At 67.0% G+C, this 54,806-nt stretch carries 56 protein-coding genes (1 of these 56 running past the window's edge); 36 read left to right on the top strand and 20 right to left on the bottom strand.

Annotated features, from left to right (window positions below; translation table 11 throughout):
- Both ACFQ4G_RS00280 and ACFQ4G_RS00275 read right to left on the bottom strand, forming a co-directional pair.
- Positions 1–71, bottom strand: partial view of a sensor histidine kinase gene (locus ACFQ4G_RS00280; protein WP_238207898.1) — the 5' end (the start) only. The gene continues 970 nt to the left of window position 1, outside the view; the window shows 71 of its 1,041 coding nt (coding positions 1–71); its start codon is at positions 69–71; its stop codon lies beyond the left edge, outside the window.
- Positions 72–272: 201 nt separating this feature from the next.
- Positions 273–1,277, bottom strand: a complete 1,005-nt coding sequence (locus ACFQ4G_RS00275) for a 2-hydroxyacid dehydrogenase (protein WP_238207900.1) — start codon at positions 1,275–1,277, stop codon at positions 273–275.
- A gap of 319 nt (positions 1,278–1,596) precedes the next feature.
- Between ACFQ4G_RS00275 and ACFQ4G_RS00270 the strand changes: the two genes are divergently transcribed.
- Entirely contained in the window at positions 1,597–2,190 is a 594-nt protein-coding gene (locus tag ACFQ4G_RS00270) for an SH3 domain-containing protein (protein WP_238207902.1), read from the top strand.
- Positions 2,191–2,269: 79 nt separating this feature from the next.
- Here the strand turns inward: ACFQ4G_RS00270 and irr are convergent, their stop codons facing one another.
- Positions 2,270–2,776, bottom strand: a complete 507-nt coding sequence (gene irr / locus ACFQ4G_RS00265) for a Fur family transcriptional regulator Irr (RefSeq protein WP_238207904.1) — start codon at positions 2,774–2,776, stop codon at positions 2,270–2,272.
- A gap of 303 nt (positions 2,777–3,079) precedes the next feature.
- On the opposite strand from irr, the gene fabA reads away from it, so the two are divergent.
- The 4 genes from fabA to fabI all read left to right on the top strand — a co-directional run bounded on the left by fabA (position 3,080) and on the right by fabI (position 6,200).
- Positions 3,080–3,637 (top strand): 3-hydroxyacyl-[acyl-carrier-protein] dehydratase FabA, encoded by a 558-nt coding sequence (gene fabA / locus ACFQ4G_RS00260; RefSeq protein WP_238207906.1) that lies wholly within the window; start codon positions 3,080–3,082, stop codon positions 3,635–3,637.
- A gap of 120 nt (positions 3,638–3,757) precedes the next feature.
- Positions 3,758–4,984 carry a beta-ketoacyl-ACP synthase I gene (fabB, locus tag ACFQ4G_RS00255; RefSeq protein WP_238207908.1) on the top strand — a complete coding sequence of 409 codons (1,227 nt, stop codon included), beginning with the start codon at positions 3,758–3,760 and terminating at the stop codon, positions 4,982–4,984.
- A gap of 111 nt (positions 4,985–5,095) precedes the next feature.
- On the top strand, positions 5,096–5,218 hold the full coding sequence (locus ACFQ4G_RS00250) for a hypothetical protein (RefSeq protein ID WP_379039455.1): 123 nt from the start codon (positions 5,096–5,098) through the stop codon (positions 5,216–5,218).
- A gap of 154 nt (positions 5,219–5,372) precedes the next feature.
- Positions 5,373–6,200, top strand: coding sequence for an enoyl-ACP reductase FabI (gene fabI / locus ACFQ4G_RS00245; protein ID WP_238207910.1), 828 nt, complete (start codon positions 5,373–5,375; stop codon positions 6,198–6,200).
- Between the two features lie 13 nt (positions 6,201–6,213).
- Here the strand turns inward: fabI and ACFQ4G_RS00240 are convergent, their stop codons facing one another.
- The 4 genes from ACFQ4G_RS00240 to ACFQ4G_RS00225 all read right to left on the bottom strand — a co-directional run bounded on the left by ACFQ4G_RS00240 (position 6,214) and on the right by ACFQ4G_RS00225 (position 9,206).
- Entirely contained in the window at positions 6,214–7,281 is a 1,068-nt protein-coding gene (locus tag ACFQ4G_RS00240) for an HD-GYP domain-containing protein (protein ID WP_238207912.1), read from the bottom strand.
- A gap of 197 nt (positions 7,282–7,478) precedes the next feature.
- Positions 7,479–8,000: a dUTP diphosphatase gene (dut, locus tag ACFQ4G_RS00235; RefSeq protein WP_238207914.1), complete on the bottom strand. Its 522-nt coding sequence runs from the start codon at positions 7,998–8,000 to the stop codon at positions 7,479–7,481.
- A complete protein-coding gene (locus ACFQ4G_RS00230; protein WP_238207916.1) occupies positions 7,997–8,884 on the bottom strand; it encodes an HpcH/HpaI aldolase/citrate lyase family protein in 888 nt (295 codons plus the stop codon). Before ACFQ4G_RS00230 ends, dut begins: the two co-directional genes overlap by 4 nt.
- Positions 8,885–8,990: 106 nt before the next feature.
- Positions 8,991–9,206: a hypothetical protein gene (locus ACFQ4G_RS00225; protein WP_238207918.1), complete on the bottom strand. Its 216-nt coding sequence runs from the start codon at positions 9,204–9,206 to the stop codon at positions 8,991–8,993.
- A gap of 523 nt (positions 9,207–9,729) precedes the next feature.
- Here ACFQ4G_RS00225 and ACFQ4G_RS00220 point away from each other — a divergent pair.
- Positions 9,730–11,982: a putative bifunctional diguanylate cyclase/phosphodiesterase gene (locus tag ACFQ4G_RS00220; protein ID WP_238207919.1), complete on the top strand. Its 2,253-nt coding sequence runs from the start codon at positions 9,730–9,732 to the stop codon at positions 11,980–11,982.
- A gap of 7 nt (positions 11,983–11,989) precedes the next feature.
- Here ACFQ4G_RS00220 and ACFQ4G_RS00215 read toward each other — a convergent pair whose 3' ends face one another.
- The 3 genes from ACFQ4G_RS00215 to ACFQ4G_RS00205 form a co-directional block, all read right to left on the bottom strand.
- The gene (locus ACFQ4G_RS00215; protein WP_238207921.1) at positions 11,990–12,331 is read right to left on the bottom strand and encodes a hypothetical protein; all 342 of its coding nucleotides are present in this window, start codon (positions 12,329–12,331) and stop codon (positions 11,990–11,992) included.
- A gap of 108 nt (positions 12,332–12,439) precedes the next feature.
- Positions 12,440–13,117 carry a transglutaminase-like cysteine peptidase gene (locus ACFQ4G_RS00210; RefSeq protein WP_238207924.1) on the bottom strand — a complete coding sequence of 226 codons (678 nt, stop codon included), beginning with the start codon at positions 13,115–13,117 and terminating at the stop codon, positions 12,440–12,442.
- A 211-nt stretch (positions 13,118–13,328) separates the two neighbouring features.
- Entirely contained in the window at positions 13,329–13,727 is a 399-nt protein-coding gene (locus ACFQ4G_RS00205; RefSeq protein ID WP_238207926.1) for a DUF3775 domain-containing protein, read from the bottom strand.
- A 90-nt stretch (positions 13,728–13,817) separates the two neighbouring features.
- Here ACFQ4G_RS00205 and ACFQ4G_RS00200 point away from each other — a divergent pair, with 90 nt between their 5' ends.
- From ACFQ4G_RS00200 to ACFQ4G_RS00190, 3 genes are all read left to right on the top strand, one after another.
- Positions 13,818–14,570 (top strand): DUF429 domain-containing protein, encoded by a 753-nt coding sequence (locus ACFQ4G_RS00200; protein ID WP_238207928.1) that lies wholly within the window; start codon positions 13,818–13,820, stop codon positions 14,568–14,570.
- Between the two features lie 51 nt (positions 14,571–14,621).
- Positions 14,622–15,146 carry an NUDIX hydrolase gene (locus ACFQ4G_RS00195; RefSeq protein WP_238207930.1) on the top strand — a complete coding sequence of 175 codons (525 nt, stop codon included), beginning with the start codon at positions 14,622–14,624 and terminating at the stop codon, positions 15,144–15,146.
- 97 nt (positions 15,147–15,243) lie between these two features.
- Positions 15,244–15,921, top strand: coding sequence for a carbonic anhydrase (locus ACFQ4G_RS00190; RefSeq protein ID WP_238207932.1), 678 nt, complete (start codon positions 15,244–15,246; stop codon positions 15,919–15,921).
- 151 nt (positions 15,922–16,072) lie between these two features.
- Here ACFQ4G_RS00190 and ACFQ4G_RS00185 read toward each other — a convergent pair whose 3' ends face one another.
- Positions 16,073–16,774, bottom strand: coding sequence for a DUF4142 domain-containing protein (locus tag ACFQ4G_RS00185; RefSeq protein ID WP_238207934.1), 702 nt, complete (start codon positions 16,772–16,774; stop codon positions 16,073–16,075).
- A gap of 383 nt (positions 16,775–17,157) precedes the next feature.
- Between ACFQ4G_RS00185 and ACFQ4G_RS00180 the strand changes: the two genes are divergently transcribed.
- The 9 genes from ACFQ4G_RS00180 to ACFQ4G_RS00140 all read left to right on the top strand — a co-directional run bounded on the left by ACFQ4G_RS00180 (position 17,158) and on the right by ACFQ4G_RS00140 (position 26,483).
- Positions 17,158–18,018, top strand: coding sequence for a universal stress protein (locus tag ACFQ4G_RS00180; RefSeq protein ID WP_238207936.1), 861 nt, complete (start codon positions 17,158–17,160; stop codon positions 18,016–18,018).
- Positions 18,019–18,195: 177 nt separating this feature from the next.
- Positions 18,196–18,816 (top strand): hypothetical protein, encoded by a 621-nt coding sequence (locus ACFQ4G_RS00175; protein ID WP_238207938.1) that lies wholly within the window; start codon positions 18,196–18,198, stop codon positions 18,814–18,816.
- Positions 18,817–18,934: 118 nt separating this feature from the next.
- On the top strand, positions 18,935–19,534 hold the full coding sequence (locus tag ACFQ4G_RS00170) for a hypothetical protein (RefSeq protein ID WP_238207940.1): 600 nt from the start codon (positions 18,935–18,937) through the stop codon (positions 19,532–19,534).
- An 85-nt stretch (positions 19,535–19,619) separates the two neighbouring features.
- Positions 19,620–20,267: a cytochrome b/b6 domain-containing protein gene (locus ACFQ4G_RS00165; protein WP_238207942.1), complete on the top strand. Its 648-nt coding sequence runs from the start codon at positions 19,620–19,622 to the stop codon at positions 20,265–20,267.
- Entirely contained in the window at positions 20,264–21,043 is a 780-nt protein-coding gene (locus ACFQ4G_RS00160; RefSeq protein WP_238207944.1) for a molybdopterin-dependent oxidoreductase, read from the top strand. Before ACFQ4G_RS00165 ends, ACFQ4G_RS00160 begins: the two co-directional genes overlap by 4 nt.
- A gap of 552 nt (positions 21,044–21,595) precedes the next feature.
- A complete protein-coding gene (locus ACFQ4G_RS00155; RefSeq protein WP_238207946.1) occupies positions 21,596–21,787 on the top strand; it encodes a hypothetical protein in 192 nt (63 codons plus the stop codon).
- Positions 21,788–21,843: 56 nt separating this feature from the next.
- The gene (gene cysE / locus ACFQ4G_RS00150; protein WP_238207948.1) at positions 21,844–22,710 is read left to right on the top strand and encodes a serine O-acetyltransferase; all 867 of its coding nucleotides are present in this window, start codon (positions 21,844–21,846) and stop codon (positions 22,708–22,710) included.
- Positions 22,711–23,029: 319 nt separating this feature from the next.
- The gene (locus ACFQ4G_RS00145; protein ID WP_379039448.1) at positions 23,030–24,421 is read left to right on the top strand and encodes a family 2B encapsulin nanocompartment shell protein; all 1,392 of its coding nucleotides are present in this window, start codon (positions 23,030–23,032) and stop codon (positions 24,419–24,421) included.
- Positions 24,408–26,483: a family 2A encapsulin nanocompartment cargo protein cysteine desulfurase gene (locus tag ACFQ4G_RS00140; RefSeq protein ID WP_238207951.1), complete on the top strand. Its 2,076-nt coding sequence runs from the start codon at positions 24,408–24,410 to the stop codon at positions 26,481–26,483. Before ACFQ4G_RS00145 ends, ACFQ4G_RS00140 begins: the two co-directional genes overlap by 14 nt.
- A 75-nt stretch (positions 26,484–26,558) precedes the next feature.
- Here ACFQ4G_RS00140 and ACFQ4G_RS00135 read toward each other — a convergent pair whose 3' ends face one another.
- The 4 genes from ACFQ4G_RS00135 to ACFQ4G_RS00120 form a co-directional block, all read right to left on the bottom strand.
- On the bottom strand, positions 26,559–26,987 hold the full coding sequence (locus tag ACFQ4G_RS00135) for a DUF6691 family protein (RefSeq protein ID WP_238207952.1): 429 nt from the start codon (positions 26,985–26,987) through the stop codon (positions 26,559–26,561).
- A complete protein-coding gene (locus tag ACFQ4G_RS00130; RefSeq protein ID WP_238207954.1) occupies positions 26,987–27,403 on the bottom strand; it encodes a YeeE/YedE family protein in 417 nt (138 codons plus the stop codon). The genes ACFQ4G_RS00135 and ACFQ4G_RS00130 overlap by 1 nt, the downstream gene beginning before the upstream one ends.
- Before the next feature lie 264 nt (positions 27,404–27,667).
- Positions 27,668–28,051 carry a nuclear transport factor 2 family protein gene (locus tag ACFQ4G_RS00125; protein ID WP_238207956.1) on the bottom strand — a complete coding sequence of 128 codons (384 nt, stop codon included), beginning with the start codon at positions 28,049–28,051 and terminating at the stop codon, positions 27,668–27,670.
- A gap of 97 nt (positions 28,052–28,148) precedes the next feature.
- Entirely contained in the window at positions 28,149–31,166 is a 3,018-nt protein-coding gene (locus ACFQ4G_RS00120; RefSeq protein WP_238207958.1) for an FAD-binding and (Fe-S)-binding domain-containing protein, read from the bottom strand.
- A gap of 138 nt (positions 31,167–31,304) precedes the next feature.
- Between ACFQ4G_RS00120 and ACFQ4G_RS00115 the strand changes: the two genes are divergently transcribed.
- Positions 31,305–32,348, top strand: coding sequence for a threonine aldolase family protein (locus tag ACFQ4G_RS00115; protein ID WP_238207961.1), 1,044 nt, complete (start codon positions 31,305–31,307; stop codon positions 32,346–32,348).
- Between the two features lie 78 nt (positions 32,349–32,426).
- Here ACFQ4G_RS00115 and ACFQ4G_RS00110 read toward each other — a convergent pair whose 3' ends face one another.
- On the bottom strand, positions 32,427–33,185 hold the full coding sequence (locus ACFQ4G_RS00110; protein WP_238207962.1) for a GntR family transcriptional regulator: 759 nt from the start codon (positions 33,183–33,185) through the stop codon (positions 32,427–32,429).
- Between the two features lie 158 nt (positions 33,186–33,343).
- Between ACFQ4G_RS00110 and ACFQ4G_RS00105 the strand changes: the two genes are divergently transcribed.
- From ACFQ4G_RS00105 to ACFQ4G_RS00085, 5 genes are all read left to right on the top strand, one after another.
- Positions 33,344–34,519: a pyridoxal-phosphate-dependent aminotransferase family protein gene (locus ACFQ4G_RS00105; RefSeq protein WP_238207963.1), complete on the top strand. Its 1,176-nt coding sequence runs from the start codon at positions 33,344–33,346 to the stop codon at positions 34,517–34,519.
- 128 nt (positions 34,520–34,647) lie between these two features.
- Positions 34,648–35,940, top strand: a complete 1,293-nt coding sequence (locus tag ACFQ4G_RS00100; protein WP_238207964.1) for an MFS transporter — start codon at positions 34,648–34,650, stop codon at positions 35,938–35,940.
- Between the two features lie 313 nt (positions 35,941–36,253).
- On the top strand, positions 36,254–37,495 hold the full coding sequence (locus ACFQ4G_RS00095; protein ID WP_238207999.1) for a CaiB/BaiF CoA transferase family protein: 1,242 nt from the start codon (positions 36,254–36,256) through the stop codon (positions 37,493–37,495).
- Positions 37,492–38,280: an enoyl-CoA hydratase gene (locus ACFQ4G_RS00090; protein ID WP_238207965.1), complete on the top strand. Its 789-nt coding sequence runs from the start codon at positions 37,492–37,494 to the stop codon at positions 38,278–38,280. The genes ACFQ4G_RS00095 and ACFQ4G_RS00090 overlap by 4 nt, the downstream gene beginning before the upstream one ends.
- A gap of 94 nt (positions 38,281–38,374) precedes the next feature.
- Positions 38,375–38,905 carry a gamma carbonic anhydrase family protein gene (locus ACFQ4G_RS00085; protein ID WP_238207966.1) on the top strand — a complete coding sequence of 177 codons (531 nt, stop codon included), beginning with the start codon at positions 38,375–38,377 and terminating at the stop codon, positions 38,903–38,905.
- A 70-nt stretch (positions 38,906–38,975) separates the two neighbouring features.
- Here the strand turns inward: ACFQ4G_RS00085 and ACFQ4G_RS00080 are convergent, their stop codons facing one another.
- Entirely contained in the window at positions 38,976–39,353 is a 378-nt protein-coding gene (locus ACFQ4G_RS00080; protein ID WP_238207967.1) for a hypothetical protein, read from the bottom strand.
- A 374-nt stretch (positions 39,354–39,727) separates the two neighbouring features.
- Complete coding sequence (locus ACFQ4G_RS00075; RefSeq protein WP_379039539.1) at positions 39,728–40,474, bottom strand: HAD family hydrolase; 747 nt, start codon at positions 40,472–40,474, stop codon at positions 39,728–39,730.
- A 181-nt stretch (positions 40,475–40,655) separates the two neighbouring features.
- On the opposite strand from ACFQ4G_RS00075, the gene ACFQ4G_RS00070 reads away from it, so the two are divergent.
- The 6 genes from ACFQ4G_RS00070 (at position 40,656) to mepA (ending at position 44,334) form a co-directional block, all read left to right on the top strand.
- On the top strand, positions 40,656–40,976 hold the full coding sequence (locus tag ACFQ4G_RS00070; RefSeq protein WP_238207970.1) for a PetM family of cytochrome b6f complex subunit 7: 321 nt from the start codon (positions 40,656–40,658) through the stop codon (positions 40,974–40,976).
- A 124-nt stretch (positions 40,977–41,100) separates the two neighbouring features.
- A complete protein-coding gene (msrA, locus tag ACFQ4G_RS00065; RefSeq protein WP_238207972.1) occupies positions 41,101–41,760 on the top strand; it encodes a peptide-methionine (S)-S-oxide reductase MsrA in 660 nt (219 codons plus the stop codon).
- Between the two features lie 87 nt (positions 41,761–41,847).
- Positions 41,848–42,351 carry a TIGR00645 family protein gene (locus tag ACFQ4G_RS00060; protein WP_207410888.1) on the top strand — a complete coding sequence of 168 codons (504 nt, stop codon included), beginning with the start codon at positions 41,848–41,850 and terminating at the stop codon, positions 42,349–42,351.
- A 22-nt stretch (positions 42,352–42,373) separates the two neighbouring features.
- Positions 42,374–42,688, top strand: a complete 315-nt coding sequence (locus ACFQ4G_RS00055) for a DUF2293 domain-containing protein (protein WP_238207974.1) — start codon at positions 42,374–42,376, stop codon at positions 42,686–42,688.
- Between the two features lie 115 nt (positions 42,689–42,803).
- Complete coding sequence (locus ACFQ4G_RS00050; RefSeq protein WP_238207976.1) at positions 42,804–43,337, top strand: hypothetical protein; 534 nt, start codon at positions 42,804–42,806, stop codon at positions 43,335–43,337.
- Positions 43,338–43,383: 46 nt separating this feature from the next.
- The gene (gene mepA / locus ACFQ4G_RS00045; protein ID WP_238207977.1) at positions 43,384–44,334 is read left to right on the top strand and encodes a penicillin-insensitive murein endopeptidase; all 951 of its coding nucleotides are present in this window, start codon (positions 43,384–43,386) and stop codon (positions 44,332–44,334) included.
- 43 nt (positions 44,335–44,377) lie between these two features.
- Here the strand turns inward: mepA and ACFQ4G_RS00040 are convergent, their stop codons facing one another.
- Positions 44,378–46,207: an ABC transporter ATP-binding protein gene (locus tag ACFQ4G_RS00040; RefSeq protein ID WP_238207979.1), complete on the bottom strand. Its 1,830-nt coding sequence runs from the start codon at positions 46,205–46,207 to the stop codon at positions 44,378–44,380.
- Positions 46,208–46,810: 603 nt separating this feature from the next.
- Between ACFQ4G_RS00040 and ACFQ4G_RS00035 the strand changes: the two genes are divergently transcribed.
- Both ACFQ4G_RS00035 and ACFQ4G_RS00030 read left to right on the top strand, forming a co-directional pair.
- A complete protein-coding gene (locus tag ACFQ4G_RS00035; protein WP_238207981.1) occupies positions 46,811–47,110 on the top strand; it encodes a hypothetical protein in 300 nt (99 codons plus the stop codon).
- 9 nt (positions 47,111–47,119) lie between these two features.
- Complete coding sequence (locus ACFQ4G_RS00030; protein ID WP_379039442.1) at positions 47,120–48,616, top strand: methyl-accepting chemotaxis protein; 1,497 nt, start codon at positions 47,120–47,122, stop codon at positions 48,614–48,616.
- 45 nt (positions 48,617–48,661) lie between these two features.
- On the opposite strand, the gene ACFQ4G_RS00025 is transcribed toward ACFQ4G_RS00030, so the two are convergent.
- The gene (locus ACFQ4G_RS00025) at positions 48,662–49,573 is read right to left on the bottom strand and encodes a helix-turn-helix domain-containing protein (protein WP_238207983.1); all 912 of its coding nucleotides are present in this window, start codon (positions 49,571–49,573) and stop codon (positions 48,662–48,664) included.
- A 787-nt stretch (positions 49,574–50,360) separates the two neighbouring features.
- On the opposite strand from ACFQ4G_RS00025, the gene ACFQ4G_RS00020 reads away from it, so the two are divergent.
- The 4 genes from ACFQ4G_RS00020 (at position 50,361) to ACFQ4G_RS00005 (ending at position 54,708) form a co-directional block, all read left to right on the top strand.
- Positions 50,361–50,570, top strand: a complete 210-nt coding sequence (locus ACFQ4G_RS00020; protein ID WP_238207985.1) for a hypothetical protein — start codon at positions 50,361–50,363, stop codon at positions 50,568–50,570.
- A gap of 136 nt (positions 50,571–50,706) precedes the next feature.
- Positions 50,707–51,984 (top strand): HlyD family secretion protein, encoded by a 1,278-nt coding sequence (locus ACFQ4G_RS00015; protein ID WP_238207987.1) that lies wholly within the window; start codon positions 50,707–50,709, stop codon positions 51,982–51,984.
- Between the two features lie 4 nt (positions 51,985–51,988).
- Entirely contained in the window at positions 51,989–54,100 is a 2,112-nt protein-coding gene (locus ACFQ4G_RS00010; protein ID WP_238207989.1) for a peptidase domain-containing ABC transporter, read from the top strand.
- An 89-nt stretch (positions 54,101–54,189) separates the two neighbouring features.
- Positions 54,190–54,708, top strand: a complete 519-nt coding sequence (locus tag ACFQ4G_RS00005; RefSeq protein WP_238207991.1) for a hypothetical protein — start codon at positions 54,190–54,192, stop codon at positions 54,706–54,708.
- Positions 54,709–54,806 lie beyond the last annotated feature (98 nt).

Genomic DNA, 54,806 nt, shown 5'->3' with positions numbered 1-54,806 from the left:
AAGCGACGAAAATCGTCGCACGGTATCGTGGCTCCGCTGCTTGCCTCGGTCGACTGGGTCTCCGCGGCCATGATGCTCCTACTCTACCCGATGCGCGACGCTCGATCGACGAGCCCTCGGCGCCGGTCAACGTATCGGACAGGGCCCCGTTCCTACGGCCTGGGTACGCAACGGCACATAGACACGCAAACCTGCAAGCCTCGTGCAAATCGCCCTTCGCGCGTCGTCCCGGGGCCAGCCCCGAGACGGAATCGACGGCGGCCGCAGCGAGGTCAGAGCATGCTGGGCAGGATGCGGTCCGGAGGACGGTGCCCGTCCATGAAGGTCTTGATGTTGATGATGACCTTCTCGCCCATATCGGTCCGGCTCTCATGGGTGGCCGAGCCCATATGCGGCAGCAGGACGACCTTGCCGGACCGCGCCAGCTTGACGAGGCGCGGGCTCACGGCCGGCTCCTGCTCGAACACGTCGAGACCGGCCGCGGAGATCTCGCCCGCCTCGATCAGGCGCGCGAGGGCGGTCTCGTCGATCACTTCACCGCGAGCGGTGTTCACGACGATCGCCTCCGGCTTGAGCAGCTTGAGGCGGCGGGCCGAGAGCAGGTGGTAGGTCGCCGGCGTGTGCGGGCAATTGACCGAGACGATATCCACGCGCGCCAGCATCTGGTCGAGGGATTCCCAGTAGGTCGCGTCGAGTTCGCGCTCGATCTGAGCGGGCACCTTGCGTCGGTTGTGATAGTGGATCTGCAGCCCGAACGCCTTGGCGCGGCGAGCCAAAGCCTGGCCGATCCGGCCCATGCCGACGATGCCGAGGCGCTTGCCGGTGATCCGGCGGCCGAGCATCCAGGTCGGCGACCAGCCCGCATCCCAATTGTCGTCCGGGATGATCCGCGCGCCCTCGGTGACGCGGCGCGCCACGGCGAGGATCAGGGCCATGGTCATGTCGGCGGTGTCCTCGGTGAGGACGCCGGGCGTGTTGGTGACGGTGATGCCGCGCTCCAGCGCGACGGCGACATCGATATGGTCGACGCCGTTGCCGAAATTCGCGATCAGTCGCAGGTTCGGCCCCGCCTGGGCGAGGAGGCCGGAATCGATCTCGTCGGTGACGGTGGGGACGAGCACGTCGGCCTCGCGCAACGCGGAGGCCAGCGCCTCGGAGCTCATCGGCTTGTCGTCGGGGTTGAGGCGGATATCGAACAACTCGCGCATGCGTGCCTCGACCACCTCCGGCAGGCGACGCGTGACCACTACGAGTGGCTTGCGCTTCAACGACGACATGCACCCTCCGCGAACGTTTCTGCTGCGCCGGTCATCGCCCGCGCATGGTTCCGATGGCCCGCCCGGCGCGGCATGTGACGCGAACGGGAGCCGCGGTTCGTGCCGAGGCTTGACCTGGTATTAACCACGCATCGGCCAGACAGGTCCCGTAGCTCCGACGCCTCGGCTGCCGGTTCCCGAGGCCTCTCTACCAGAGAGGGAACGGAACACAACGTGCCCCGCGCGCGATGCGCTCGAAGCAGCGTCCACGCGGGCCGCGCGGACGAGGATGCACGACGCCGATCGTGGCGATGACGATCGCGAACCTTTGGGAAGATCGATGACGCGCCTGCCTGCTCTCCCGCTCTTCACCGGCTTCGTGACGTGCCTCACGTCATGGCTCGCCGCGGCCCTCCTCGCGGTTTCGTCGGCGGCCCTGGCGGCACCGGCATCAGGTGCCGGCCCGGAGACGGGCCTCGGGCCGGTGACAAAGCTTCCGCTGCCGCGCTACGCCAGCCTCAAGACCGACCGGGTCAACCTGCGCGAGGGTCCGTCCAAGGATCACAGGACGCTCTGGGTGTTCCAGCGTGCTGGGCTACCGATCGAGATCGTCGCCGAGTTCGAAACATGGCGGCGCATCCGCGATTCCGAAGGCACGGAGGGCTGGGTCCTTCACTCGCTCCTGTCCGGCCGGCGCACCTCCATCGTCATGGCGGCCAAGGGGGGAGATGCCGCGATTCCGCTCCACGCGCGGGCGGATGACGGATCGGGCGTGGAGGCCAGGCTCCAGGCCGGCGTCATCGGCAACGTCAAGAGCTGCACCGGAAGCTGGTGCAGGGTGATCGTCGCGCTGCCGCAGAAGAGCGGCGATGTCGATGGCTATATCCGCCAGGACCGGCTCTGGGGCGTCTATCCCAACGAGAAGATCGACTGAGCGGGCCTGATACGCTGCCTAGGAAAAAGGCCCGGCGGAACCGGGCCTTGCTCCATCCTTCGAGATGCGGGCGGGCGCTTCAGGAAGCGCGCGCACCATGCCGGCGGCGCAGGCGGACGATGACTTCGACGCCGGCGATCTCCATGCCCTCGGGCGCGTCGGGCAGCGAATCGACGGTGATGCCGCAATCGGGCATGTCCAGCACCTGTCCCTCGTCTTCGAGGAAGAAGTGGTGGTGCTCGCTCGGGTTGGTGTCGAAATAGGCCTTCGATCCATCGAGGGCCAGCTGGCGCAAGAGCCCGGCTTCGGTGAACTGATGGAGGGTGTTGTAGACGGTGGCGAGCGAGACCGGCACCTTGGCGCGCATGGCCTCGTCGTAGAGCATTTCCGCCGTCAGGTGGCGGTCGCCGCGTCCGAACAGCAGCCAGCCGAGGGAGAGCCTCTGGCGGGTGGGCCGGAGACCGGCGCGACGCAGGCGATCGCGCAGGTCGGACAAGGGGCAACCACGACGCCCCGCCACCGAGGCGGAATCGACGGAAGCGCCACGTGCGTTCAGCATGGCCTGCAGCGGCAGCAAGTTGGACATCGGCGGTACTGACATCTCGCGAACGAACAGAATACATCCAATACCGTATACGAACCGCCCCCCTTGTCGCAACCCAAGCGTCGTGATGAGCGGCTACGCATTGTGAACATGCGTCTTCTTTAAAGTCATTCTATTTCATTGAGATGAGAGGAGATGTTTTGAGGCGCTAAGCCGCTGTGTTAACGAAGCGCCGCTCGCGGGCTCGCACGGGCCGTGACCTTTGGGCGTCACGGTCGCTGCGGCGTTCCGGGGCGATGTCCGGCGTTCCGACTGCGCCCTCCACCAAGGACCGACACACCGATCATGTCTTCCGAATCCGAATCGCACGTCCCCGCCGGTTCAGACCAGACCGTTGCCCGCGCCTCCCATTACTCCCATGAGGAGTTGCTGGCCTGCGGCCGTGGCGAGCTGTTCGGCGCTGGCAACGCCCAGCTTCCCCTGCCTCCGATGCTGATGTTCGACCGCATCACCTCGATCGGGACCGAGGGCGGCGCCTACGGCAAAGGTCACGTGCTGGCGGAGTTCGACGTGCGGCCGGACCTCTGGTTCTTCGGTTGTCATTTCAAGAACGATCCGGTGATGCCCGGCTGCCTCGGTCTCGACGCCTTGTGGCAGCTCGTCGGCTTCCATCTCGGCTGGCTCGGCGCTCCGGGCCGCGGCCGGGCGCTCGGGGTCGGCGAGGTCAAGTTCAGCGATCAGGTCCTCCCGACCGTCAGCAAGGTCGTCTACGGCATCGACATCAAGCGCGTCCGCCAGGGCAAGCTCGTCCTCGGCATCGCCGATGGCTGGCTGGAAGCGGACGGCGCCAGAATCTACGATGCCAAGGACCTGCGGGTCGCCCTGTTCCAGGCCCAAAGCTAGCCACTTCGGCGAAGGCATCTCGGAAGCCACCGGCATTCCGGTGGTTGAGATTGCCTCGACATCGTCCTACCTGACAGGCGTCGGCGCGATCGCGCTTCGGCGAAAGAGAAGAGCGTTTCCATGCGGCGTGTCGTCATCACCGGGATGGGTATCGTCTCGTCCATCGGCAACAACACCCAGGAAGTCCTCGCCTCCTTGCGCGAGGCGAAATCCGGCATCGGCCATTCGGCCTCCTATGCAGAACACGGTTTCCGCAGTCAGGTCGAGGGACGTCCGAGCCTCGATCCCGAGGGTGTCGTCGACCGACGCGCCATGCGTTTCCATGGCGGGGGCACCGCCTGGAATCATATCGCCATGGATCAGGCGATCCGCGATGCCGGTCTCGAGGCCGGCGACGTCTCGAACGACCGCACCGGGATCATCATGGGATCCGGCGGCCCCTCGACGAAATCCATCGTCGAATCAGCGAACATCGCTCTTGAGAAGGGCCCCAAGCGCGTCGGCCCCTTCGCGGTGCCCAAGGCCATGTCCTCGACCGCGTCGGCGACGCTGGCGACATGGTTCAAGATCAAGGGCGTGAACTATTCGATCTCCTCGGCCTGCGCGACCTCCAACCATTGCATCGGCAATGCGGCGGAAGTCATCCAGGGCGGACGCCAGGACATCATCTTCGCCGGCGGTTGCGAGGATCTCGACTGGACGCTCTCGGTCCTGTTCGACGCGATGGGTGCCATGTCCTCGCGCTACAACGATACGCCCGCCCGCGCCTCGCGTGCCTACGACCTCAACCGCGACGGGTTCGTGATCGCCGGCGGCGCCGGCGTCCTCGTGCTCGAGGAATTGGAGCACGCCAAGGCGCGCGGTGCCCGGATCTACGGCGAGATCGCCGGCTACGGTGCCACCTCCGACGGCCACGACATGGTCGCTCCCTCCGGCGAAGGTGCGGTGCGCTGCATGCGCCAGGCGATCGAAGGGCTGAAGGGCGCCAGGATCGACTACATCAACCCGCATGCTACCGCGACGCCAGTGGGCGACCTCAAGGAGATCGAGGCGATCCGCGAGGTCTTCGGCCGCGGCGACGATTGCCCGCCGATCTCGGGCACGAAGTCGCTGACCGGCCATTCCCTCGGGGCGACCGGCGTGCAGGAGGCGATCTACTCGCTCCTGATGATGCAGAACGGCTTCATCTGCGAGAGCGCGCATATCGACGAGCTCGACCCGGCCTTCGCCGACATGCCGATCCTGCGGCAGCGCCGCGACAATGCCACACTAGGCCATGTCCTGTCGAACTCGTTCGGTTTCGGTGGAACCAACGCGACGCTGGTTCTGAAGCACATCGACGCCTGAACGGCCACGCTCGCCGACCTGTACTTCGGCCATACTGGCGTGCCGTCGGCCTTTTTCCCGGAACCGCGGATTCAACCTCGCGTTTCGTGGAGAGAAGCCGGCGAGGATGCGATGGTGACGATCCTGATTTCCCTGGGCGCGATCGGCGGCGTCGGTGTTGCGGCCACCGCCTGCATCTATGCCAAACAATCTCTCGTCGACTCGGCCCTCGACGAGACGCGCGGCTACTTCTGACCATCTCTGGCGACCGACCTGCTAGCCAAGCTTGGACGTCCATCTTTCGTCCATCTTCCCGGCCCGATTGGACAGTCTGTCCGCGCCCGCGCTAAGCGTCTTCACAACAGCCGGAATTGTCCGAGACTTCGGCGAGATGGACGCGGGGAAACGCATGACGGGTTTGATGGCAGGCAAGCGCGGCCTGATCCTGGGTGTCGCCAACGATCACTCCATTGCCTGGGGCATCGCCAAAAGCCTTCGTGCCCATGGTGCGGAACTGGCCTTCACCTATCAGGGCGAGGCCCTGGGCCGCCGCGTCAAGCCGCTCGCCGCCTCGCTCGGATCCGACGTCGTCATCCCCTGTGACGTGGAAGACATCGCCAGCGTCGACGCCCTGTTCGCGACCCTGGACGAGCGTTTCACGGACGGGATCGATTTCGTCGTCCACGCCATCGGGTTCTCGGACAAGGCACAGCTCAAGGGCCGCTACGTCGATGTGACCAGCCGGGAGAATTTCTCGCGGACCATGGTGATCTCGTGCTTCTCCTTCACCGAGATCGCGCAGCGCGCGGCCAAGCGCATGCGCAACGGCGGTTCGATGCTGACGCTGACCTATGGCGGCTCGACTCGGATCATGCCGAACTACAACGTCATGGGTGTCGCCAAGGCGGCGCTCGAAGCGTCCGTGCGCTACCTCGCCGGCGATCTCGGCCCGGAGGGAATCCGCGTGAACGCCCTCTCGGCCGGCCCAATGCGGACCCTGGCCGGCGCCGGCATCGCCGATGCCCGGCTGATGTTCAACCACCAGCGGGCGCACGCCCCCCTGCGCCGCACCGTGACCCTCGAAGAGGTGGGCGGCTCGGCGGTCTACCTGCTCTCAGACCTGTCCGGCGGCGTCACCGGCGAAGTCCATTTCGTCGATTCCGGCTACAACATCATCTCGATGCCGCGGCCGGACGTGCTCCAGGCACAGGACGAGGCCGGCGTCGCCGATACCTGATCCCGCGAAGGTTTCAGGCTGCCCGCTCGGGCGGGCCGGACTCGACGAGCCCGAGAATGTCGTCCCAGCGCGACAGGAAGGCGGCGACGCAGGCCGGATCGAAATGCGTGCCGGCATGCTCCTCGAGGTGCCGGCGCGCGGCTTCGGGCGTCCAGGCCTTCTTGTAGACCCGCTCGGAGATCAGGGCATCGAACACGTCGGCAACGGCGACGATGCGTCCGGCGAGGGGGATCTGCGTCGTGCTGAGGCCCTGCGGATACCCGCCGCCATCCCAACGCTCGTGATGGGTCAGGGCGATATCGGAGGCGAGGCGCAGCAGGTGCGATGGACTGTCGTGGAGCACGTGGTAGCCGCGAACCGCATGCAGCTTCATCTCCTCGCGCTCGCTTTCGCTCAGGGGGCCCGGCTTCATCAGGATGCTGTCGGGAATGCTGATCTTGCCGATATCGTGCATCGTCGAGGCGAGGGCGATATCGTTGGCATCGGCCTCCGACAGACCGAGCCCCTCGGCGATGGCGATGGCGCACCCCGCGACCCGCGTCAGGTGATCCCCCGCCTGATCGTCACGAAACTCGGCGGCCAGCATCAGACGGCGGATGATCTCGCGCTCCCTGAGGGCCGCATCCACACCGGCGCGGTCGGTCTCCGGATCCATCCCGTCCGATTGTCGATCGACGCGTTGCCGCGCCAGAGCGAGTTCGACGAGGTTGCGCACCCGGATCTGCAGATCGAGGGGATCGAGGGGATCGATCATGACGTCGGTGGCGCCCGCCTCGATGGATGCCGGACGCAGGGCGGCGGAGGGGCCGAGGACGAGAATCGCCGTGCGGGCATGACGGGGGTGGCTGCGTAGGGCGCGGATCGCCGTGAGCGCGTCGATCCCGTCATCCGGCGCATGCATGACGATGATGAGGTCCGCCGGCTTGAAGAGCTCGTCGCTCGCCGCGGCCTGCGCCCCGGTGACCAGCCGGATGGCGCAATCGAGCCCCCTCAGGTTCAGGACGAGACGGGCCGGCGTCGCGTTACAGACGATAGCGACGAGAGCCGAGGCGAGTTCTGCGGATACGGGCGCGGCGGGCATCGGGACGCGGTCTCTCCGGACATCGCAAAGCCGCCGGGGCTTCCGGACGATCCGGAAGGCGGCGAAGCACGCAAGCTAGACCGTGAAAGCAAGGAGTTCCATCGCCCGCGCGCCCGGCACGGTGTCCATCAAGCGAAATCGAGGCCGTACACCCGGTCTGATGCCGCTTCAGGCCATCAGCTCCCCCGGATTCGGGCCTAGCGTCGGCCGGTCGAGCCGAAACCGCCCTGCCCGCGTCCCGACTGCGGAGCCGGCTCCTCGGGATCGAGGGCGTCGACGATGGTGAAGGCGGGCCGCGTCACCCGGGTGAAGACGAGTTGCGCGATCCTGTCGCCGGGGCGGATTTCTATCGTGGCCGCCGGGTCCGCATTTCGGTTCCAGGCCGAGATCATGAGCGGCCCCTCGTAATCCGCATCGATGACACCGACGCCGTTTCCCAGGACGAGGCCGTCGCGATGCCCGAGTCCGGAACGCGGGAAGATAAGGCCGCACCAGTCCGGATCGCCGATCAGCACGCTGAACCCCGCCGGGATCAGGATGGCGGGGGCCTGGGCCTTCAGGATCAGAGGCTCGTCGAGGCAGGCATGGAGATCCAGGCCCGCCGCCGCCGCGGACCCCCAGCGCGGGAAGCCCCATTCCCTCAACCGCGGATCGCGGATGCGAAGGTCGATTTCGGGGGCGTCGATCCTTGGAGAGTCGACCTCGGGCCCCGCGCTCACGCCGACCGTGCCGCAATGGCATCGGCGAGCGCGACGATCCGGGACGCCTCCACCGCATGAAGCCGTTCGATCATCCGGCCTCGGAAGGCGATGGCACCGCGGGACCGGTTCTCCGGCTCGGTGAAGACGGCGATGATCGCCCGCGCCTCCTCGATCTCCGCCTCGGAGGGGCCGAAGAGTTCGTTGGCGGTGGCGATCTGGCCCGGATGGATCAGCATCTTGCCGTCGAAGCCGCTGTCGCGGCCCTGTTCGCACTCGGCCCTGAAGCCGCTCTCGTCGCGGAAGGCGTTGTAGATGCCGTCGATCACGTCGATCTCGTAGGCACGGGCGGCCATCACCACGTTCATCAGCCAGGGCATCAGGGCGGGGCGCCCGGGCACTCCGAGACGGACCCGGCTGGTCTTGGCGAGATCGTTCGGTCCGACCAGGAGGCACGCCAGGCGGGTGTCCACATCGCGGGCGGCACTGGCGATCTCGGCGATATGGAGGATCGCGAGCGGCGTCTCGATCATCGCCCAGACGCGGGTATGGTCAGGCGCGCCGAGCCGGCGCAGCCGCGAGCCGACCGAGACCAGGGCATCGGGGCCGGAGACCTTGGGGATCACGATCGCGTCCGGCCCCGCCGGTGCGATGCCGGCGAGATCGGCCTCGCCCCACGGAGTATCGAGGCCGTTGATGCGGACGACGACCTCGCGTCGTCCGTAGGGGCGAGACGCTACCATCGCGGCGACGGCTTCCCGCCCCTCCGCCTTCATGTCCGGCGCGACGCCGTCCTCGAGGTCGATCATCACCACGTCGTTGGGCAGGCCGCGCGCCTTCTCCAGCACCCGTGGATTCGAGCCGGGCATGGCGAGAACGCTGCGACGCGGACGGATCTCTGTCATGACGCGCCGGTCTCCCTGAAGCCGTGGCTTCGTGCACCTTCCGGCCGGCGATACTGCCACCCCCCTTTCGTTTCAAGCTCCGACCGCCGGCACCATGGCAGCAGCGTCAGCGTTCGGGTGCCGCGCAGATTTCGTGCAGGCCGGTCCGGTCGCGAAACCAGAAGACCCGCTTGAACGGATTTGCACCCGATTCCGGATAGGACGACGCCAGTCTTCGCGCGAGAAGCACGGCCTCAGTTCGAGTCTGGATCGCATGAGCGAGAGTCTTCCACGAAGTTTCGCTACCCTCGACGATTTTCCTCACGTAGATCGAATGCGTCATGATTTGCCTCCGCTGGAGAGCGATGTAAGTGAACTGTATTTCCACATCAATTCGGCAACAAGCATTAGGTTTTCACTGATTACATAAGGTGGTTAATCGCCTTTAACGGAATTTCTAGCATTTTATCGGTTTCAACCCACGCGAGAGTAGGGCACGCCGGCGATTCCTTCGGGTCGCACCCTCACACGGGCTCGATGCCGTGACGCCAGCCGTAGCGGCCCGAGAAAGCGGGCACCGCTCTTCGGAAATTATCGATGCGAAACAAATGCATGGCGGTTCGGGATCAGATTGCGCGGCCGCGGCTCCAAGGAGACTGCAGTATGCTCCAGATTTTCCAGGTCATCCCCCGATCGCCTGTCTGCAACCGAACCAATCTTCGATCATGCGGGTGCGGGGATCATTATTCCGACGATGGAGATCCAGCCGCGTCGATGCGATGAAGACAGGGCGTATGGCATGGATCGGGAAGCGATACTTCGGAGCACGAGGCACAGTCTGTTAGCATTTTATATTACGATCATCGATGAGACTGCTCTGGACCGGTGCCGATTCCATGCTTGCTCCGCCAAAGGCACCCGCCGAAATCGACGATCGAGAATGCGCGGGCAAGGAAGATCGACGTCTCGCCGCCTTGCGCTCCTACCGCATGATCGGGGCGGGTTCGGATCCGGGGCTCGACCGCATCGTCGGGTTGACCGCGACGAGCTTCGGGATGCCGATGGCATGGATCTCCCTCGTGGACGACGAATTTTCCTGGCTCGTGGCTCGGATCGGCGTCGTTCCGCACCGCCTGCCCCGGCTCGGCCTGCCCTGCGAAGGCGTGATCGCGACATCCGAGGTCGTGGTCGCGAACGATGACGACTCGTCCCTTCGCGATAGGCGGCTTCTGCCCCACCTGCCGGATGTCCGCTTCTATGCCGGCGCGCCTCTCCTCACCGGCGAGGGACATGCGATCGGCACGCTCTGTGTGCTCGATACGGTGCCGCATGCCGATTTCTGCGAGGCCCGAAGCCACCAGCTCGCAGCCTTCGCCGACCTCGTCATGGACCGGCTGCAGACCCGCCATTCGGCTTCGGTCGACGCTGCGGCGATCGGTTTTGCCAAAGCCGCCGAATATGCGTTCCTCGCCGTGGACGGCGCCGGCGCGATCTCCTTCTGCAACCCCTCGGCCGAGATCCTGTTCGGCTATAGCGCCGGCGAGATGCTCGGCCAGCGCATCGAGATCATCATCCCCGAACCGCTCCGAGCCGCCCACCGCGCGGGCTTGGCCCGGATCGTCGCGGGAGGAGTCTCGCATCTCGCCGGCCGCACGATCGAACTGACGGCGCTGCACAGAGACGGGCGGACGTTCCCCATCGAGTTCTCGATGTCGCTCTGGCAGGAGGCCGACGGGATCGGCACGGGCGGAATCGGGATGGGCGCGATCATCCGCGACATCAGCGAATGGCGCGCTCGTGACGCCAAGCTGGTGCAACTGGCTCACCACGACAAGCTGACCGGCCTCACCAACCGCGCCCATTTCGACGAACGGCTCGACGCGAGCCTGGAGACGGACCGGCGCGCCACGGTGATGCTGCTCGATCTCGACGGTTTCAAGGAAGTCAACGACAGCCTCGGGCACGCCACCGGAGATTCCCTGCTCCAGGCGGTCGCGGTCCGGCTGTCGTCCTGCGTCACGCCCGATGCCACCGTCGCGCGGTTCGGAGGCGATGAATTCGCGATCCTCCTGCAGGGCGAGGCCGACCCGCGTAAAGCCGCCGCCTGCGCGGCGACGATCCTCACTGCCTTCCAGACACCGTTCCCGGTGGCGGGCCACATCTTCCATGTCGGCCTCAGTATCGGTGCGGCGATCGGTGGCCCCGGCACCGCCGGCGACGAGTTGATCGCCGATGCCGACCTCGCCCTCTATCAGGCCAAGCGGGACGGGCGACGCTGCCTGCGCCTGTTCGAACAGCCCATGCGCAGCGCCGTCGTCGCGAGGCGGGCCCTCCACGACGAGCTGACCCGCGCCGTGCAGAACGCCGAACTGGTCCTGCACTACCAGCCTCAGGTCGAGCTCGCCTCGGGGCGGATCATCGGTGCGGAAGCCTTGCTGCGGTGGCAGCATCCCGCCCGCGGCCTCCTCATGCCCGTGGCCTTCATCGACGCTCTCGAAGCCCATCCGCTCGCCACGTCCGTCGGACAGTGGATCGTGGAGGATGTCTGCCGTCAATCCGCACTCTGGCAGGCGGCCGGCCTCCCGCCCCTGCGTCTGGCCGTCAACCTGTTCGGGTCCCATCTCAGGAACGGGACGCTCGCGGCCGAGGTTCTCGCCTCGCTGGCGCGTCACGCCGTGCCGCCGCACCTGCTGGAGATCGAGGTGACCGAACGGATCGCCCTCCAGGCCGACGACACGCTGCTCGACCCGCTGCGCGAACTCCACCGGCACGGTGTGTCCATCGCCTTCGACGATTTCGGCACCGGCTACGCGTCGCTGAGCTCGCTCAAGCGCTTTCCGCTGTCGCGCCTGAAGATCGATCGCAGCTTCGTACGCGACATCCTCACCGACCGCCATGACGCGGAGATCGTCCGGGCCGTGCTCGGCATGGCGCAGAGCTTCGGTCTCGACGTCATCGCCGAGGGGATCGAGACGGCCGAGCAGGACACCATGCTGCGCATGATGGGCTGCCGCGAGGGTCAAGGCTATCGCTACGGACGAGCCATGCCCGCCGATGCGCTGGCCGCGCTGATCTCTTCCGTGCCGGACATGGGCAGGCGTAGCGAGAAGGCGGCGTGAGGGGCCGTCAGAGCGGGCGCGTCGCGCTCGCCTTCTGGAGAAGCCAGCCCTTCGCGCGCTGGATCAGGGCCGGGCGGACACGGGCCACATCCTCGCCATCGACGAGGGGAGAGGTCGCCAGGGCAGCGAGATAGGCGCCCTCTGCTCCGCGGCAGGATCTCAGCGCGGATTCGGCGGCCGAAGTTCGGCTCGTCAGGACTGCCTGCAATCCGAAGTTCCGATCGAGGCATCCGCGCCAGGCCGAATGCAGGCCACCGACATCGAGCTCCTGGGCCGAGGTCCGAACGATGGCGGACGGCATCATCGCAGCCAGAAGGAAAGCGACGGAAAGGCGGCTCAGCTTCGTCATGAGGAAGGTTCCCGAACCGGGTCACCCTCGCTCGCCCAAGCTTAACGAGCCGCTAACGCAAAGCTTTTGAACCGATCCCGAACAGGGACGGGCGACGATCGGCGCCGTTCAGCGATTGGCGGTCGTCACCGGAGAGGTGGCGCGGCCGAGGGACACCCAGGCGACGGCATCCTGGCTCTCGCGCTTGATGAAGGTGTAGCCGGTCTGGCGCCAGGGCAGCACGCTGCTGGTCTTGTTGTCGAGGATCAGGTCGCCGCGGTTGGTGATCAGGGTCAGGACGGCATGGCCCTCCCCCTTCTCGTCGATGACGACGGTCATCCGCATGGCCCGGCGCGGCAGGCCGGCATCGGCGAGGAGCTTGCGCTTCAGAAGCTGGAAATCCTCGCAATCGCCGGCGCCGGATTCTGCGAGGTCCCAGCGGTCGGCCACGCCGAGCTGGTCCATGTCGGTGACGGCCCGGAGGGACTTGTTCACCCGGCGGTTCACCGCGACGATCGTATTCCAGATGGCGGGGGTCAGGGTGATCGTGGCGGGCTCGCTGAGATCGACCGCGCATTCGGCGACATAGGATTCGCAGAAAGCGACCCAGGCTGTGATGGGGCGGGCCGCACCGGAGACCGCGATGGTGCCCGCCACGCTCGGCAGCGAGGCGAGGGTCTGGGCGCCGGCACCGTTCGCGGCGCCGACGAGGGAGGCGAGCGCCAGGCCGGAGAGGAGGCCGAGACGTCCGGCGGAGCGCCCGAGGGCGTTCACTGCATTCTGGAGCTTCGAAATCGCGATCCGCATGGCCGCCGCTCGTCCCGTTAATCTGTTGTTAACGAAAGTCTCACGGCCACGGTCGACCGGCAATCGCCGGGTTAAGAAAAGGTTAACGCTGTGAACTGCTGTGCATGACGCCGTGTCGGGCTGAGGTTCGGCAGGGGCCGTCGATGGGGTTCGAACCGATGCGGTCACATGGCGGCAGGCGGCGCACCAGTACGGGCATCGTCCCGGGATCCTATGCTTCGGTGATGTCCTGGCTGATCCCGAGGGCCTCGAGCCCCTCCGCCAGAAGGTCGCCGGCGAGGGGCGAGCCCATGATCTCGCGTGCGGCGCCGTCTCCGGCCGCCTCCCTCTCGCGGGCGAAGCGTACGGCCTCGCTCCATTCCTCCGCGCTCATATCGCCGCGTCCGACATAGAAGAGGGCGAGGAGATTGGCCCGCTCATCGTCGTTGAGACCGCCGATCATCGACCGGATCTCCGATTCCGTGGCATCGTCGGTACCGGAGGTAAGCACGTCCGTGGCACCATCATCGATGGCGTTGGACCCTGAATCGGGGTCCGTCGGTCCCTCCTTCACGTCGAACGCCCGGAGGCGGAGAATGATCTCGGTGACCTTGTCGACGGCGATATCCATGAGGCGATCCTGGTATGGCGAGGGCCGCCGGGGGCGACCATCCTCGAGCAGCGTCAACCCGCCAGGACCGCCGCGGTTCGCGGGCTTCGCATGACGCGCTGGATCGCCGGGCTCGACGGCTGCCGGGGCGCCTGGGCGGGAACCCTGCTCGATCTCGACGATCCGGGCCGATACCGGGCCGCGCTGTTCGCACGCGTCGCCGATCTCCTCGACGGGCCGGAGGCGCCGGTCTGCGTCGGCATCGACGTCCCGATCGGCCTGCCCGACCGCGTCGAGGGCAGCGGCCGCGTCGCCGACCGCGCGGCCAGGGCCTATCTCGCAGGAGGACGGTCCAGCGTGTTTCCGGTGCCGCCCCGCGCGGCGATTCATGCCGGGAGCTACGAGGAGGCGAAGGCGCTCTCGCGCGCGGCCAGCGCGCCGCCCTTCGCGCCCTCAATCCAGTGCTGGAACATAACGCGCTACATCCGTGAGGTCGACGACCTGCTGCTCTCGCGGCCGCCGCTTCGCGAGCGGGTATACGAGGTCCATCCCGAAGTCGCCTTCCGTCGCCTCAACGGCGACCGGCCGCTGGCCTTCCCGAAGAAGGGACCGGGGCGGCAGGAGGGCCTTGCGGAGCGCCGGGCGCTCCTGCGGGATACCGGCCTCCCCTCCTCCCTCGTGGATGAAGGAAGGCCGCGCGGCGTCGGCGCCGACGATCACCTCGACGCTCTCGCCGCCCTGGTCGTCGCCCGGGACATCGTGCTCGGCAGCGCCGTCCCGATGCCCGATCCTCCGGGAAGAGACAGCCATGGCCTGCCCATCGTGATCTGGGCGCCGGCTGGCGGTGGTCCTTTTCCCTGCTAGAGCGTTGTCATGGTCGAGCTTGCGACCGCCGAGACAGCTGAGCATCCTTTCATGGCAGCCTCCGACACGCCGCCCCTGCGCCACATCGCCCGCGCCCTGGTATTCGATCCGCAGGACCGGCTGCTGCTGATCGCCTACGAGGCCGAGCGCCCGATCGATCCTTCGAACCCCGACGCACGGACGTTCTGGTTCATGCCAGGAGGCGGATTGGAGCCCGGCGAGAGCCATGTCGAGGCGTGCCGCAGGGAACTCGGAGAAGAGATCGGGGTTTTCGATGCCGAGATAGGACCTCAGGTGGGTGCCTGCGACGGTCCGTTCTTCCTGTTCCCAACCCCACGCGATGCGCGCGAGCGCTACTTCGTGGTTCGTCTGCCCGACGACCGGGTGGATACGAGCCGCCTCGCCGAGACCGAGGACAGCAAGGTCCTCGGTACGCGCTGGTGGACAGTCGACGAATTGGAAACGGGCGGCGAACGGATCGAGCCGGCTGGGCTCGTGAGCCTGGTGCGGCGGATTGTCGGTGATGATCTGCCCGCCTCGCCCGTTAACCTATCGTGGCATCGGGCGGGCGCCTGACGCCCAAATTCAGCCTGGTATCGGGCCGGAACGGCGCGGGCCGCAATCATCGAGAACGGGGCGGTCGAGACCGCTACGCAACAACGAAGGAGAAGGCATGGCTACGTTTCCGGATAAGCTGACGTCAGGGTATCGGTCGTTCATCAACGGGCGACTCACCGATGAGGCCAAGCGCTACGCCGCCTTGGCCGAGGGCCAGAGCCCGGAAGTCCTTCTGATCGGCTGCTGCGACAGCCGCGTTTCGCCCGAAGTGATCTTCGATACCGGACCGGGCGAGCTCTTCATCGTCCGCAACGTCGCCAACCTCGTCCCTCCGTTCGAGGAGGGTGGCGAGTATCACGGTACTTCCGCGGCCATCGAATTCGCCGTCCAGGCGCTCGAGGTGAAGCACATCGTCGTGCTCGGTCACGCGACCTGCGGTGGCATCAAGGCCTACGCCAACCCACCGGGGCCTCTGTCTCAGAGCGACTTCATCGGCAAGTGGGTGTCCCTGGTGAAGGGCGCCGAGGAAAAGCTGAAGGTTCAGAAGGGGCCGGATCACCTGACGCGCCTCGAATACGCCACCGTGGCGCAGAGCCTCGAGAACCTGATGACGTTCCCGTTCATCCGCGAGCGGGTCGCCAGCGGGCGTCTGTCCCTCCACGGCGCGCATTTCGGCATCGCCCATGGCGAACTCCTGCTGCGTAATTCCGAAACGGGAGATTTCGAGCCCGCAGTCGATGGTGGCGGCAAGGCGATGACCCCGGCCTCCCTGATGCACAGCGCCGAAGTCTGATCGAACGGAGCCCCGTATTCTCATCGGATACGGGGCTCCGTTCGATCCAGCGAGATGCGGGCATAAAAAAATGCCGGGCTCATCCAGCCCGGCATTGCCAATTCAGACGGTCCGTCGCCGCAGCCTCGGTGAGGCGCGGCAACGTCCGATGTCAGCGGGCGCCCGGAAGGCGCTGGGCCATCTGGTAGTGCTGCTGGAGCACTGGCAGTGCCTGCTCGGCATGGGCGCGCAGAGCCGGGTTCGTGCCGGTCTGGGCGTAGGACTGGTACATGCCGATCGCCATCTCGTGCGACTTCACCTGGATCTGGCCATACAGGCGATCGAAGCGCGGACCGGCCGGAGCGGCTGCGAGCTCGGACAGCATCGCCTGCTGCTGGGGATCGACGGGGACCATCGTGGTTCCGGCGGTGGTGTCGACATCGCCGTTGAAAGCCCGGCTCCCGGCGGCCGCACCACGGCTGGCGCCGCTACCCAGCCCCTCGACGGCACCGACAGGGCCACCGCTCAGCGTACCGGCGACGACGCCGGTGGCAGCACCCGTGGCCGCGCCGACGGCGCCACCAGCAATCGCCAGGGGGGCGCCGATCAGACCACCGGGACCGCCATTGCCCGCATAGGTGCGCTCGCCGCCGGCCAGCGCCACGTTAGCGGCACGGTGATCGCGCACGGCGTCACGGGCGAAGCGGATCACCTGGGGGTTGCGGCTCTTCGACAGCGCGATCTGGCCGGACTGGACCTCGAAAGCATTGGCCTGCATCGCCTGCATGCGGAAATCGCCGGACATCGTCTGAGCAGCGGCAGGGGTCGCCATTGCAACGACGACAGCGGAAAGCGCAACGTACTTGTTCATCATTCGGACCTCTGGATTTTGTCTGAAAACGCAGGGGCGACGGACCAGGCTGTATCTCACGGATCAGCAAGTCCAGAAACGCCACGTTCGGCGGACAACGATGCGCTGACCGTTGGGTTCCCAACAAATGTCGATGCGTAGCGAGGCTTTCTACTGAGGATCGGCGTTTCGCATCTGTGCTTTGTGCCAGCTTATAGCCAAGCTGAACATTCCATTTGGCTCGGTCCTCATGCCAAATCACGACGACGTCGGGCAGTCCATGCGCCATGCCGCGTCGTATGCAGGTGCAGAAAAGCGTGGGTTCACGCGGCCCCGGAGTTTTCCGCCATGCGAAACCGCATTAGCGTCGATGTCGGTGGCGATGGCGTGGATGGAGGCTCCCGGCGATGAAGACCCTGCTCGTTCCGGTGGCGCTCCATGACACGCTGCCATCCGTCTTCGAGACCACGTTGCTCACCGCACGCCGGTTCGAAAGCCTGATCGAGGGTGTCTCCCTGCGGCCGGCACTCGCCGAATACGTTCCCGTGGACATGGTCGGCGGGATGACCTGGCTGCGCGACGAGGAGGCCGACAAGGCCGAGGCCGAGGCGGCCGGCAGGCGCTTCGTCGATTTCCTCGTCGGCGCCGGCGTTCCGGTCGCCACAGAGGGACCGTGCACGCCGGAATTCGTGGCCGCCGCCGGGACGCGTTATCGCTGGCGGCCGGATGTCCCGGCAGGCGATGCGTTCCTCGGCCATTACGCCCGCCTGTTCACCGCCACCGTGGTGGGACGTCCCGGCGCCGGTGACGGCGCACCCCGCATGACAACGTTCGAGACGGCCCTGTTCGAGAGCGGACGTCCGATCCTGCTGGCGCCTCCCACCCCTCCGGCGAGCATCGGCGAGGCGATCGTCATCGCCTGGAACGGGTCGAGCGAGACGGCGCGGGCGGTGGCCTTCGCCATGCCGTTCCTACGCAAGGCCTCGCGCATCCGGGTCATCAGCGCGGAGGGCGGCATGGTGCCGGGTCCAAGCGCGGAGGACCTCGCCAAGGCTCTCGCCTGCGAAGGCATCTTCGCCGACCACAAGGCCTTCACCGAAGGACGGCGCACGCCCGGCGAAGTCTTCCTCAACGAGGCACGCGAATTCGGCTGCGACCTGTTGATCAAGGGCGCCTATACCCAGAGCCGGCTGCGCCAGATGATCTTCGGCGGTGCCACCAGCCATGTCCTGGCCCAAGCCACCATGCCGATGCTGATGGCGCACTGAACGTCGGACCGCGCCCCTCCGGAATTCGTCCCGACCCTATTCACGATAGCGCACAATTGATTTGTGCGCATATGAACTCAATGCCAGATTGCGCGTTGTCCGAGCGCTTCCCGCCGGAATGGCGGAAGCGTTCGGCCCGGTCCCGACAGGCGGGACCGCTCCATCGCAAGGCATTTCATGACACGACGGATCATCACGGCCGGCACCTTTGGCCTCGGCCTGCTTTCCAGCCTGACCGCATTGAGCCCGCCCGCTCTGGCCGATTCCCCAGTGGTCCGCGTGCGTGGCACGATCGAATCCGTCGAGAGCGATCACGTGACGATCAAGCCCCGGACCGGCCAGGCCGTTTCAGTCAGGTTCGCGGACGCGATGCGCGTGGCCGCCGCGAGCAAGGCTCAGATCGGGGACATCAAGCCCGACAGCTATATCGGCACGGCCGCGACGCCCCAGCCCGACGGCACGTTGAAAGCCCTCGAAGTCGCCGTGTTCGCCCCCAGCATGCGCGGTACCGGCGACGGCCATTATCCGTGGGACCTGGAGAAGGAGAGCACGATGACGAATGGCGCGGTCGGCACGCTCGCCGGCACGACCGGCCGGACGATCACCGTGACCTACAAGGGCGGCGAGAAAACCATCACCGTTCCAGAGGACGCGCCGATCGTCGCCCTCAACCCCTCAGACAAGTCCGTCATCAAGGTGGGCGCCCGCGTGGTGGCGATCACCAAGGCCGATGCGACCGGCACCGTCGTCGCCGATCGGATGATCGTCGGCGAGAACGGCACCGTTCCGCCGATGTAAGCCCGACCGACCCGCCGACACGTATTCCGGGGCAGTGGCGCAGCCCCGGCATCGGGGCCCGACATCTCACAGCGGGTCCAAGACAACGACGCCGAACCCGAACGCTCAAGGAAACGCCATGCTGAAATCCTTCCTGACGACACTCACCCTGACGCTTGCCGTGACGGCCACAGCCGCGCAGGCGGACGACATCACGCGCTACCGCGGCACCATCGAGAAGGTCGACGGCACGGCCGTGACGATCAAGCCGCGCACCGGCGAGGCGCTGACGGTCACCATGGAACCCGACGTGAAGGTTCTGTCCGCGACTTCCGGCAAGCTCACCGACATCAAGCCCGACAGCTACATCGGCACCGCGGCGATCCCGCAGCCGGACGGATCGCAGAAGGCGCTCCAGGTCACCGTCTTCGCCTCGTCCCTGCGCGGCACGGCCGACGGCCATTACCCCTGGGATCTGGGCTCCAACTCCACCATGACCAACGGCGCCATCGGCACCATCTCGGGCACCGAGGGACGGACCCTGCTGGTCAAGTACCAGGGCGGGGAGAAGAAAGTGAACGTGCCGGAGGACGTGCCGGTGACCCTGGTCGATCCGGGCGACAAGTCCGTCGTCGTTGACGGCGCCAAGGTGGTCGCCTTCACGAAGAAGGGTGCCGACGGAAAGCCCACCGCCGTGATCCTCATCGTCGGCCGCAACGGCACCGTCCCGTCGATGTGACGGCGTTGTGCCCTCCCCCGCCCTGTGGGGGAGGGCGGGGTACGCGAAGCACCGTTCGATCTGCATTTCAAAGGGCGACCCCGCGATGTCATCATCTGCCGCCGGCCCCTCCCGCATCACCGTGATCCATCCGCTCGTCGTGCGCGTGACCCACTGGATCAATGCGGTGGCGGTGTTCTGCATGCTGTTCAGCGGCTGGGCGATCTACAACGCCTCGCCGCTCTTCCCCTTCGTCTTTCCGAAATGGGCGACGTTGGGCGGCTGGCTCGGCGGGGCGCTCGCATGGCACTTCGCTGCCATGTGGCTGTTCGCCCTGAACGGTCTCGCCTATGCACTCTACGGCCTGTTCGCGCGGCATTTCGCGAAGTCGTTCCTGCCGCTGAGCCCCGGCGCGGTCTGGCGCGATGCCACGGCGGCCTTGCGTCTGCGCCTCACCCACCGGATCGGCCAGTACAACGCCGTGCAGAGGCTCGCCTACCTGATGGCGTTCCTGCTGGGAATCCTGCTCCTCGCCTCCGGGCTCGCCCTGTGGAAGCCGGTGCAGTTGCAGGGATTGGCCAATCTCTTCGGCGGCTATGAGTGGGCGCGTCGCGTACACTTCCTCGCCATGTCCGGCCTCGTCGGTTTCATTCTGCTGCATCTGGCACTGGTGATCCTGGTGCCGCGCACGTTCGTGGCGATGATCACCGGCCGCGCCCGCGTTCCCGTCGATCCGGTGGAGACCCGCCCATGAGCCGCGACCCAACCGAGGCGAAACGCCTGCGCGACCTGCGCCGCGAGATCCAGCCGGAACTGGTGACGCTGGAACGCCGCCTGTTCCTGCGCTCCGGTCTGTCGCTCGGAGCCCTGTCGCTGCTCTCGGGCTGCGACCTCTCCACCGGCACCAACGGCACGCTGATCGACCGGACGCTCTGGGCGATGTCGCGTGCCAACGACCGGGTCCAGGCCTGGCTGTTCGACCCGAACACGCTGGCACCGACCTATCCCGCGAGCATGATCGACAAGCCGTTCCGCTTCAACGCCTACTATCCGCCGGACAATGTCCCCGAGATCGATGAGGCGACCTGGAAGCTCGACGTCTCGGGTCTCGTCTCCGACAAGACGCCCTGGACCCTACCGAGGCTGCGTGCCCTGCCGCAGGAAAGCCAGATCACCCGGCACATCTGCATCGAGGGCTGGAGCCAGATCGGGCAGTGGAGCGGCGTTCCGCTCAAGTCTTTCCTCGAACGGGTCGGTGCCGACCTCACCGCGAAATATGTCGGCTTCAAATGCGCCGACCGCTATTACGGCAGCCTCGACATGCCGAGCGCGCTGCACCCGCAGACAGTGCTGGCGCTGGATTTCGGCGGCGAGGCGCTGCCCCTCGAATACGGCTATCCGCTCCGGGTGCGGGTGCCGACGAAGCTCGGCTTCAAGAGCCCGAAACACATCGTCTCGGTGTTCGTGACCAACGACTATCCCGGCGGCTACTGGGAGGACCAGGGCTACAACTGGTTCAGCGGCATCTGAACGGCCCCACGTTTCGAAGATGGAACCCGGCATGCCGTTTCCGATCGTCCGGCCGGGATCGGGTGGTTCCGACTGCAGTGTCCATCGGTCGTCTCGATGTGGAAAACGCTCCGAAAGGACAAGCCTGCTCTCGTCTCGTGGGCAAAAGGAAGGATCTTTCCAAAAGCACTTTGTCTTTGAAAATCACTCTCGTTGACCTCGGCGCGTCAAGATAAGCACAATACAGACAGGCCGGAGGAAGGCCGCTTGTCCGCGTAATGCTTTCGAAGACGGTTCGTCCGGGGGCAGTGCTTCGATTGGAAACCCGTGTCGCGACGCCCTGGAACGCTCCTCATCGAACTGGATACCGCCCCGGTGTCGCACGGTACGAGCGAACTCGGATCCCGACCCGCCAGGCGGCTCGCGCCCCTCGGCACAAGGCCTCCGCCCGGCAACGGATCGCGTCGGACCGACCCCACCTCCGGCACGAAGCCACGGAATCCGTGAGAGGCGACGGCCCTCGGCCGCGCAACCGACCCCCAACATAGAAGACGGCACCCGAAGGAGGGAGCGATGGTTCTCGGAGATCAGGTCGTGTTCGCGAGACTCGACGTTGCCGAGGCGCTCGGCATCTGGCGCCACGCGACCGGGCGCATCGTCGATATCGTGTCCGCCGCCGACGGGGCCGAGGCGGTGAACGTTCAGTTCGAGGGCCACCGCCTGCTCGTCGGCTACATCGCGACGCTCTTCCAGCGCGTCGGCTGAGACCGGCCTCGCCCGAGCCGGCGCGAGGGCCCAGAACTCACGAGGACGCGGAACCCATGACAGCCGGCAATCTGGCCACGCGCAGCATCCCGAGCAACATCCTTCGCCCGCCCCTGCGCAGCGTGAGCCAGACCAATGTCGAATCCGACGTCTGGCGCGCCATGCGCGCGGAGGCCGAGGCCGCGCTGATCGAGGAACCGCTCTATGCCGGGATCGTCCAGGCGACGGTCCTGGATCAGCCGAGCCTCATCCACGCCTTCGCCTATCGCCTCGCCCATCGCCTCGGCGACGGCGACCTTTCACGCCTGTCCACCCGCGACCTCTGTCTCTCCGCCTTCCAGGCCGACCCGCATGCGGGCGACCACGCGGTCCGCGACCTCGTCGCCATACGCGAGCGCGACCCGACCTGCCGCCGCTATCTCGATCCCTTCCTGTTCTACAAAGGGCTCGCCGCCCTGGAGGGCTACCGGGTGGCCCATTGGCTCTGGCACCAGGGCCGCGCCACCCTGGCCCTCCACATCCAGAGCCGGATCTCCGAAGTGTTCGGAGCCGACATCCATCCCGCCGCACGCATCGGCTCGGGGGTCTTCATCGATCACGCCACCGGGGTCGTCATCGGCGAGACCACGGTGATCGCCGACGATGTCTCGATCCTGCAATCGGTGACTCTGGGCGGCAACGGCAAGGAAAGCGGCGATCGCCATCCCAAGATCGCGCGCGGGGTGCTGCTCAGCGTCGGCGCCAAGGTGCTCGGCAACATCCGGGTCGGCGAGGGCGCGAAGGTCGCCGCCGCGGCCGTGGTCCTGCACGACGTGCCCGCTCACACCACCGTCGCGGGCGTGCCGGCGCGTGTCGTCTCCCGCATCAGCACAGCCGAAGACCCGGCACTGACCATGGATCAGTTCTTCGGTGACGGCATTTGAAGACGATCTCTCGACATCATATTCGGCTTTCGTAGAATGATATTCTATTTTGTCTCACCGATAAAGAGCGCTAAATTGTTGAGCATCGCTTCTTGGAATTATTACCCTAACACTTCGATGAAATATGGAATATCATTTTGTTGACCTAGATAAACTATAGCCGCTACGAGAACATCGTCCCGACCGCACCACGTGCGACTTGCAGGGACAAAGGACAATCTAGCAACCAGAGCGGGCGCGCGTCAGGCGCGGTTCCGATGCGGCTATCGCCGCGTCGCAGCCGTCCCATGTCCCCTGCCGGAACACGGAGACGAAACCAATGAGTGGACCGGGTCTGAGCGTGAGCGCCTCTGCGGCACGCAATCTAGCCACCGCGACCGTCACCTCGGTCCAGAACGCGGCCAACACCCCGCGCTGGTTCCATCGCCTGCTGCCCTTCGTCGACGTCGCCGGCGGCGTCTACCGAGTCAACCGCCGCGCCGTCGTGCTGGCCAAGCCCGGCCGGATCGAGCTGAGCAACGACGGGAACGAGCGCGGCGTGCGCCCGGCCTCCCTGCGGCGCATCCCGCTGTTCAGCCGCCTCGGCGACAACGAACTGTCCGCCCTCGCATCCAAGTTCACCGCATCCCAGCACAAGGCCGGCGAGATCATCGCTGAAGAGGGCTCCACCGGCCGCAGCCTCACGGTGGTGGCCGACGGCACCGTCGAACTGACCCTGTCGGGCCCGTTCAAGGGCCGCCTGCGCCAGGGGCTCGCCACCGGCGGAGACTATTTCGGTGACGGCGATCTCGTCGGCGAGAACACGCCCGCTCCAGCCGTGAAGGCACTCTCGGTAGTCACTCTGCTGACCCTCGACCGGGCCGCCATCGAGGACGAGGGCATCCGCTCGCGCATCACCCAGTACGTGGAGGAGCGCGACCGCCTGAAGGGCCACACCAACAGCCATGGCGAGCAGGGTATCGAGCTTCTCGCGGTCCATACCGGCGAGCCGCGTCTGCCCACCACCTTCGTCGATTACGAGGAGGATCCGCGCGAGTACCACCTCTCCACGATCCAGACGATCCTGCACACCCACACCCGCGTCACCGATCTCTATTCCAATGAGATCGACCAGCTTCGCGAGCAGATCCGCCTCACGGTCGATGCCGTGAAGGAGCGCGAGGAATGGGAGCTGTTCAACAATTCCGAGTTCGGCCTGCTGCACGAAGTCAGCCAGCGCCAGCGCATCCCCACCCGCGGCGGCCCGCCCACCCCGGACGACCTCGACGAACTCCTGACCCTGGTCTGGAAGAAGCCCGCCTTCTTCGTGGCCCATCCCCGCGCCATCGCGGCCTTCGGCCGTGAAGCCACCCGCCGCGGCGTGCCCCCGGTGGTGATCCACCTGTTCGGTTCGCCCTTCCTCACCTGGCGCGGCGTGCCGATCGTGCCGAGCGACAAGCTGCCCATCGACATCGACCCGGTAACCGGCGCCCAGACCACCTCGATCCTGCTTCTCCGCGTCGGCGAAGGCGAGCAGGGGGTCGTCGGTCTGCAGAAGTCGGGCGTCACCGGCGAGATCGAGACCGGCCTGTCGGTGCGCTACATGGGCACCAACGACCATTCCATCGCCTCGCACCTCGTGACCCGCTACTTCTCGGCCGCCGTGCTCGTGGAAGACGCCATCGCTCGTCTCGATAACGTGCTGCTGGGCAACTACCATGACTACGCCTAACGCGCCGGCCCTCCCCACGGGGCTGTTCGGCGATACGGCGCACGCGGATCTCGTCGGGCGCCTCGCCCGCGAGATCTACGGCCAGGGGCAGGCGGCGTCCGCGCCCCTGACCCCGAACCTGCCGCAGACCCCGCAAGCCCCCCAGGCCCTGGAGAATCTTCCCCAGGGATCCGACCGACAAGGCTTCGGCCATCCGCTGGCACCGAAGGCGGATCTCGGGACTCCCTCGGTCCCGTCGGGCTCGGCACCGTCGGGATTGCAGCCCGACGCCTCGGCGCTCGCCACCCGCTCGTTCGGTGCCCCGCCCGTCGGCCTTCCCGGCCTGACCGGGCCGGGCTTCGCCCAGCCCTCGGCGTTTCCCTCGGTCCATCCCGAGGCGCAGGCGCCCCGTGGCGGCTTGCCCGAGTTCTTCGTGCCGAGCGTGGCGGACGTCGCTGCCTTCCTCCCCGGCGGCCGCGATCTCCACGCCGCGATCGCCAAGGACCACCCGCGCGCCAATGCCTTTGCGCACGGAATCGCGCCGTCCCTGGTGCCGGAGGCGCCCGGCCATACGAGCAAGGACGCCTCACATAAGGATGCCTCGCAGGAGACCTTCTCCCGCACCGGCCGGACTTCCCCAGACACAACACGCCCAGACACAACACGCCCGGACGCGGCCCGCCCCGACGCATCCCGCAAGGTGGAGATCGCCGACGAGCCGTTCTCGTCGGGCGAATACTACTTCCTGACGGACCGCAGCCGGACCGGCGATGCCGCGCCCGCGCCGTCGTCCCGCGTCGAGCCGGGCCACCGCCATGCTCCCCATCTTGCGCCCCATGTCGCGTCGCAAGGGTCGAGCCCCGTGGCCGCGCCCTTCGACGTGGAGCGCGTGCGCAAGGACTTCCCGGCCCTGCACCAGAGCATCAACGGTCATCCGCTGATCTGGCTCGACAATGCGGCCACCACCCACAAGCCGCAGAGCGTCATCGACGCGACGTCCGAGTTCTACGCGCGCCACAACTCGAACATCCACCGGGCCGCCCATACGCTGGCAGCGCGCTCGACGGACCTGTTCGAGGGCGGCCGTGAAAAGGTGCGCCGCTTCATCAACGCGCCCTCGAAGGACGACATCGTCTTCCTGCGCGGCACCACCGAGGCGATCAACCTCGTGGCCAATTCCTACGGCCGCGCCAATATCGGTCCGGGCGACGAGATCATCGTCAGCCAGATCGAGCACCACGCCAACATCGTGCCCTGGCAGCTCCTGACGCAGGCCACCGGGGCGACCCTGCGGGTGATCCCGGTCAACGACCGGGGCGAGATCATCTTCGAGCAGTTCGCCGCCCTGCTCTCGGGCCGCACCAAGATCGTGTCAGTGACGCACGTCGCCAACGCTCTCGGCACAATCAACCCCGTGGCCGAGATCATCGCTCTCAGCCACGCCTACGGCGTGCCGGTGCTGGTGGATGCGGCCCAGTCCTCCCCGCACATCCCCCTCGACGTGCAGGCGCTGGACGCCGACTTCCTCGTCTTCTCCGGCCACAAGGTCTTCGGCCCCACCGGGATCGGCGCCCTCTATGGCAAGAAGCACCTGCTGGAGGCGATGCCGCCCTGGCAGGGAGGCGGCCACATGATCGAGGACGTCACCTTCGCGCGTACCGTCTACAAGGGCGCGCCGGAGAAGTTCGAGGCGGGAACGCCCGATATCGCCGGCGCGGTCGGACTCGGGGCGGCCCTCGACTACCTCGAGAGCGTAGGCCTGCCCGGCATCGCGGCCTACGAGCACGACCTGCTCGAATACGCGCAAGCCGGTCTCGCCGACGTGAGGGGGCTTCGCCTCATCGGTACGGCGCGGCAGAAGGCCAGCGTCATGTCCTTCGTCATCGACGGACATGACAACGAGGCGGTGGCCAAGCATCTTGACGCGCGCGGCATCGCCGTGCGCTCGGGCAACCATTGCGCCCTGCCGGCGCTCCGCCGCTTCGGCGTCGACCAGTCGATCCGCGCTTCGCTGGCCTTCTACAACACCCGCGCCGAGGTGGACGTCTTCCTCAAGGCGCTGCACGCCCTGCCGCGCCGGTAACGACTGAGCCTGAAGACGCGATGCGACATCATTCGGCCCGGTCGGTTCTCTGACCGGGCCGAATGCGTTGGCGTCTCACCTGCGGGATGACGCTGCGGTGAAGCGATGGAGCAGCATGCCCACCAGCATCGCCGCCACGAATCCGATGACCTGCGGCAGGCCGAGGATCAGACCGGCCAGCGCGGGGCCGGGGCAGAGGCCTACGAGGCCCCAGCCGATTCCGAACAGGGCAGCGCCCCCGATCAGGCCGGCGGTGATGGGACGGTTGTGGGGAATCTCAAACCGTTGCGCGAGGACGGGCTTGCGCATCCGCGAGACGAGGGCATAGCCCAGCGCCGAGACGCCGACAGCGCCGGCGAGCACGAAGGCGAGGCTGGGGTCCCAGGCACCGGCGACGTCGAGGAACCCGAGCACGCGAGCCGGGTCCATCATGCCCGAAAGGGCCAGACCGAAGCCGAACAGCAGGCCGGCCAGAAGACCCACCGACGAGCGCAGGATATCCATCACCATCCCCCGTGGCGCACGACGAACACCGTCGCGGCGGCGGTGACCATGAAGGTCGCCACGGCGGCGATGGAGCGGGGCGACAATCGGGCGAGGCCACAGACGCCGTGGCCGCTGGTGCATCCCGCGCCCATGCGGGTTCCGTAGCCGACGAGGAGACCGCCGAGGACGACGAGTGTCCAGGGCGCGTCGAGCTGGACGACGGGCCAGGCGCCGAAAGCGAGGCGGAACAGGACCGGTCCGAGGAGCAGGCCGGCGAGGAAGGTCCATCGCCACGGCGTGTCACGGCTCACCGGAAGCATCGCCCCGGCGGCGATACCGCTGATGCCGGCGATGCGACCGTTGAGAATGAGCAGCAGGGCGGCGGAGGCCCCGATCAGGACGCCACCCGCAAGGGCCGACAGGAAGACGATCATTCAGCGACTCCGGCTCCTCCGGACGGGACCACCCGGAACGAACACACCACGGCCGCCGAGCACGGACGACCGTGTCGAACCCGTTGTCATGAACTGGAAAACCCGACGGGGGCGGTGGTCCGCCCACCCGCCGAGAGGTCGAATGTCGGAGCGTATCTGTCAATACGAATCGCCCGATCACGCAGGCATTCGTTCAGCAGGCTCCAGAACGTGGAACCGGTGACCACTTTATCGGAGGGCGCGGAACGCGAGCGACCCGGCTCGTCAGAACATTCCATTGGGATTGGCGGACGCGTCGGGCAGGACCTGCAGCACGTCCCAGTGCTCCACGATCTTGCCGGCGTCGTCGAGCCGGAAGATGTCCATGGCGGCATAATCGTGGTTGCCCGGCCAGTGCTGCAGACAATGCAGCACGACGAGGTCGCCCTCGGCGACCGCGCGCTTCACCTCGACCCGCTTGCCCGGCCATTCGCGCGCCATGCGCTCGAAATAATCGATGAAGCCGTCCTTGCCGGTCGCCACATGCGGATTGTGCTGGATGTATTCGTCGCCGGCATAAAGCGCGATGGCCTCCCGTGGCCGGCATTCGTCGAACATCAGCCGATAGAAGGCGATCACGTTCGCCTTGTTGCGCTCAAGCTCGGTCATGCTGTCCCCCTGTATGGGTCCGCGAGGATTCCGTTCGAGAAAGCCGGCCCACAGCTCGCGGAAACACCCCGCACGTCATCGAGGCGAAGACCGGCCATCAGTGACGTCCGGCCGAAGGCGTGATGCCCGGACGCGCCATCGCCTCGTCGAGCACCCGCGCGACGTGGAGAGCCTCCATTCCGAGCCCGTCATGGATCTGGTGGCGGCAGCTGGTGCCGTCGGCCACCACGAGGTCGTCGGGGCCGGCCTTGCGCAGGGCCGGGAACAGCGAGAGTTCGGCCATGGCCAGCGAGACGTCGATGGTCTCGGCGCCGTAGCCGAAGACGCCCGCCATGCCGCAACAACTCGATTCGATCACCCGCACATCCAGCCCCGGAACGGCGCGCAGGACCGTCTCCACCGCGCCCATGGCGGCGAAGGCCTTCTGGTGGCAATGGCCGTGCAGGTGCGCGACCCGTCCGTGCTGATCGGCCAGTGGCAGGGTGATCCGCCCGGCATCGAGATCGACCGCCAGCAATTCCTCGAACAGCAGGCTCGCCTTACTCAATTCACCCGCCTCAGGGCCGGGAAGCAGGGACGCGAACTCGTCGCGGAAGGTGAGGAGACAGGAGGGTTCGAGCCCGACGATCCGCGCCCCGGCCCGGATGTAGGGCAGCAGCGTGGTGAGGGTGCGACGCGCCTCCTCGCGTGCCCGGTCGGTCTGTCCGGAGGCGAGGTAGGTGCGCCCGCAGCAGAGCGGACGCCGGCCGCGGCTGGGGAAGACGCGGTGCAGGCGGTAACCGGCCGCTTCCAGCACGCGCTCGGCCGCTTCGAGGTTCTCGCGCTCGAAGGCGCGGTTGAACGTGTCGCCGAACAGGACGACGTCGCGGAAATCCCCGGTCACGTCGCCGGGATGGGCCGGCTCGCCCTGCTCGACCCAAGGCCTGCGCCAGCGTGGCAGGCTGCGCCGCGCCGAGAGGCCGGCGACCCGCTCGGACAGGCGCGCCAGGGCCGGCACCCGGTCGCGCAGGTTGAGGAGCGGCGCCAGCCACGCCGCCGTGCCGGCATAGAGCGGCAGCGCCGCCACCAGCCGCTCCTTCAGCGGCAGGCCGTGGCGGGCGTGGTAGTGATGCAGGAACTCGACCTTCATCTTCGCCATGTCGATGCCGGTGGGGCATTCGCGGCGGCAGGCCTTGCACGAGACGCAGAGATCCAGCGTCCGCTTCATCTCGTGGCTGGTGAAGGCATTCGCCCCGAGCTGGCCCGATATCGCCAGCCGCAGGCTGTTCGCCCGGCCGCGGGTGAGGTGCTGCTCGTCTTTCGTGGCCCGGTAGGACGGGCACATCGCCCCGCCGGCGAGCTTCCGGCAGGTGCCGTTGTTGTTGCACATCTCGACGGCGCCGCCGAAGCCGCCCCATTCCGACCAGTCGAGGGCCGCCTTCACCGGCTGGCTCACGGCATAGCCCGGCTGGAACCGCATCAGCGACCGGTCGTCCATCCGCAGCGGCCGCACGATCTTGCCGGGGTTGAGCCGGTTCTCCGGGTCGAACCCGACCTTTACCTGTTCGAAGGCGCGGGTCAGGCGCTCCCCGAACATCGGCGCGATGTATTCCGAGCGCGAGATGCCGTCGCCGTGCTCGCCCGAATACGAGCCCTTGAAGCGACGCACCTGCTCGCTCGCCGCCTCCGCGATGGCACGCATCTTGGCCACGTCGCCGCCCTGCTTCATGTCGAGGATCGGGCGGACATGCAGACAGCCGACGGAGGCATGGGCGTACCAGGTGCCGCGCGTGCCGTGCTTCGTGAACACCTCCGTCACCGCGTCGGTGTAATCGGCGAGATGCTCCAGCGGCACCGCGCAATCCTCGATGAAGGAGACGGGCTTGGCGTCGCCCTTCATCGACATCATGATGTTGAGGCAGGCCTCGCGCACTTCCCAGACCGATTTCTGGCGTACCGGTTGCGGCACCTCCACGACGGCATCCACATGGCCGTGATCGGCCATGCAGGCGTCGAGGCGCTTCAGGTCGCGCATCAGCGCGTCCCGGTCGTCGCCGGCGAATTCCACCAGGAGCAGGCAGTTCGGCGTGCCGCGGGTGATGTCGGCCAGCGTCGCCCGGAACAGCGGGATATCGGCGCCGAGCACCAGCACGTTGTTGTCGACGAGTTCCACCGCCACGGGGTCGAGGTCGACGATCGCCTTCGTGGTCTCCATGGCCGATCGGAACGAAGGGAAATGGCAGACCCCCATCACCCGATGGGCCGGCAGGCGCGAGAGCTTCAGGGTCACGCTGGTGGTCGCCGCCAGCGTCCCCTCCGAGCCGATGAGGAGATGGGCGAGGTTCGGCCGCGCCTCGATCAGCGCGTCGAGATTGTAGCCCCCGACCCGGCGCTGCACCCGTGGGTACATCCGCAGGATTTCGTCCCGCTCGGATTCGGCCAGCGCCCGCATGGCGGCGGCGAGGTCGCCGGCCCGCCGCGAGCCGACCACGCCCGTCGCCTCGTTGCCGGTGAGGCCGAAGCCGAAGGGCTCGCCGTCGTGGAACAGCGCCTCCAGACTCAGGACGTTGTCGCTCATCTTGCCGAAGCGCAGGGAGCGCGCGCCGCAGGAATTGTTGCCGGCCATGCCGCCGATGGTGCAGCGGGTGGCGGTGGAGGGCTCGACGGGGAAGAACCAGCCATCGGCCTTCACGCGGGTATTGAGCCGTTCCAGCACCATGCCGGGCTCCACCGTGATCGTTCCGGCTTGCGGGTCGTAGGCGATGATCCCGTTGAAATGGCGCGAGCAATCGACCACGAGGCCGCGCCCGATGGGTTGGCCGTTCTGCGAAGTACCGCCGCCGCGCATGATGACCGGCACGTCGTGCTCGGCCGCGATCTCGAGGGTCGCGGCGATGTCGGCGGCATTGCGGGGCAGGACCACGCCCGCCGGCATGATCTGGTAGATCGAGGCGTCGTTGGCGTAGCGCCCGCGGGTGAAGGCATCGAACCGTGCCTCACCGCGCAAGGCCTCGGCGAGGCGCCGCGGAAGGCCGGCCCCCTGGCGGTTGGCGGCGCGGGGGCTGACCGGATTCGCGCCGATCGCGGGCGAAGCGATGGGCTGCGGGCCGGTGGCAGGCTCAGCCGTGGCGGTCATGTCCATCACCCTCGTGAGGATTGCGTGGGATCGCTCGAACGGGCGGTATCAGCGGTGTTCGAGCAGCGACGTGGTGGCGTGATCGTGCCGGTGGTCTAAGATGGGCGCGTAGGATTGCATGCAAAACAGGGCATCGGCATGATCGATTTGTATAGCGATACGCAGACCCGGCCGACGCCCGGCATGCGCGAGGCCATGGCGCGGGCTGAGGTCGGCGACGAGCAATCGGATTCCGATCCAACGACCCTGGCCCTGTGCGAGCGGGTGGCGGATCTTCTCGGCGCGGAGGCGGGCGTGTTCATGCCGTCCGGCACAATGTGCAACCTCGTCTCGATCCTGGTCCAGACGAGGCCCGGAGACGAGATCATCGTCGACGACCAATCCCATATCTACAACACAGAGGCGGCCGGATCGGCCGCGATCGGCGGCGTCTCGGTGAAGGCCCTGGCGACGCCGGCCGGCCTCTACACGCCGGAGGCGTTCGAGGCGGCGATCCGCCCTCCCGCCCGCACGGCACCGCGCTCGGCCCTGGTCTCGGTGGAGCAGACCACGAGCTTTTCCGGAGGCTCGGTCTGGGCTCTCGAGCACATGCGCCGCATCCGCAACATCGCCCATGACAGAGGCCTCAAGGCGCATATCGACGGCGCGCGCCTGCTCAACGCGGTGGCCGCCACCGACATCTCCGCCAGGGACTACGCCAAAGGCTTCGACAGCGTCTGGATCGATCTGAGCAAGGGCCTCGGCTGCCCGGTCGGCGCGGTGCTCTGCGGCAGCCGGGACTTCGTCGTCGAGGCCTGGCGCTGGAAGTACCGGCTCGGCGGAGCCATGCGGCAGTCGGGCATCCTCGCCGCGGCCGGGCTCTACGCTCTCGATCACCATGTGGATCAGCTGGAACTCGACAACGCCAATGCCGGAGAGTTGAAGGCCCGCATCGCCGGCGCCCCCGGTCTCTCCATCGCGCCCGATGTGGCCCAATCCAACATCCTGTGCTTCTCGGTGGAGCCGCTGGGCGTCACCGCGACTACTTTCGCCGAGGCGTGTCTCGCCGAAGGCGTGCGCATCCGCGCCATCGGCCCCCACCAGATCCGTGCGACGACCCATCTCGACGTCGATCGAGCCGGCATCCTGCAAGCAGCGGCGGTGATCCGGGCGCAGGCCGCACGTTTCCACGCGGCGCGCTGAGCCGCGATGACGATCAGCGCCCAGCGGCGAGACGGCGTATGATGGTGAGACCTCGACCGTGACGGACATGGCACCCCGTCACGATGCGGTGTCTTCGGTGTCCGGCGGCGGAGCCGTCTCCCGCCCCGCGGCCGCGCGGCGCTTGTTGCGCAGGTGCCTGAACAGGATGTCGCTGAGGTCGTTGCCGGCGCGCCGGCGCAGCGCATCGAGGATTTCCTCGTGTTCGCGCATCGCCTCGCCCCAGCGATCGCGGTTCTCGTCGAGATTGGCCGAGTAGCGAACACGACGCAGGCGCCCGGCGAAGTTGGCGTAGCTGGTCCGCAGCGGCTCGTTATCGGCCGCCTGAACGATCCGGTCGTGGATCGCCTGATTGCACGCGAAATAGCCGTGCAGGTCGCGCCGCATGTAGCAGCCATACATCTCGTGGTGCAGGCGCTCGATCTCGGCAAAGGCGGCGGGCGTGATCTTCTCGCAGGCGAGGCGTCCGGCCAAAGCTTCGAGCCCGCCCATCACGTCGAACAGGTCGACCAGCTCATGGCCGTCGAGCTGGCGCACCCGCGCGCCCCGGTTCGGCAGCAGCTCGATCAGCCCCTCCGAGGCGAGCACCTTCAGCGCCTCGCGCAGGGGCGTCCGCGAGATTCCGAAGCGCTCGCACAGGATCCGCTCCGGGACCCGGGCGCCCGGCGCCAGGTTCCCCTCGACGATGTAGTCCCGAAGGCGGGTGAGAAGCTCGCCGTGGAGAGATCTGGCCAGGGACTGGATTGGAGGAAGACGCGCGCCGTCGTTGGCCGCGGAACCGGCATCTGCATCGGGTTCGGAGACGGGATCAAGCACCATAATGCGGACTTACCAGCCGAAAGCGCGAAGGTCGAGGATCAATGTCCGCATAATAATGCTTGCTCTCCAAAAAAATGAATGCAATTTTCCGCCGCATCGCGCCTCAAACGTCGATCTCGGGGCGACGCTCCCCTCGACCGGCCATCGCGGAGACATCGATGACGACACGGACCGGACGCCACTTCCTGCACATTCCGGGCCCCAGCCCGGTGCCCGAGCGTGTTCTGCGCGCCATGGACCTGCCGGTGATCGACCATCGCGGGCCAGACTTCGCCGGACTCGGCAAGGCGGTGCTGGAGGGGGCCCAGGCGATTTTCCAGACCCGTTCGCCGGTCATCATTTATCCGGGCTCCGGCACCGGGGCCTGGGAATCGGCCATCGTCAACACGCTGTCGGCCGGCGACCGGGTGCTGATGTTCGAGACCGGCCATTTCGCCACCCTGTGGCGGCAGATGGCGGCGCGCTGGGGGATCGAGGTCGAGTTCGTGCCCGGCGACTGGCGCCGCGGCGTCGATCCGGCACGGGTCGAAGCGATCCTCTCCGAGGACCGTTCCAAGTCGATCAAGGCCGTGATGGTGGTCCACAACGAGACCTCGACCGGCGCGACGAGCCGGATCGGCGAGATCCGCAAGGCCATGGATCGGGCGAACCATCCGGCCCTTTTCTTCGTCGATACGATTTCGGGTCTCGGCTCGGCGGAATACGCCCATGACGAATGGGGCGTCGACGTCGCGGTGAGCTGTTCGCAGAAGGGTCTGATGCTCCCGCCGGGTCTCGGCCTCGTCGCCCTGTCGGACAAGGCACTTGCTGCCTCGAAGACTGCGACGCTGCCGCGCTCCTACTGGGATTGGGAGGACATGCTTAAGCCGAATGCCGGCGGCTACTTCCCCTATACGCCAGCGACGAACCTTCTCTACGGCCTGCGCGAGGCCATCGTCATGCTGATGGAAGAAGGACTGCCCCAGGTCTTCGCCCGCCACCAGCGGCTGGCCGCCGCCACCCGTGCCGCCGTGGAGGGCTGGGGCCTTGAGATCCTGTGCCAGGAGCCTTCGGAACACTCGCCGGTCCTCACCGCCGTGATGCTGCCCGAAGGCCACGATGCGGACGCCCTGCGCAGGCTCATCCTCGAAAAATACGATCTCTCGCTCGGCACCGGGCTCGCCAAGCTCAGCGGCAAAGTCTTTCGCATCGGCCATCTCGGCGAATGCAACGACCTGACGTTGATGGCCGCCTTGTCCGGCGTCGAGATGGGCCTCAAGGCCGGAGGCGTGCCCCACACGCGCGGCGGCGTGCTGGCGGCGATGGACGCCCTGCGCTCCGGGCTGGACGACTGAGTAGCACATCCCCTTCCCCAGTGCGGGCAGGGGAACGCGTCAGAAACACCAAGCATCCCCGCGTGCCCCCCAGGAAAACCCGGCAATCAGATCGGGCGGGGTGACACGTTCAACCGGAGGAAACCCCGATGACGCCAGTCAAGAGACGCGTCTCCGCGTCGAACATGGTGCTGTTCCTGCTCTGCCTGATGTATTTCGTCACCTATCTCGACAGGGTGAACATCGCCACGGCGGGCGGCGAGATCATGAAGGACCTCGGGCTGTCGAACACGCAGTTCGGCCTGATCCTGTCCGCCTTCGCCTATCCCTACGCCATCTTCCAAGTCATCGGCGGCTCGGTGGGCGACAAGTTCGGAGCCCGGCGCACCCTCCTCGTCTGTGGACTGATCTGGGCCTCGGCGACGATCCTCACCGGGTTCGTGGGCGGGCTGGTCAGCCTGTTCCTCGCCCGGGTGCTGCTGGGATTCGGCGAGGGCGCCACCTTCCCCACCGCCACCCGCGCCATGCAGAACTGGACCGCGCCGGGCCGGCGCGGCTTCGCGCAGGGCATCACCCACGCCTTCGCGCGGCTGGGCAATGCGGTGGCGCCGCCCATCGTCGCCTTCCTGATCTACCAGGTCGGCTGGCGCTTCGGCTTCGTCATCCTCGGCTTCGCGAGCTTCCTCTGGGTCGTGGTCTGGTACCTGTATTTCCGCGACGATCCGAAGGATCACCCCGCCATCACGCAGGAAGAGCTCGCGGTCCTGCCCGAGCCGCGTAAGGTCGGCGCCAAGCAGAACATCCCCTGGGGCCGCCTGACGAAGCGCATCCTGCCGGTGACGCTGACCTATTTCTGCTACGGCTGGACCCTGTGGCTGTTCCTCGGCTGGCTGCCGAGCTTCTTCAAGCTCAATTACGGCCTCGACTTGAAGAATTCGGCCCTGTTCGCCTCGGGCGTCTTCTTCGCCGGCGTCGTCGGCGACACGCTGGGCGGCGTGTTCAGCGACCGCATCCTGAAGAAGACCGGCAACCTCAAGCTCGCCCGGCTCAGCGTGATCGTGACCGGCTTCCTCGGCGCGGCGGCGAGCCTCACGGGCGTGTTCTTCACGCGTGACCTCACCCTGGTGGCCCTGCTGCTGAGCTCGGGCTTCTTCTTCGCCGAACTCGTCATCGGTCCGATCTGGTCGGTGCCGATGGACATCGCGCCGAAATATTCGGGCACGGCGGCCGGCTTGATGAACACCGGTTCGGCGGTAGCGGCGATCATTTCCCCCATCGTGTTCGGGCTCATCGTCGACGCCACGGGAAGCTGGACCCTGCCCTTCGCCGGCTCCATCGGCCTCTGCCTCCTTGGCGCGGGCCTCGCCTTCACCATGCACCCGGAGCGTCCGTTCGAGGAGGAGCCGGAGGTGCCCCTGGGGCGGGCGGTGCCGGCGGAGTAGCGGGCATTCCCGTTTCCCGACAGGTGAGGCGACGTGCTCGTCGGACACCCACGCGCAGCACCCCGTCATCCCGGGGCCGCGCAGCGGAGCCCGGGATCCAGAAACGCAAGTGGTGCAAGACTTTACACCGTCGGCGGCTCTGGATTGCACGCCGCTGGCGCGCCCCTCCGAGTCCGGGCTCGCCTGCGGCGCCCCGGATGACGGTGTGGTGCCCTGCGAGCGGAGCCAACAGATGCGCGCGGCCTTCCTTGCCGCCGTCAGCGACAGTCCAGCCGGCAGGCCCGGCCCCGGCACAACACAGGAACCCGGCACGATGGACGAACCCGTGCACGACACCCCCACCCCGCGCCCCACCTCGCGTCCCTTGCCCCTCGCGGGCATCCGCGTCCTCGACGTGACGCAGGTGATGGCGGGGCCGTTCTGCAGCATGCTGCTCGCCGATCTCGGGGCGGACGTCGTCAAGATCGAGCCGCCGGGCACGGGGGACCAGACCCGCGGTGCCATGGGGTTCAAGATGAAGGGGCCCGACAGCATGGGCTTCCTCAACATGAACCGGAACAAGCGCAGTCTCGCCCTGAACCTCAAATCCGATGCGGGCCGGGACCTGCTGCTCGATCTCGCCGCCAGCGCGAACGTCCTCGTCGAGAATTACCGGCCGGGAGTCATGACCCGGCTCGGGCTCGGCTACGAGGCGATGCGCGCCCGCAATCCGGGCCTGATCTATGCCAGCATTTCGGGCTTCGGCCAGTCGGGCCCCTGGGCGAAACGGCCGGGATACGACCTGATGGCCCAGGCGATGTCGGGTGTGATGAGCGTCACCGGCCATCCAGGAGGTCCGCCGGTCAAGGCCGGCGTACCGGTCGCCGATATCGGCTGCGCCCTGTTCGCGGTCTACGCGATCCTCTCCGCCTATATCGGGCGCCAGGCCGGCGGCGAGGGCCAGTACATTGATGCCTCCCTGTTCGACGCGGCCCTGGCCTTCTCGATCTGGGATGTCTCCGAATATTGGGGGACGGGCCGCATCCCGCAGCCGCTCGGTACCTCCAACCGCATGAGCGCGCCCTACCAGGCGGTGCGAGCCTCGGACGGCTACTTCGTCATGGGTGCGACGAACCAGAAGCTCTGGCGCCTGCTCTGCGACGTGCTCGGTCGCGGCGACCTGTTCGAGGATTCCCGTTTCCTCGACATCCCCGGCCGCCTCGCCAACCGCGAGGAGTTGATCGAGGAACTGGAGCGGAGCTTCGCCGTGAAGACCGCCGAGGAATGGGTCTCCCTGCTCCTCGACGCCGGCATACCGGCCGGCCGCATGAACACTTATCCGGAGGCGTTCGAGAGCGAGCACGGCCGGCACCGGCAGATGCGCATCGAGGTCCCGCACCCGATCGAAGGCACGGTGCCGAATATCGGCTTTCCCGTGAAGCTGATGGGCACGCCCCAGCGCACCCGCAGGCACGCGCCCCTGCTCGGCGAGCACAGCGACGAGGTGCTGACGGAGTTCGGTCTCTCGGCGGACGAGATCGAGACCCTGCGCTCGCGCGGCGCCTTCGCCGCATGAGCGCGACTCAGAACGAGGGCGCGGTCCGCTACCGGGTGGACAGCGCGGTCGCCCATCTCACCTTCGACCGGCCTGCCGCCCGCAACGCCATGACCTGGGCGATGTACGAGGACCTGTCCGAAGGGCTGGCACGGATCGAGACCGATCCCGAGATCCGCGTGGCCGTCCTACGGGGAGCCGGCGGCAAGGCCTTCGTCGCCGGAACCGACATTGCGCAATTCGCGAGCTTCACCTCGGGAGAGGACGGCGTCGCCTACGAGGCGCGGATCGACGGGTTCATCGGCGCCCTCGAAGCCCTGCGCGTCCCCACCATCGCGGTGATCGAGGGGCTTGCGGTCGGCGGCGGCCTCGCCATCGCCAATGCCTGCGACATCCGCATCGCGCAGACCGGAGCGCGCTTCGGCGTGCCGATCGCCCGCACCCTGGGCAATTGCCTCTCGCCGGCCAATCTGCGTCGTCTCACCGCCACGCTCGGCCTCAGCCTCGTCAAGCGGATGCTGCTGCTCGCCGAGATGCCGGCCGCCGAGACCCTGATGCCGCTGGGCTATCTCGCCGCCGTAACGGAGGCTGAAGGGCTCGATGCGGAGGTGGCGCGCATCTGCGAGCAGCTTCTCGGCCATGCACCGGTGACGATGAGCACGACGCGCCGGATGCTGCTCCGCCTCGCGGTCGATCCGGAGGCGGAGGCGGCGGACCTGATCAGTGCCTGCTACGGCAGTCGCGATTTCGGGATCGGCGTGCGGGCCTTCCTCGACAGGAGCCCACCCGCCTGGACCGGCACCTGATCACCGGCAGCGACGTATCCGGCTGCACGCATTATGGTGCTTTCCGGGTAAATGGCCCGACCCCATTCCTGCCCCGATACACCGGACGCCGCACATGACGCTCTACACGCTCGGTTCCCATCGCCCGGAACTCGCCGATGAGGCCCGCATTTGGATCGCCCCGGGGGCCCATGTCATCGGGCGCGTCCATCTCGGCCTCGATGTCAGCATCTGGTTCGGCGCGGTGATCCGCGGCGACAATGACGAGATCCGGATCGGCGACCGCACCAACGTCCAGGACGGCGCCATCCTGCATGCCGATCCCGGCTTTCCGCTGCATCTGGGCGAAGGCGTCACCATCGGCCACCGCACCATCGTCCACGGCTGCAGCATCGGCGCGAACAGCCTCGTCGGCATGGGCGCCACGATCCTGAACGGCGCGAGGATCGGCCGGAACTGCCTGATCGGTGCCAATGCCCTGATCACGGAGGGCAAGGAGATCCCCGACAACAGCCTCATCGTCGGCGCGCCCGCCAGGATCGCCCGCAGTCTCGACGACGAGGCGGTCGCGAAGCTCACCCGGACCGCCGAATCCTACGTCGCCAACGGCCGGCGCTTCGCGGCCGAACTCCAGGCTCTCCGGTGAGCGCGCAATCGAGCCGGTTTCGATGACGGCTGGGGTTCGGCTCCGGTCCGGCACCGTGTTCGAGCGGCGATCAGCTCCGCCGGGTCGCCCGATGGATATCGACCGGCGCCTCGGACCCGACGATGTCGAGACGATGCGGGGCGGAGTGTCCGCGCGGCGCGCGACGGGCCGCGAAGCGGTCGCGGACCGCCTTCGCAGCCTGTTCGACGCTACGGAAGACGGCTCCGTCGAGGGGGGTGAAATCACGTCCCGAGGAGAAGAATCGCACGCCGCCCGGCTCGGGCACGGCGATGCCGGCCGTCACTTCGCCGATCTCGATCACCCGCGGCGGCGATGGCGGAACATTGAGGCGATTGCGGGCACGGGCTTCGAGATGGTCGGCCTGGATGGCAGGCGTATGCAAGCGGTTCAACGCCCTGTGAGCGTCGTCATGGTGAAGCTGGGGCATGGTGTGGTGAAGTCCTGACGCGGCCTGACGGCCATCTGCTGAAAGCGAGCGGATCCGACGGGTTGGTCAGCATCGACAGGAGGGTTTGAGGGAAATCTGGAACGACGATCTGTCAATCACGGCAAGTCATCCTTTCGACGAAGGACCACGAGGCGCGAGCGCTCCGCAGTGCTTTAGCGTTTGGTGACGCGGCGCAAGCTACACACTTCAAATCACCGCGGCGGTACGGCCGATACAAGGCCGAACCACATCTTCAGAATGACGGTCGCTCCTCCTTCCGTCAACGGATGCATCTTTCGAATGCATCCGCCTTCATGGCAGGAATTGTGCGCGAAGATGGAAAAAGCAGGCGCTTCCTTCGTTCGCACCCGGGCTCAGATCGAGGCCGTGTCTGCGGGTGCGATCAGGCCGGCAAGGTCGCAATGATGGGCATAGACCCGCTCGGCCCCGGCCGCGATCAGGTCAGCCCCCGTCGGATCGTGAACCCAATGGCCGCCGCCGGTGAAGCCGAGAACGCGCATTCCGGCAGCGCGGGCGGCCGTGACGCCGGGCACGCTGTCCTCCACCACGAGGCAGCGAGCGGGTGCGAAGCCCATCTCGGCAGCGGCGTGGAGGAAGAGATCTGGCGCCGGTTTGCCGCGGGAGACCATGGTCGCCGAGAAGATGCGGCCCTCGAACAGGGGCAGCAGGCCGGTGAGGCCCAGCGAATGGGCGAGGCGCGCCGGGTCGCTGCTGGACGCGACGCAACTCGGAAGCGTCAGGGCCCGCACCGCCTGGGCTATGCCCGCCATGGCGCTCAGGTCGCGGTCGAAGGCGCGCAGGGTCTCGGCCTTCACCGCCTCGACGAAGCCCTCGGGAGCGACGATTCCGTAATCATGCTCGATATGGTTCATGATCGACGGCATGGAGGTGCCGGCGAAGCGCTCCCTCACCGTGTCCACGTCGATGACGACGCCGATTTGGTTGAGCCCGGCGGTCAGGGTCCCGAGGCTCAGCGGTTCGCTGTCGACCAGCACGCCGTCGCAATCGAAGATCACCAGTTGGGTGGCGGTTTCGGGATCGTTCGGCGAAGGATTGGTCGGCGAAGGCTCGATCGGCAAGGACTCGATGGACAAGGGCATGGTCCGCTGGTGATGGATCGAGGCGGGCTGTGCCATGGAGCCGTCGCAGCGCGCAATGGCGGGTTTCGGCGGCCCGGCCCTGGCGGCGAGAGATCATCCCGCCACGGAGACCTTGCGCCGCGGGATGCGCCCCCCTAATCCGGCATGGCCGGCGCTGGAGCCGGCCTGTGTGCAAGCCGCGATGCTCCGTTTTCTCAGCCGCCTCCTCGGATATGTCGTCCTCGCGGCGGGCTTCGTCGGCCTCGTCTATGACGGTGCCCGCTCGATCGCCAATAACGGCGCCCGCGTCACCAGCCTGAGCGACCTTCTCATGACGCTCTTCAAGGAGCGTGCGAGCGCGTTCCAGGGTTCGGTGGAGAGCGTGGCACCCTGGCTGTGGCAGGCTCTCGTCCTGCCGCTCACACTGGCTCCCGCCTGCCTGCTCGGTCTCGCGCTCGGGGCCTTCCTGCTCTGGCTCGGCCAGCCGGCGCGCGAGCCGATCGGCTTTCTGAGCCGCCCCTGACGCGTTCGCAGCACGCGATAAGTCCGGCGCCTCGCGACATTCGGGAACAGGGCATTCAGGAACCGGGTCCGGCGCCCCATATAACGGATATCCCGCCCTTTCCGCTGCCCTGACGGAGGCCACGATGCTTCAGTTCTTCCGCAAGCGTCCCGAGATGCCGAGCGCCGCCGATGCGCTTCCCGGCCGGTCGACGCCGCTTCCCACCACGGAGATCCATTTCGTCAACGGCAACCCGCTGAAGGGCCCCTATCCGGAAGGGACCGAGCAGATCGTCCTCGGTCTCGGCTGCTTCTGGGGTACCGAACGCAAGTTCTGGCAATTGCCGGACGGAATCTTTGTGACGGCGGTGGGCTATGCCGGCGGCGTCACGCCGAACCCGACCTACGAGGAGGTCTGCTCCGGCATGACCGGACACAACGAAGTGGTCCTCGTCGTCTACGATCCGGCCGTTCGCCCCCTCGAGGCGGTGCTCAAGACCTTCTTCGAGAGCCACGACCCGACGCAGGGCATGCGCCAGGGCAACGATGTCGGCACGCAGTACCGCTCGGGGATCTACACGTCGAACGAGGCGCAGGCCGAGACCGCGAAGGCCGTCCGCGCTGCCTATGGGGAAGCCCTGAAGGCGCGCGGATTCGGCGAGATCACCACCGAGATCAAGCCGCTCGATGCGTTCTACTTCGCCGAAGGCTACCATCAGCAGTATCTCGCCAAGAACCCGGCGGGCTATTGCGGCGTCGGCGGCACCGGGGTGACCTGTCCGATCGGAACCGGAATCGCCGCCTGACGCGACTCATCCGGCCGAGCTCGAACCTTGTCGAGCTTGGCCGCACGTGCGACACCCCCGCCCGATCGGGCGGAGGATTTGGGTCGGATGGTCGAACAGGTTTTCGAACGCGTGCTGTTCGCGTGCCGGTGGCTGTTGGCGCCGTTCTACGCGGCGCTCGGCATCGGCATCGTGGTGCTCTTGGTCAAGCTGCTGCAGGAGCTGGCGCATTTCGTCCTGCACATGTGGAGCGCCACCGAGTCGCAGATCATCCTCGGCGTGCTGACGCTGGTGGACCTGTCCTTCACCGCGTCGCTGCTCATCATCGTGATGTTCTCGGGCTACGAGAACTTCGTCTCGAAGATCGATCACACCGACCACAAGGACTGGCCCGAATGGATGGGCACGATCGACTTCACCGGGCTGAAGCTGAAGCTGATGTCCTCGATCGTTGCCATCTCGGCGATCTCGTTGCTGAAGGCCTTCATGGACATCAAGGCGACGCCCGATCGCGAATTGTATTGGCTCGTCGGCCTCCACATGGTCTTCGTCGTCTCCGGCATCCTGATGGCGCTCACCGACCGGATCGCCGCCGGGCACCACGACAAGTAGGCCCCTTTCCGGAGAGGGCGTCGTGACCCGGAAGGAAGCGATCGGCGAGGCACTCCGCATCCTCGCTCCTCGCCTTCCCGTCTTCGAGGCTGAGGCCGTCCTCGATCGCGCGCTGGACAGTCCGGGCCTGCGGATGGCGAGCCCCGAGAACGCGGCCTGGCTCGCCCTCGTCTCCTTCACCCGGCACGTCTTCACCGAGTACGATTCCTATCTCGACGACGGCTACGACCGCGACAGCGCCCGGCATTTCGTCCTCGACGACCTCAACCAGACACTGCGCGGCTGGGGCGTGCGCCGAACCGTCTCCGAAGAGGTGGAGCAGCCGGACGGCGCGTGATCATTGGGAATTTCTCATCCCGATATCGCCTCCGCCTTTTTTCATCGCGTTATGGACAGACGACGGACTCTCGCGCTTCAATCGCGAGATGCCCGAGGAACGATGGATGAGCCCCATGCGCAGGACACTCCTGATCCTCGTCGGACTGGCCCTCGCATCCGGCGCAAACATCGATCCCGACAGGGCATGGGCACAGCAGGCCGCCGATCCGGCCGCCTGCACCTCCTTCGACTGGCCGGTCCTGCGGGAGCAGGCCTGGTTCGAGGCGCCCTCGCTCCCGAGACTCGATTCCGGCGCGACCCTCTCCGCGGACATGCCGGGTGCCGTCCTCGCGCTCAAGCCGATGGCGGAGGCCGACCTGCCCTTCACGCCATCGCGGGAGCCCAAGCCCGGCACATTCGGCGGCACCCTGCAGATACCGCCGGTCGTCACCCCCGGCCTGTATCAAGTGACCCTGTCGGACAGCGCCTGGATCGACGTGAGCCAGGACGGCACAACGACGCGCAAGCCCGTGGCGAGCACGATGCGGCCCGGATGTCCCGGCGTCTCGAAGAGCGTACGATTCCAGTTCGGCACGACGCCCATCCTCATCGCCGTCAGCGGGGCGAAATCGGACTCGATCAGAATCGCGGTGGCGCCCGCGGAATAGCCGACGGCTCTCGACGGCTCGGCGGCCGATGGATTAGGTTGGCGCCATGCACCTGACCTCACGTCCGTCCCGCCTCGCGGCGTCTTCTTTCCGCCTTGCGGCGCTCGCCCTCCTCGTGTCCGGAGGCGCGGCACAGGCCCAGGACAGGGGCAGCGTGAACCCGAAGCCGCTCCCTCCTCTCGCCAATCCCGACGCTCCCTCGACACCGGCGAAAGCCCTGTTCGGGCGGGTGACGACGCCGGCGCCCGGCCCGGCACGCCCCTACGGGTCCTATGCCAAGGGATGCTTCGCTGGCGGCGAGGCGCTTCCCCTCGACGGGCCGACCTGGCAGGTGATGCGCCTCTCGCGCAACCGGATGTGGGGCACGCCGCATCTCGTGGACTTCATCGAGCGGCTGGCGGCCAAGGCTCCCCGCGTCGGCTGGAACGGGCTCCTCGTCGGCGACATGTCCCAGCCGCGCGGCGGCCCGATGCTGACAGGACACGCGTCCCATCAGCTCGGCCTCGATGCCGATGTCTGGCTGACGCCGATGCCGGACCATCGCATGAGCCGGTCCGAGCGCGAAGAGACCTCGGCCACCAACGTCGTGCGCGCGGACCGCCTCGACATCGATCCGCAGATCTGGTCGCCCGAGCACCTCAAGCTGATCCGCCTGACGGCGCAGCAGCCGGAGGTCGCACGCCTCTTCGTCAATCCGGCGATCAAGAAAGCCCTGTGCCGGGAGGCCGGGGGCGACCGGTCCTGGCTCAACAAGGTGCGCCCGATGTACGGGCACAATTATCACTACCACATCCGCCTCTCCTGCCCGGCCGGCGACGACCAATGCGGAGACCAGGCACCGCCGCCCCCCGGCGACGGCTGCGGCGAGGAACTCGCCTACTGGTTCAGCGACGCCGTGCTGAATCCGCCGAAATCCACCAAGCCCGGAAAGCCGAAGCCGCCCATGACCATGGCGGCCCTCCCCGCCGCCTGCCGGATCGTGCTGAAGGCGCATTGAGGGCCGACGTTCCGGAAGCGTCCGGCGTCCGAGGATGTGGGCATCAGGCCGGATAGGCCATCCGGTCCCGTGATGCGGCCGCCGCCTTCCGTCCCGGGGCTCCGCCATTGGACGGGGCCGGTTCCGCTTCCAATCTCGACAGGATGATCTCCGGCGCTCCCGAGGCGATCAGGCGACCTTCATCCAGAACGTGGACGACGTCGGTGGCGGCCAGGCTCGTCAGGCGGTGCGCGATCAGGATGACGGTGCGCTGTCCGGACAGGGCCGACAGCGCCGCCATCACCGCTGTCTCGGTCTCTCCGTCGAGAGAACTCGTCGCCTCGTCGAAGATGATCACGTCGGGGTCGTGATAGAGGGCGCGGGCGATGCCCAGACGCTGACGCTGGCCGCCGCTGAGGCGGATGCCGCGCTCGCCCACCCCCGAGGCATAGCCACCTTCGAGCCGCATGACGACCTCGTGGATTCCGGCGAGCCGCGCCGCTCGCTCGACGGCGGGCTGGTTCACCGCGGAGGGGTCGACGCCGAGGGCGATATTGGCGGTCACGCTGCCATCGATCAGGAAGATGTCCTGCGGTACGTAGCCGATCCGGTTCTGCCAGGCCGGCAGGGTCTCCGTGTCGAGGGCGACCCCATCGACGCTCACGCTGCCGGAGGAAGGCCGGACCAGGCCGAGGATCAGAGCGATCAAGGTCGATTTGCCCGATCCCGTCCGACCGACGACTCCCACCGTCGTGTTGCTCGCGATGGTGAGATCGATGTCCTGCAGCGCGGGCCTTCGGGACGCATAGTCGAAACTCACGCCCTGCAACCGGATGGCGTCGGTGAAGGGCAGGCGATGGCCGGTACGGGGCGGCGGCTCCCGCTCGCCGATCAGGGCGTCCGCCACCACGGCGACGGCGGGGAGGGAGAACCGGATCAGCGCCGCGGAATTGAAGATGTTCTGAAAGGCCGGCAGCATCCGATAACCGGCAAAGGCGAACAGCCCGAGGAGCGGCAGCATGCCGGCGGTATCGAGCCCCTGGGCCAGGGCGAACAGCACGACGACGATGACTCCGCCGAAGGCGAGCGCCTCGATGGCGAAACGCGGCAATTGCCCGGTTAGCAGGCTCGCGGCCGTGGCCCTGGCATAGGTCTGGGCGGGCTCGTCGAAGCGGCCCGAGAAGGCCTCGACACGTCCGTAGAGCCGCAATTCCGTCAAGGCGCCGAAGGTCTCTTGGACGACGCGGAAGCGCTGTTCGTTATCGACGATGGCGCCGGCGCCGAGATGCGCCAGGCGTGCGCGCATCAGCAGGTAGAGCAGGACGTAGATGCCGCCGAAGCCGCCACCGAGGATGAAGGCGAGGCGAGGCGCATAGGCGAGCAGAAAGATGATGACCGCCAGCGCCGAGAAGGCCCGCGACGCGATGACGGTCAGGGGCGTCAGCACGCCGGAGACGAGACGGTCGATCTCCGAGAGCACGTTCTTGGCGAGTTCCGCGCTGTTGGCGTGAGCGAAGAACAGGTAGTCGCGGTCGACGTAGCGGGCGAGGAGGCGACGGGAGAGGTTGTAGCCGACGAGGTTGGTGTAGAGCAGTTGCGCGTAGGTGAGGGCGGCGTTGACGAGGCTCGTCGTGAGGATCGCTCCAAGGGCGGCGGCACCGGTCACCAGCAAGAACGCGCGCTCATTCGTGAGACCGAGCGCGTCCCGGAGGCCCACGAGGTAGGGAATGCGCCCGGCCGCTCCGGGATCTCCCACCAGGGTCAGGAACGGGATGACCGACGCGACGCCGAGAACTTCGATGACGGCTGCGACGGCGAGCCCGACGGTGATGAAAGCGAGGCGTTTCCGATCGCGGTGCCCGAGAATGCGGAAAAGATCTTTCAGCGCTCCCATGAAGGGTCGCCCCTTCGCTGGTGATCGGCGGGCAGGGATGGACTGGGTTCGATCGGCAATACCGCCAAGCGCCATAGGACGCGGATCGGAGAGTGTCTACGAACCAGTGCGGGTGTCGGGTCGACCATGCACCACCCTCCTCGGCGGGAACCAGTCGCCGCCAGCCTGCGGGTGATGCAAGATCAGGACGAGATCGTTGCTGAATGCCTGGGAAGCGGAATCAATGAGGTGCGTTCCGGCACCTCTCTCCGGCCCGGCCGGATGTCACTCGGAGCGGGCCGGTCGCGGTTCCGTCGACTCCCCATTCCAGACGGCCGCGGTGCCATGACGTTCGCGTCCGCGCAGTCACGATGTCCAGCACGCGCAAGACGACGCGAAATGACGGGCATGCGCATCGTCTTCGTTGTCGCCCGAAATCCCGGTCTTCCAGTCCATCGATCCGACCGGCTTTCGCTGGCTACCACGTCGGATGTCGATCCAACGACGTCACCCATCGCGAAGACCATGAGGGAAGGACCTTTCGACCCCCAATCCAGAAGCAAATGTTAGCCAACCATTCAGTCTTTGCGACCATTATTGGTCAAGTCTAGTCGGGATCTTCGAATGCGTTATGTCGCGGGCATGGGATTGGCGCTCGTCCTTCCCTTTCTGGCGACGGGCACGCCCCGGGCGGGAAGGCCGGTCATCCTGGTCGCCGCACCTTGGGCCGACCCGGTGGTCGTGGTCGCTCAGGCCGGAGGCCTCGTCATCCGCGGGACGGCGATTCCTTGGATCATCGTGGCGATCTCGGAACGGGACGATTTCGCCGCGAGGCTCGGCCTTGCCGGTGCATGGCTGACGCTCGACGCCTCCACCATCACCGGCTGCGCCGAGGCCGCCGGGTCATTCAAGTCATGGATATGAGGATCGGACGTGACGACTGAACGAAGCGCCACCCTCGACACGATCCGGTCCACATCCGGCAAGATGGTCGTCGCCTGCCTCTGGATGAACGTCGCCCTCATCGTCGGCGTGAATGCCTGGCGCGGCGCCCTCGCCGGCTTCCCGCTTCTCTGCGCCGCCCTCGCCCTGGCGCTTCTGCCCTCCTGGCTGTCGACCCGCGACCTGTCAGGGCCGCGCACGCGGATCGTTTCCAGCATGGCCCTGGCGGGTCTCGTCGCGCTGCTGGTGGCGACGCTTCGTCAGGAGGGTGCGGGCCGCGCGCTCCAGGTCGATGCGCATATGTACTTCTTCGCCTGTCTCGCCATCGTCGCCGCCTGGCTCGATTGGAAGGCGCTGGTGGCATACTCGGCCGTGGTGGCCGTCCATCATGTCGGGGTGACGCTGCTCCTGCCGAGTCTCGTCTTCCCGGACGGAGGCGGGATCGATCGTGTCCTGCTCCATGCGGCGATCCTGGTGGCCCAGACGGCAATCCTCGTCTGGCTCGTCTTCACGATCCAGAAATCGGTGGCCGCCAGCGATGCCCTGGCGCGCACCGAGAGCGAGAAGAGCGAGGCCGAGGCCCTGAAGGCCGAGGCCGAAATCCTGGCCGCGGCCGAGAGGGCCCGCATGCTGACGATGCACCGGCAGGTCCAGGATTTTCACGCCTCGGTGGGCCGTGTCGTGTCGAACGTGGAACGCTCCCTCGTCGAGATGGAGACGAGCGCCGACGTCCTCACGGACTTTTCTCGGCGTACGGGCGAAGTGACCTCCGACGCCGCCGCGAATGCGCTTCAGGCGAGCGGCAACGTGAGGACGATCGCAGAGATCTGCGTCGGCCTGAACTGCGGGGCCGATCAGATCTCGGGGCATCTCGACGTGACGGGAACGGTGACCCGGGCCGCCACGGAGGAGGCACGCCAGACCGAACGGACGGTGGCCGTGCTGACGGCGGCGGTCGAGCGGATCGGTTCGGTGATCGGCACGATCCGGTCCGTCGCCGAGCAGACGAACCTGCTCGCACTCAACGCGACGATCGAAGCGGCCCGCGCCGGAGCGGCGGGCCGCGGTTTCGCCGTCGTCGCCAACGAGGTGAAATCGCTGGCCGGCCAGACCGCGCGCTCGACCGAGGAGATCGCTGCCCAGATCCGCGACGTCCAGGGCGCCACCGAGCAGTCCGTCACCTTCATGCGGGCCTTCGGCAGCCGGATCGCGGATATCGAAGCCACCACCACGGCCATGGTCGAGGCGATCACGCATCAGCGCAGCGCGACGCTGGCCATGGATGCGAGCGTCGGCGCCGCCGTGCGGGATACGGAATCGGCCGCGACCCGCGTCTCCGAAGTGGCGGGCACCCTGGGGACCACGACCGAAGTCGCCGGTCACGTCCAGGCCGCCACGGCCTCGGTGCGGGAGCAGGTGAGTGTGCTTCGCGCCGTGACCGCGAGTTTCGTCCAGGTGCTCGATACGCCGCCGTCACGCGCCGCGTGACGGCAAGGCAACGCGGCGGGTCGCGCGTCCCGACGCCCGCCTCGGTCAGCGCGCCATGGTCCGACCGGTCGACGGGCCGGAGGATCCAATCCCGCGAGCGAGACGCACGAAGGCGCGCGGCGGCTGTCCCGTGAGACGGCGGAAAGTCTTCGACATCTGGCTCGCATCACTGAACCCTGCCAGAGGCACGATTTCGTTGAGGCTCATCGTCCCCGTGGCGATGAGTTCCTGCGCCAGATTCACCCGCTCGCGCAGGATGAACTGGTAGGGCGTGACGCCGAAGGATGTCCTGAATGCGCGAACCAGATGGCCGATGCTGGTGCCTATGGCATCCGCGAGTTGCTGCAGGCTCAAGGGTTCGGTGAGATGGCCGAGGATCAGGTCGCGCAGAATCGTGGCCTGCGACGAGGTCAGCGTCGGCCCGCCGCGCCGGGGAGACGCCTCCGCGCTTGAGAACAACTGCAGCAGCGTCGCCGAGACGCTCTCGACCAGCAATGGGCCGCTGGAACAGCCCGTCGCCAGGTCGGCCGACACCGCCTGCAAGAGGTGTCCCACCGCGATCTGCGAGCGGGACGGAACGAATTGCGTCCGGACCCGCGTCCTGGCGAGAGAGACGTCGGTGATGCGCTCGACGGCTTCGGGGGCAAGCCTGAGGGTGAGGGTGCGGAACGGCCCGGTCCAGTCCTCGAACACGGTCGCGCCCGGTTCGAGGATGGTGATGTTGTCCTCAGCGAAATGGTAGGTCTGGCCGGACCAGCGGAAGCGTTGACTGGACGGGCCCAGCGACAACGCGAAGTGAATGCCCTGCTGGACGATCGACACCTTCCCGTGACCACCGAGTTGAACGTCGGTAAACCCGATGCCGGCCCATCCGTGGCCCGTGCTCGTCTGAAGGATGGCCTCGACCTCACCGTCGAGTTCGATGGTGCAGCCGAATTCGTTCTGATCAATCCGCATCGGCGAACCCATCTCGCATGCAGGACCTCCCATAGGCATGTCTCGCCATCGATGCTCCGTTGCAACGCGTGGGTGCATTCGATCGGAGAAGATCGCGTCTCCGAAAATCACTTCCGGCACCACTAAAGCGGCACGTGAAGATCAGTCAAATTGCATTGTCACGGAAGTCGTAACGCCCCGCAAGGATGCGGCGCAATAAAAATTCCGTTGTCGAGGCAGGCTTTAGTGCGGGACGTCTTATCTTCTTCGTTTGACTTCGCGGCCCAGCGATGCACGCGTTGGCTTGATCCAATATCAGACCAATTTTATTCGCCCTATTGATGAGCTCATCATTCCAAGCGCACTTGTTCAGGCAAAGAGAGTTCATTCTCTCTGTCTTGCCCGGCCTTTGGAGAAGCACGTCCCATACGGTCAAGATGCGCGTAAGCGGCACTATAAAGTGCGACAAAATGTCAATTCATTTTAAAAAACATATCTAGATCAACAACTTAAGTAAGTTGATACAGAATGCCAGATCTCGACTGCCTTCGATCGATATTCGCCAATTCTGACAGATGCAGCAGGCACGAATTGGTCCCGAGCACACCGCAGGCACGAGATTCCTCGTCAGGTCAGCAATCGACAACGAGACCTCATCTTCGTTTCGCTTCAGGCCTACGAGCGAGATCGGCGCTTGATGCCTGAGCTGAGGTGTGTAGTCTGAATGGCAGGAAGCAAGTTCAACTGCTTCCAAGTATAACACGAAGAGAAAACCATCGATCTACCTAAGACACTTTGGAGAGAAAATATGTCTTCCACGAATGACACCATCCGCTCCCTCGAGGCATCCGAACTCGACGCCGTCGGTGGCGGCCTGTCCCTGGGTCTCGGCCTGGAAGTCGATCTCTCCAGCGAACTCGGTGCCGTGTCCGGCGTCGTCGGCCAGGTCGGCGGGCTCGTGAGCGGTCTCGTCGGCGGCCTGCTCGGGGCGGTCGGCGGTCTGCTCGGAGGCCATTGAGCCCCGACGCGACCGATCTCGTCATTCCTGATCGGTGAATAGGCGCGGTGGGCCGAGAGGCCCGCCGCGCGTCTCGTGAATAGAAGCCGCAAGGCCGAGGAACGCCGCCTTTCGGCGAGGAGGATCGCCGAACTCGATGACGTCGCCGCTCTTTCGCGCTGAGGTCGCGCAAGCCCGCCGGGATTCCTGGCTGGGCGAAGCTCAAGTCGTGCAACCTCTCTCGATCCGGCTGATGACCGCGATCACGATCCTGATCACGATCGCCGCGATCCTCTACGTCGTCTTCGGCACCTACACGCGCCGGATCCACGCTTTCGGCATGCTGACGCCGGATGTCGGCCTCATCACCGTCGCGAGCCCGGTGGCCGGGCGCGTCAGCGCGTCGGGGGTGAAGGAGGGCGATCGGGTCGTACAGGGCCAGCTTCTCTACACCCTCGACCTCGATGCCGTTTCGGCCAACGGTCCGACGCAGCAGCGCATCATCGACCAGCTGGCCAAGCAGAAAGAGACGATCAAGGCGCAATCCAGGCTGCGCTCGGCCATGGCGGCCACCGAGAAGCGCTCCCTCGCGGAGCAGATCGACAACCTTCAATCCCAATCGCGGCAGTTGGAGGAGCAGGTCCAGCTCCAGGAGAAGCTGGTGCCGCCGCTGAAGGAGCGGGTCGACGTCCTCGCCAAGGCGGTGAGCGACGGCTTTGCCCGCTCGGCCGACCTCCAGAACCAGAACTACCTCTACCTGCAGGCGAGTTCGCAGCTGGCGCAGTTCCGCAACTCGCGCCTGCAGCTCATCGGCAAGGTCGGCGAGCTGCAGGCGACGCTGGCCACCTTCGACGACAAGCTCGCCCGCGATCTCGCCGAGATGGACCGCACCGCCGCCCAGCTGGAGCAGCAGCGGGCCGAGAGCGAGGCCCGCCGGGCCATCGAGGTCCGGGCGCCCGAGAGGGGCATCCTCACCTCGATCCGGGTCCAGGCCGGCCAGGGCGTGGCGGCGGGTGCCACCCTCCTCACCCTGCTGCCGAGCGACGGCCGGCTGCAGGCGAACCTGTTCGTCGAATCCTCGGCCATCGGCTTCATCGATACGGGCGAGGCGGTGATGCTGCGCTACGCGGCCTTCCCCTTCCAGCGCTTCGGCCTCTATCGCGGCATCGTCGCGGAGGTGACGCGGGCACCGCTGGAAGCCGCCGACCTGCCGGAGGCCGCCGGGGCCAAGGCGAAGAACGGCGACGGCATCTACCGCATCATCGTGCGCCCGGACGAGAACAGCGTGATCGCCTATGGCGAAAGCCGGCGCCTTGAGGCCGGGATGCGGGTCGAGGCCGACATCGCACTGGAGAAACGCCCCCTCTATCGCTGGCTCCTCGATCCCCTCTACCGGGTCAAGCGCAGCGTCGATCTCGTGACCCAGGGCGGATGATCGCGTGAGCCTGCTGAGCAATCTCCAGTTCGGCTTCGGCCGGCGTGTGCCCGTCCTGCTCCAGGCGGAGGCCGCCGAATGCGGCATGGCCTGCCTCGGCATGGTGCTGGGCTATCACGGCCGCCACGTCGATCTTGGTGCCCTGCGCCGGCGCCATGCCCTGTCGCTCAAGGGCATGACCCTGCGCAACCTCGTCGACCTGGCGGGCTCGATGGGCCTCGCCACGCGGGCCCTGCGGGCGGAACTGAAGGACCTGCCCAAGCTCAAGGCGCCCTGCATCCTGCATTGGGGCCTCAACCATTTCGTCGTGCTCACCGCGGTTCATGGCCGGGGCATCGTCATCCACGATCCCGCGCGCGGGCGCCGCAAGCTCACCTTCGCGGAGGCCTCGCGCGAATTCACCGGCGTTGACCTGGAAGCGAGCCCGACCACGAGCTTCGTGCGCGAAAAGCGCCGGCGCGGGCTGGCTCTCGGCGACCTGTTCAGGACGATCGGCGGCATCCGCCCGGCCCTCGCCCAGATCCTGGCCCTGTCCCTCGGGATCGAACTCGTCGCGATCCTGATGCCGATCGCCTCGCAGATCGTCATCGACGAGGTCATCGTCAACGCCGATCTCGACCTGCTTCTGGTGGTGGCGGTGGGTCTCGCCCTGCTTCTCACCGTCCAGCTCGTCCTCTCGGTGGCGCGGACCTGGGCGATCATGCTCACGGGGACCAAGCTGAACTACCAATGGTCGGGAAGCCTGTTCGACCATCTCTCGCGCCTGCCGCTGGACTATTTCGAGAAGCGCCATGTGGGCGACGTGATCTCGCGGTTCGGCTCGCTGGCGACGATCCAGAAGGGGCTCACCACCGATCTCGTCCAGGCGGTCCTCGATGGCATCATGTCCATCGGGATGCTCGCCATGCTGGTGGTCTATGGCGGCTGGCTCTCCCTCGTCGTCGTCGCCTCGACGGCGCTCGCCGCGGCGCTGCGGATCGCCGCCTATGCCTCCTACCGCGAGGGCACCGAGGAGGCGATCGTCGCCGAGGCGCGCCAGCAGAGCCATTTCATCGAGACCGTGCGCGGCATGGCGAGCGTGAAGCTCCTCGACCTGCGCGAGCGTCGGCGCGGCACCTGGATGAACCATTTCGTCACGTCGCTGAACGCGCGGCTGCGGCTCCAGCGCCTCGACCTCGTCTTCGGCCGTGCCAACGAATTGCTCTTCGGCCTCGACCGGCTGCTGCTCCTGGTTCTCGGGGCGCGGGCCGTCATCGATCAGTCGATGACGCTCGGCATGCTGGTGGCCTTTCTCGCCTATCGCGACCAGTTCTCGCAGCGGATCGGAAACCTGATCCAGTCGGGCTTCCAGCTGCGCATGCTCAACGTCCAGACCGACAGGCTGTCGGACATCGTCATGAGCGAACCGGAAGAGGGGTCCGGCTCGACCCTGGACCCGGCCTCCCCCGCCCTGGCCCAGCCGGCGGACCGGACGGGGACGGTCGCCGTGAGGGACCTCGCCCTGCGCTACGGTGCGGACGAGCCCTGGATCTTCCGCAATCTCGGCCTCGACGTACCGGCTGGGACGAGTTTCGCCATCACCGGTCCCTCGGGCTCGGGCAAGACCTCGCTGATGAGGATCATGATGGGCCTCCTGCCCGCGAGCGAGGGGCGGGTTCTTGTCGACGGACAGGAGATCCGGACCCTGGGAGCCGCCGCCTATCGCCGCCGGATCGCGGGCGTGATGCAGAATGACGGTCTCTTCGCCGGCTCCATCGCCGAGAACATCGCCAGTTTCGACGAGCGGCCCGATGCTGGCTGGATCGAGGAATGCGCGGCGCGCGCGGCGATCCTCGCCGACATCAAGCGCACCCCGATGGGATTCGAGACGCTGGTGGGCGACATGGGCTCCACCCTCTCCGGCGGCCAGAAGCAGCGGGTCATCCTGGCCCGCGCGCTCTATCGCCGTCCCGAGATCCTGTTCCTCGACGAGGCGACGAGCCATCTCGACGAAGCGACCGAGGCCGTCATCGCCGATGCGTTGCGCGACCTGCGCATGACCAGGATCATCGTCGCCCACCGTCCGGCCACCATCGCAGGGGCGGACCATGTCTTCACCCTGACGCCGGCCGCCTGAGCGCGGCGTCCCCGGACGGTCCCGCTACCCGGATCGGCGTCGGTGCGCTAGCTTGCCCACGTCACCACCGGGCTCGCAGGTTGCGGACTATGCGACGCGTCCTCAAGTTCCTCCACACCATGGGTGCCATCGGCTTGATGGGCGCCATGGCGTGCCTGCTCGTCATGCTAAGCTTCACGCCCGCGCCGACCTCTCTCGCCGGATATGCCCTGATGCGCGGGGCGATGGGCGCGGTCGCCACGTGGATCTTCCTGCCCTCGCTGGCACTCACGCTGCTCGCCGGCCTGCTCGCGGTGGCCCAGCGCGCCTTCCACAATGCCGGCTGGGCCTGGCTGAAGCTCGCCACCGGAATCCTGATGTTCGAGGGCGGCCTCGTCTACGTCCAGGGTCCGATGCGGCAGGAGGCCGACCTCGCCGCCGGTGCCCTCGCCGGCCTCGTCGATCCCGCTACCCTCGGCGACACCCTGGGCGCGGAGGGCAACACGCTCTGGGTGCTTCTTGCCGTCTCGACGGCCAATGTCGTGCTCGGCATCTGGCGTCCACGCCTCGTACGGCGCCCGATCCCGGAGCCTGCCGCGGGATCGGTTGCGCCCATGCCCCGGCGCTAGGTGTGAGCTTTCAGGAGGTTGTCCATCCGGTCTGAACCGAGGAGGCTGGAGTTGCGAGGCTTCAGCTATGTCGGAGAGACCGGATGAACATCCATCAG

It is taken from the genome of Methylobacterium marchantiae (assembly GCF_042679825.1).
GTDB lineage: Bacteria > Pseudomonadota > Alphaproteobacteria > Rhizobiales > Beijerinckiaceae > Methylobacterium > Methylobacterium marchantiae.
Note: the sequence above shows the minus strand (reverse complement) of the source record. Positions and strands in the feature narration are given on the sequence as shown.

Excerpts from the sequence above, each read along its gene's own strand:
- ACFQ4G_RS00275 (WP_238207900.1), bottom strand. The coding sequence starts at position 1,277 with ATGTCGTCGTTGAAGCGCAAGCCACTCGTAGTGGTCACGCGTCGCCTG.
- ACFQ4G_RS00270 (WP_238207902.1), top strand. The coding sequence starts at position 1,597 with ATGACGCGCCTGCCTGCTCTCCCGCTCTTCACCGGCTTCGTGACGTGC.
- irr (WP_238207904.1), bottom strand. The coding sequence starts at position 2,776 with ATGTCCAACTTGCTGCCGCTGCAGGCCATGCTGAACGCACGTGGCGCT.
- fabA (WP_238207906.1), top strand. The coding sequence starts at position 3,080 with ATGTCTTCCGAATCCGAATCGCACGTCCCCGCCGGTTCAGACCAGACC.
- fabB (WP_238207908.1), top strand. The coding sequence starts at position 3,758 with ATGCGGCGTGTCGTCATCACCGGGATGGGTATCGTCTCGTCCATCGGC.
- ACFQ4G_RS00250 (WP_379039455.1), top strand. The coding sequence starts at position 5,096 with ATGGTGACGATCCTGATTTCCCTGGGCGCGATCGGCGGCGTCGGTGTT.
- fabI (WP_238207910.1), top strand. The coding sequence starts at position 5,373 with ATGACGGGTTTGATGGCAGGCAAGCGCGGCCTGATCCTGGGTGTCGCC.
- ACFQ4G_RS00240 (WP_238207912.1), bottom strand. The coding sequence starts at position 7,281 with ATGCCCGCCGCGCCCGTATCCGCAGAACTCGCCTCGGCTCTCGTCGCT.
- ACFQ4G_RS00230 (WP_238207916.1), bottom strand. The coding sequence starts at position 8,884 with ATGACAGAGATCCGTCCGCGTCGCAGCGTTCTCGCCATGCCCGGCTCG.
- ACFQ4G_RS00225 (WP_238207918.1), bottom strand. The coding sequence starts at position 9,206 with ATGACGCATTCGATCTACGTGAGGAAAATCGTCGAGGGTAGCGAAACT.
- ACFQ4G_RS00220 (WP_238207919.1), top strand. The coding sequence starts at position 9,730 with ATGAGACTGCTCTGGACCGGTGCCGATTCCATGCTTGCTCCGCCAAAG.
- ACFQ4G_RS00215 (WP_238207921.1), bottom strand. The coding sequence starts at position 12,331 with ATGACGAAGCTGAGCCGCCTTTCCGTCGCTTTCCTTCTGGCTGCGATG.
- ACFQ4G_RS00210 (WP_238207924.1), bottom strand. The coding sequence starts at position 13,117 with ATGCGGATCGCGATTTCGAAGCTCCAGAATGCAGTGAACGCCCTCGGG.
- ACFQ4G_RS00205 (WP_238207926.1), bottom strand. The coding sequence starts at position 13,727 with ATGGATATCGCCGTCGACAAGGTCACCGAGATCATTCTCCGCCTCCGG.
- ACFQ4G_RS00200 (WP_238207928.1), top strand. The coding sequence starts at position 13,818 with ATGACGCGCTGGATCGCCGGGCTCGACGGCTGCCGGGGCGCCTGGGCG.
- ACFQ4G_RS00195 (WP_238207930.1), top strand. The coding sequence starts at position 14,622 with ATGGCAGCCTCCGACACGCCGCCCCTGCGCCACATCGCCCGCGCCCTG.
- ACFQ4G_RS00190 (WP_238207932.1), top strand. The coding sequence starts at position 15,244 with ATGGCTACGTTTCCGGATAAGCTGACGTCAGGGTATCGGTCGTTCATC.
- ACFQ4G_RS00185 (WP_238207934.1), bottom strand. The coding sequence starts at position 16,774 with ATGATGAACAAGTACGTTGCGCTTTCCGCTGTCGTCGTTGCAATGGCG.
- ACFQ4G_RS00180 (WP_238207936.1), top strand. The coding sequence starts at position 17,158 with ATGAAGACCCTGCTCGTTCCGGTGGCGCTCCATGACACGCTGCCATCC.
- ACFQ4G_RS00175 (WP_238207938.1), top strand. The coding sequence starts at position 18,196 with ATGACACGACGGATCATCACGGCCGGCACCTTTGGCCTCGGCCTGCTT.
- ACFQ4G_RS00170 (WP_238207940.1), top strand. The coding sequence starts at position 18,935 with ATGCTGAAATCCTTCCTGACGACACTCACCCTGACGCTTGCCGTGACG.
- ACFQ4G_RS00165 (WP_238207942.1), top strand. The coding sequence starts at position 19,620 with ATGTCATCATCTGCCGCCGGCCCCTCCCGCATCACCGTGATCCATCCG.
- ACFQ4G_RS00160 (WP_238207944.1), top strand. The coding sequence starts at position 20,264 with ATGAGCCGCGACCCAACCGAGGCGAAACGCCTGCGCGACCTGCGCCGC.
- ACFQ4G_RS00155 (WP_238207946.1), top strand. The coding sequence starts at position 21,596 with ATGGTTCTCGGAGATCAGGTCGTGTTCGCGAGACTCGACGTTGCCGAG.
- cysE (WP_238207948.1), top strand. The coding sequence starts at position 21,844 with ATGACAGCCGGCAATCTGGCCACGCGCAGCATCCCGAGCAACATCCTT.
- ACFQ4G_RS00145 (WP_379039448.1), top strand. The coding sequence starts at position 23,030 with ATGAGTGGACCGGGTCTGAGCGTGAGCGCCTCTGCGGCACGCAATCTA.
- ACFQ4G_RS00140 (WP_238207951.1), top strand. The coding sequence starts at position 24,408 with ATGACTACGCCTAACGCGCCGGCCCTCCCCACGGGGCTGTTCGGCGAT.
- ACFQ4G_RS00135 (WP_238207952.1), bottom strand. The coding sequence starts at position 26,987 with ATGGATATCCTGCGCTCGTCGGTGGGTCTTCTGGCCGGCCTGCTGTTC.
- ACFQ4G_RS00130 (WP_238207954.1), bottom strand. The coding sequence starts at position 27,403 with ATGATCGTCTTCCTGTCGGCCCTTGCGGGTGGCGTCCTGATCGGGGCC.
- ACFQ4G_RS00125 (WP_238207956.1), bottom strand. The coding sequence starts at position 28,051 with ATGACCGAGCTTGAGCGCAACAAGGCGAACGTGATCGCCTTCTATCGG.
- ACFQ4G_RS00120 (WP_238207958.1), bottom strand. The coding sequence starts at position 31,166 with ATGACCGCCACGGCTGAGCCTGCCACCGGCCCGCAGCCCATCGCTTCG.
- ACFQ4G_RS00115 (WP_238207961.1), top strand. The coding sequence starts at position 31,305 with ATGATCGATTTGTATAGCGATACGCAGACCCGGCCGACGCCCGGCATG.
- ACFQ4G_RS00110 (WP_238207962.1), bottom strand. The coding sequence starts at position 33,185 with ATGGTGCTTGATCCCGTCTCCGAACCCGATGCAGATGCCGGTTCCGCG.
- ACFQ4G_RS00105 (WP_238207963.1), top strand. The coding sequence starts at position 33,344 with ATGACGACACGGACCGGACGCCACTTCCTGCACATTCCGGGCCCCAGC.
- ACFQ4G_RS00100 (WP_238207964.1), top strand. The coding sequence starts at position 34,648 with ATGACGCCAGTCAAGAGACGCGTCTCCGCGTCGAACATGGTGCTGTTC.
- ACFQ4G_RS00095 (WP_238207999.1), top strand. The coding sequence starts at position 36,254 with ATGGACGAACCCGTGCACGACACCCCCACCCCGCGCCCCACCTCGCGT.
- ACFQ4G_RS00090 (WP_238207965.1), top strand. The coding sequence starts at position 37,492 with ATGAGCGCGACTCAGAACGAGGGCGCGGTCCGCTACCGGGTGGACAGC.
- ACFQ4G_RS00085 (WP_238207966.1), top strand. The coding sequence starts at position 38,375 with ATGACGCTCTACACGCTCGGTTCCCATCGCCCGGAACTCGCCGATGAG.
- ACFQ4G_RS00080 (WP_238207967.1), bottom strand. The coding sequence starts at position 39,353 with ATGCCCCAGCTTCACCATGACGACGCTCACAGGGCGTTGAACCGCTTG.
- ACFQ4G_RS00075 (WP_379039539.1), bottom strand. The coding sequence starts at position 40,474 with ATGCCCTTGTCCATCGAGTCCTTGCCGATCGAGCCTTCGCCGACCAAT.
- ACFQ4G_RS00070 (WP_238207970.1), top strand. The coding sequence starts at position 40,656 with ATGCTCCGTTTTCTCAGCCGCCTCCTCGGATATGTCGTCCTCGCGGCG.
- msrA (WP_238207972.1), top strand. The coding sequence starts at position 41,101 with ATGCTTCAGTTCTTCCGCAAGCGTCCCGAGATGCCGAGCGCCGCCGAT.
- ACFQ4G_RS00060 (WP_207410888.1), top strand. The coding sequence starts at position 41,848 with ATGGTCGAACAGGTTTTCGAACGCGTGCTGTTCGCGTGCCGGTGGCTG.
- ACFQ4G_RS00050 (WP_238207976.1), top strand. The coding sequence starts at position 42,804 with ATGCGCAGGACACTCCTGATCCTCGTCGGACTGGCCCTCGCATCCGGC.
- mepA (WP_238207977.1), top strand. The coding sequence starts at position 43,384 with ATGCACCTGACCTCACGTCCGTCCCGCCTCGCGGCGTCTTCTTTCCGC.
- ACFQ4G_RS00040 (WP_238207979.1), bottom strand. The coding sequence starts at position 46,207 with ATGGGAGCGCTGAAAGATCTTTTCCGCATTCTCGGGCACCGCGATCGG.
- ACFQ4G_RS00035 (WP_238207981.1), top strand. The coding sequence starts at position 46,811 with ATGCGTTATGTCGCGGGCATGGGATTGGCGCTCGTCCTTCCCTTTCTG.
- ACFQ4G_RS00025 (WP_238207983.1), bottom strand. The coding sequence starts at position 49,573 with ATGCGGATTGATCAGAACGAATTCGGCTGCACCATCGAACTCGACGGT.
- ACFQ4G_RS00020 (WP_238207985.1), top strand. The coding sequence starts at position 50,361 with ATGTCTTCCACGAATGACACCATCCGCTCCCTCGAGGCATCCGAACTC.
- ACFQ4G_RS00015 (WP_238207987.1), top strand. The coding sequence starts at position 50,707 with ATGACGTCGCCGCTCTTTCGCGCTGAGGTCGCGCAAGCCCGCCGGGAT.
- ACFQ4G_RS00005 (WP_238207991.1), top strand. The coding sequence starts at position 54,190 with ATGCGACGCGTCCTCAAGTTCCTCCACACCATGGGTGCCATCGGCTTG.